Raw genomic sequence first — 45,017 nt, 5'->3', positions numbered from 1 at the left:
GCGGTGGCGGCCAGCCCGGAGCCGGCGAGGGCGGCGTCGACGGCGTCCTCGGCCATTCGGCGGTAGGTGGTGAGCTTTCCGCCGACGATCGTCACCACGCCGGAGGGCGAGGTGAGCACCGCGTGCTTGCGGGAGAGGTCGGCGGTGGAGTCGTCGCCGCCGTCGAGCAGCGGGCGCAGGCCGGCGAAGGCGCCGACCACGTCGGAGCGCCGCAGCGGGCGCGCGAAGGAGGCGGCCACGACGTCGAGCAGGAAGCCGATCTCGACCTCGGTCGGCGTCGCGACGTCGGGGATCGGGCCGTCGACGGGCTCGTCGGTGAGGCCGACGTAGAGCTGGCCGTCGGGCTGGGGGAGCACGAGCACGAACCGGTTGGTCTCGCCGGGGATCGGCGCGAAGACGGCGACGTCGAGACCGGGCAGCGCCTCGCCACGCAGCACCAGGTGGGTGCCGCGCGAGGGCCGCAGCCGGACGTCGTCGACCAGCTCGCCGGCCCATACGCCGGTGGCGTTGACGACGGCGCGGGCGGCGACCGTGGTGGTGGCGCCGGTGAGCTCGTCGCGCAGCGTGGCAAAGGCGCCGGTGGCGCTCAGGACCCGGGCATGGGTGCGCACCTGCGCGCCGTGCTCGGCGGCGGTGCGGGCGATGGTGGTGACCAGGCGGGCGTCGTCCTCGAGCTGGCCGTCCCAGCCGAGGTAGGCGCCGCGCAGGCCGTCGGTGCGCAGCGGCGGGGCCAGTCGGCGGGTCTCGGCGGCGCTGAGCCGGCGCGGGCGGGGCAGGGTGTCGGCGCTGGTGCCGGCGGCGCGGCGGAGCAGGTCGCCGCCGAGGAAGCCGGCGCCGGCCAGCGCTCCCATCGGACGGCTCACGCCCGCCGCGAGCGGGATGATCGAGGGGAGCGGACGGGTCAGGTGGGGCGCGGTGGTCTCCATCAGGATGCCGCGCTCGACCGCGCTCTCGTGGGCGATGCCGACCTGGCCGGACGCCAGGTAGCGCAGCCCGCCGTGGACCAGCTTGGAGGAGAAGCGCGAGGTGCCGAAGGCCAGGTCGTGGGCGTCGACGGCGAGCACCGACAGCCCGCGCGAGGCGGCGTCGAGCGCGACGCCGGCCCCGGTGACGCCGAGGCCGATGACGACCACGTCGACCTCGGCGGGGACGTCGGCGAGGCCGGGGGTGATGCGCTGCGGGGTGGCTGAGGTCATGGCTGGAGACTCCGGACGACGAGGGCGTGCAGCTCGGCGTCGAGCGCGGGGGCGTCGAGCGCGTCGTCGAGCATGGTGTGGGCGGACAGGACGAAGCCGTGCGCGGCGAGCGCCAGCGCGCGGGCGATCGCCACGGGGGCGCCCGCGCGGATGCGGCCGGCCTCCTGGCCGACGCCGATCGCCGCGACGAGCAGGTCGAGGATCATCTGCTGCGAGCGGCCGCGGCGGGCCAGCAGGTAGGGGAGGATCAGCTCGGGGTCGAGCTCGACGATGCGGGTGAACAGCTCGTTGTCACGCAGGGCGGCCACGGTGGCGACGACCGCGTCGGCGATCGCCTGCGGGGTGGGATGGGGCGCGAGCGGGACGCCGGTGTCGACCAGGGAGCCCCACTCGCGGGTCATCAGGTCGCCCAGCAGCGCGGGCATGTCGGACCACGCGCGGTAGATCGTCATCCGGGACACGCCCGCGCGCCGGGCCACCTCGGTCAGCGTCGTGCGCCGCCAGCCCACGTCGAGGATGCACTCGCGCGCCGCGTCGAGGTAGCCGTCGCGAGGGCCGTCGCCGGTGCCGTCGGACGGACTGTTGTGACGATGTGACGACATGTGTCACACTGTAACACATGACCGCAGAGCGACCCACCGTCCTCCAGCCCGAGATGCCCCCGACGCGCTGGGGCGACCCGAGCCACGCCACCGGGCTGCCCGACGGCGTGCGCGACCTGGTCGGCCTGGTCTTCCCGATCCGTGACACCCCGGCCCGCGCCGAGGTCGCCGTCCCCGCCTCGCGGCTGGGCGAGGCCCAGCTCGCCGGCCTGCGCGCCCTGGTCGGCGAGGCGAATGTCGTCCTCGACGACGCCACCCGCCGGCTGCGCACCCGCGGCAAGTCCACGCCCGACCTGCTCCGCCAGCGCGCGGGCGACCTCGGCGACGCGCCCGACGTCGTGGTCCGCCCGGGCGGGCACGACGAGGTCGTCGCGGTGCTGGCCTACGCCGAGCAGCAGCGCATCGCCGTCGTCCCCTTCGGCGGCGGCACGGCGGTCACCGGCGGCCTGGTCGCCGACGCCACCGGCCTGGCCGGCGTGCTCTCCCTCGACCTCGGCCGGATGCGCGGGCTGCTCGCGCTCGACCCGGTCTCCTCGACCGCGACCCTCGAGCCGGGCCTGCGCGGGCCCGAGGCCGAGGCGCTGCTGGCCGAGCACGGTCTGATGCTGGGCCACTTCCCGCAGTCCTTCGAGTACGCGACCATCGGCGGCTTCGCGGCCACCCGGTCCAGCGGCCAGTCCAGCGCCGGCTACGGCCGCTTCGACGCGATGGTGGTCGGGCTGCGGGTGGCCACGCCGGCCGGCGAGGTCCGGCTCGGCAGTGCGCCGGCCAACGCCAGCGGCCCCGACCTGCGCGAGCTCTTCCTCGGCTCCGAGGGCGCCTTCGGCGTGATCACCGAGGTGACGGTGCGGGTCCGGCCGCTGCCCGAGGTCAAGCACTACGAGGGCTGGCACTGGCCCAGCTTCGCGGCGGGCTCCGACGCGATGCGGGTGCTGGCCCAGGCCGACCTGCTGCCCACCGTGCTGCGGCTGTCCGACGAGGCCGAGACGGCGATCAACCTGGCCGACCCCGCCACCGTCGGAGCCATCGGTGACGATGCCGGCCAGACGTCAGGGGGCTGCCTGATGATCGCCGGCTACGAAGGCACGCCGAGCGCGGTCGCCGCCAAGCGGGCCGCGGTCACCGAGGTGCTCACCGGTCTGGGCGGCACGGCGCTCGGCGAGGAGCCGGGCCTGTCCTGGGCACAGGGCCGGTTCGCGGCGCCCTATCTGCGCGACAGCCTGCTCGACGTCGGCGTCCTGGTCGAGACCCTTGAGACAGCCACCTTCTGGAGCAACCGCGAGCGGCTCTACACCCAGGTCAAGGCCGCGCTGGAGGCATCGCTGGGCGAGGGCACGATGGTGCTCTGCCACGTCTCGCACGTCTACGCGACCGGCTGCTCGCTCTACTTCACCGTCGTCGCGCGCGGCGGCGACGACGCGCTCGAGCGGTGGCTGCCGGCCAAGGCCGCGGCGTGCGAGGCGATCGTGGCCACGGGCGCGGCGATCACCCACCACCATGCGGTCGGCACCGACCACAAGCCCTACCTCACCGCCGAGATCGGCGAGGTCGGCGTCGAGGTGCTGCGCGCGGTCAAGCAGGCGGTCGACCCCGTGGGCATCCTCAATCCGGGAGTGCTGATCCCATGACCCGCGCGTTCGCCTTCCTCGTCAACCCGAGCTCGGGCGGGGGCGCCGCGCCGCGGGTCGTCGTACCGCTCGCGCGGGCGCTGCGCGAGGCGGGCGCGCAGGTCGAGGTCACCTACACGACCTCGGCCGACGAGACGCCGGCGCTGGTCGCGGCGGCGGTCGAGGGGGGCGAGGTCGTGGTGTCGGTGGGCGGCGACGGGATGCTGTCCTCGGTGGCCGGCGCGGTCGCCGAGGCGGGCGGCGTGCTGGCGGTGATCCCGGCGGGTCGGGGCAACGACTTCGCCCGGATGCTCGCCATCCCGCACGAGACCGCCGCCCAGGCGCGACTCCTCCTCGACGGCGCCGAGCGCTCGATCGACCTGCTGCGGGTGACACGCGGCGACGGGGCGTCGTACGTCGTGGCGGGGTCGGTCTATGCCGGCGTCGACGCGCGCGCGGCCGAGATCGTCGACCGCTCGCACTGGCTGCCCGGCCGCTTGCAATATCCGGTCGCCGCGGTCCGTGCGCTCGCCACCTATCGGCCGGTGGCGTGCACGCTCGAGGTCGACGGCACGCGGACGTCGCACCAGGCGGCGACCGTGGTGGTGGCCAACTCGCGCTACTACGGCAAGGGCATGGCGATCGCGCCGGCGGCGTCGGTCGACGACGGCCTGCTCGACGTGATCGTGATCGAGGCAGCCGGCCGGCTCGACCTGATCCGGGCGCTGCCGAAGGTCTACGACGGCGGCCATGTCGACCTCGACGAGGTGACCGTCCGCACCGGCCGGCGGGTCACCCTGTCGGGCCTGCATCGGGGTGGCGGCGCGGTCCCGGTCGGCGCCGACGGCGAGGCGCTCGGCCCGCTGCCGGCCGACGGCGCGGCGCCGCTGGTCATCGAGCTGATGCCGAAGGCGGTGCGGGTCCTGGCCTGAGGGCCCTAGGGTTCGGCCGGTGAGACCACTGATGCTGCTGGGGAAGATGGTCGCGGTCGGGCTGCTGGTGGTTCCGCTGACCGGGTGCGCGCACGAGAACGACGCCCGTGACGCGGCGCGCCGTGAGGATGCGCGGCGAGCGGCGTGTCCGGACGTCACGAAGTCTCAGGCGCTTGCGGTCGAGCGGCTGGCCGACTTCGACTACGAGGCCGTGTACGCCGAGATGAACTGCGACGGCGAGATCTCCGAGGCCGAGGATCAGTGTCTGCGCGGCAGCTGGGCGCGCACGGCGTACGGCGCGACAGCCGAGGACTTCGGCAGGTCGCCCGAGCTGGCGGTCCGCGCGACGGCCGGGCCGGAGACCACGATCACCGGGTTCCTCGAGCGGCGCCCCGGGTGGGCCCGGGTGGCGATCGCGCGCGACGGCGCGACGGGTGTCTATGAGATCCAGCGGATGCGGCGCGGCTGGCTTGTCGTGACGGGTGTCGGTTGCGCGAGTGGGGCGGCGGTCGAGCCGTTCAGCCTCGATGACCTGAGCCCGGCCTGCCGGGAGGCCATGGAAGAGGCGACGGCGAACGCGGACGAGGGCGACTTCGTCGGCTTCTCCTGCATCGAGGACGGTTCGGCCGAGGAAGATTGATCGGCGTCCGGGGAATAGCCCGGCGTCCCGACGGCTTGAGTCGGCATCGTTTCAAACTTGAAATAAAGGATCGACGATGACCGCACCCTGCCTCGCCCGCACAGCCCTCGCGCCCGTGGGCGCCGACGCCGACGCCCTCCTGGCGGCAGGCGACCTGCCGCGCGCACACGTCCGAACCCAGGTGGTGGTGCCGCTGCGTTTCCCCGACGGCTACGAGACCACCGCCGACGTGGTCACCTTCGACGGTCTCGTCGACGGCAAGGAGCACCTGCTGCTCGGCCTCGGCGACTGGCGGGCCCGCCTCGCCGACCTCGGCGCGGCGGAAGTGACCGCACCCCTGGTCCGGCCACACAGCGAGTGCCTGACCGGCGACGTCTTCGGCTCGCAGCGCTGCGACTGCGGTCCACAGCTGCGCGAGGCGGTCGAGCGGATCGCCGACGAGGGCGGGTTCCTGCTCTACCTGCGCCAGGAGGGGCGGGGGATCGGGCTCTACGCCAAGCTCGACGCCTACGCGCTGCAGGACGCCGGCCTCGACACCTACCAGGCCAATGTCGCGCTGGGGCGCGGCGAGGACGAGCGCGACTACCGCGCCGCCGCGCAGATGCTGCTGGCGGTGGGCGGCGAGCGGATCCGGCTGCTGAGCAACAATCCCGACAAGGCGGCGCAGCTGACGTCGTACGGTGTCGACGTCACCGAGCGGGTGCGCACCGGGGTGCACCTCTCGGCCGCCAACGAGCGCTACCTGACCGTCAAGCGCGACCACACCGCCCACACGCTCGACCTGGAGGGACTCTCCGCGTGACCACCGACGACCCGCGCTGGCTGGACGACGACGAGATGGCGGCCTGGCTGCCGCTCGTCCGGATCCTCGTCGCCCTCCCGCAGGCGGTCGACAAGAGGCTGCGGGACGAGGTCGGCATCACGCACACCTACTACGCGATGCTGGCCACTCTCTCCGCCCAGCCCGACCGCTCGCTCACGATGGGCGACCTGGCGCGGCTCACCGGCACCAGCCCGTCCCGGCTGACCCACGCGATCGCGGTCCTCGAGCAGCGCGGCTGGGTGGTCAAGCACCAGTGCGCGACCGACCGGCGCAGCCAGTTCGCGGTCCTGACCGACGAAGGCTACGCCGTCCTCGAGCGGATCGCGCCCGGCCACGTGGCCCAGGTCCGTGAGCTGGTCTTCGACCGGCTCACGCCCGAGCAGATCCGCAACCTCGCCGACATCGCCAACGCGCTGGTGGGCGGCATCGAGGATCTCGGCGAAGGCTGAGGCCTCCCTCAGGCGAAGGTCCAGACCAGCATCTCGGTCGGCACGGCCGCCGTCACCTCGTACGCCGACGCGTCGGTCATGCAGAAGGCGTCGCCCGCCGACAGCGGCTCGGCCAGCGAGGAGCGCAGCAGTGCGCCGGTGGTGAGGAAGGCGTGGACCTTCGCGGCTGCGGGCAGGGTGACCCGCTCCCCACCCGCCAGCCGTACGACGTCCAGTGCGGCCCTCGCGACGCCCACGGTGAGCGGTCCCCCCGCGCCGAGGACGCGCACCAGTCCGTCGCCCGGTGCGGCGGCGATGGAGGTGCGCGCGTAGGCGGGCGCGAGGTTCGGGTCGTCCGGCGTGAGCCAGACCTGCACGAAGCGCGCGGCGCCGGCGTCCGACGCGATCTCGGAGTGCCGCACGCCGGCACCGGCCGACAGGACGCCGCACTCACCCGCGCCGAGCTCGACCGCAGTGCCGGTGCCGTCGCGGTGCACGAGCGTCCCCGAGACCACCCAGGTGATGATCTCCAGACCCTGGTGCGGGTGCTCCTCGAAGCCGGTCCCGCGGCCCAGCAGATGGTCGTCGTGACACACCATCGGGCCGAAGGCGAGCCGCTCCGGATCGAAATGCGGACCGAACGAGAAGCCGTGGTGGCTCAGCCGTCCCGGCTCCCGTTCGACGAACCTGGACGAACCTCTGCGGATCTCGACACTCACGTGGCAGATTGTGCCGGGTCAGGGCACTGCGGCATGCGAGGGTGAGCCTGTGGGAGACGGGGTGGGAGATCTCGCTGGCCGGTTCCCGGCCGGATTCCGGTTCGGGACCAGTACGGCGTCGTACCAGATCGAGGGTGCCGTCGCCGAGGACGGTCGTGGCCCATCGATCTGGGACACGTTCACGTCCGAACCGGGCCGGATCGTCGACGGTTCGAGCGGCGCGGTCGCGTGCGACCACTACCACCGCTGGCCCGAGGACGTGGAGCTCATGCGCAAGCTGGGCGCGCCCGGCTACCGCTTCTCCATCGCCTGGCCCCGCATCCAGCCGACCGGCTCCGGTGCGATCAACCAGGCCGGACTCGACTTCTACGACCGGCTCGTCGACGCCCTGCTCGCCGCCGGCATCCAGCCGATGGCCACGCTCTACCACTGGGACCTGCCCCAGTCGATCGAGGACGATGGCGGCTGGCTCAACCGCGCGACGATCGACCGGTTCGCCGACTACGCCGCGATCGTCGGCGAGCGGCTCGCCGACCGGGTGAGCGACTGGATCCCCGTCAACGAGCCCAATGTCGTCACCCTGATGGGCTACGGCGTCGCCATGCACGCGCCCGGCAAGGCGTTGATGTTCGACGCGCTGCCCGTCGGCCACCACCTCCTCGTCGCGCACGGCCGGGCCGCGATCGCGCTGCGTGCCACCGGCGCGACGAGCATCGGCTGCGCCAACAACCACGCCCCCATCTGGCCGGGCAGCGACGACCCCGCCGACGTCGGCGCGGCCAAGCTCTTCGACACCCTCTGGAACGGCCACTACCTCGAGGGCATGCTGCTGGGCCGCTACTCCGACGACCTGATGATGCTGCTCGAGCCGCACGTACGCGACGGCGACTTCGCGACCATGCGCCAGCCGCTCGACTTCTACGGCGTCAACTACTACAACCCGATGCGGATCGGCGCCGCGCCGGAGGACGCCGAGCTGCCGTTCGAGTTCCGCGAGGTGCTCGGCTACCCGATCACCGACTTCGGCTGGCCGGTCGTCCCGGACGCGCTGCGGGAGTGGCTGATCACCTTCCGGGCGCGCTTCCGCGCCGCGGTGCCGCCGATCATGATCACCGAGTCCGGCTGCGCCTACGGCATCGGACCCGACGAGCACGGCGTCGTCGACGACCACCTGCGCATCGACTACCACGCGCTGCACCTCAACGCCGTCGCCGAGGCGATCGAGCGCGGCGTCGACGTCCGCGGCTACTACGCGTGGTCGCTCATCGACAACTTCGAATGGGCCGAGGGCTATACGCAGAGGTTCGGGCTGGTGCACGTCGACTACGAGACGCAACGGCGCACGCCCAAGCGCTCCTTCAGCTGGTACGCCGATCTGGTCGCCGACCACTCCCGTCGTACCGCCGGCGCCTGAGTCCCGCCGCCGTCCGCTCGGGACGAGGGCGCCTCCTCCAATTGGACGTCCTTCTGACCCTGCGCCTCGACCTGTGAGCGGTCACGTGCCCTAGCCTGCGAGGCATGCGCGCAGTCCAGGTCGTCACCACCACCGGTCCCGCCGACGTCGTCGTCCAGGAGGTGCCGGACCCGACGCCGGGCCTGGACGACGTCCTGGTCGAGGTGCACCGGGTCGGGGTCTCCTTCCCCGACCTGCTGCTCTCGCGCGGCGAGTACCAGCTGCGCCCGGAGCCGCCGTTCACCCTCGGCGTCGACTACGCCGGTGTCGTTGTCTCTGGGCCGGGCTTCGAGCCGGGGCAGCGCGTCGTCGGCGTCGGCGGCTACGGCGGCGCGTCCGAGCTGGTCGCCGGCCCGCGGCAGTCGACCTTCGCGCTCCCGGACTCGATCACCTTCGACGAGGCCGTCGCGCTCCCCATGAACTACCTCACCGCCCTCTTCGCGCTCGACAAGCGCGGCGGGGTGCGGCCCGGCGAGACCGTGCTGGTCCACGGTGCGGCCGGCGGCGTCGGCACCGCCACGCTGCAGGTCGCCCGCGGGCTCGGCGCCCGGACCATCGCCGTCGTCAGCACCGAGGAGAAGGCCGCGTTCGCGCGGGCCGCCGGCGCCGACGAGACCATCCTCTTCGACGGCTTCAAGGACGCCGTCATGGAGCTGACCGGCGGCAAGGGCGTCGACGTCGTCCTCGACGTGGTCGGCGCCGCATTCACCGACTCGCTGCGCGTGCTCGCGCCGCTGGGCCGCGTGCTCGTCGTCGGCTTCGCCGCCGGGCAGGGCATCCCCGAGGTCAAGGTCAACCGGCTGCTGCTCAACAATGTCGACGTCCGCGGCGTCGGCTGGGGCGCCTTCGCCTTCGTCCGCCCCGACTATCTGCAGGAGCAGTGGGCGCAGCTGGTGCCGATGATCGAGTCCGGTGCGGTGAAGCCGCCGGTCGGCAAGGTCTACCCGATCGAGGAGTTCGGCCAGGCGCTGCTCGACATGGACGCCCGCGCGGCGCTGGGCAAGCTCGTCGTCCGGATCCGGGAGAGCTGAGGGCGCGGCTGCTCGCCCGGTCGGTTCGCGCCGGCCCGGTGCCATGGTGGGCGCTGGTGGGTAGGTGAGTGCGCTGGTTGCGTGTCTCATGTTCGGAGTGGGTGGGTGCCGCGGTGGTCGACCTGCCATCGGTAGCCGTTGGGGCTGGTCCAGGTGTAGGTGCCGGGCTTGGTGACCTTGTAGCGCCAGCGTGAGTGGGTCTTGGCGCGGTGGTGGCGGCGGCAGAGGGGGACGAGGTTGCAGGGGCAGGTGGGTCCGCCCTTGCGGTGGGGTTTCGCGTGGTCGAGGTCGCAGGTCTTTGCTTTGCGGCCGCAGCGCGGGAAGCGGCAGGTGTGATCGCGCAGCTCGACACTGACGCGGTGGCGATCGGGGATCTCGTAGTAGTCGACGGGGATGTGGTCGGCCAGGTCGATGACTGGCCGCACCACGATGGTGGTCGCGGTGCCGAGCCACTCACGGACCTGCTCGGTGGAGATGGGGCGGTCGTTCCAGCGGGCGACGGGGTTGTCGCCGGTCAGGGTGGTGTCGGTGATGTGGATGTTGAGCGTCGCTCGTCGAGCCGGGGCGCCGTCGAGGTCGAGTGCGAGGTCGGCCCGCGCCAACTCGCCGAGGGCCTGGGACCTGCGGACGTCGAGCGACGCCGCACTGCCCAGGTTGCCCAGGCTGCCCAGGGTCCCGAGGAGGGTGGCGCGGCGGGTGATGGCGTCGTGGAGGTCGCGGGCGTCGGCGGCGTCGAGGAGTCCGGAGATGTGTGCCAGGCCCTGGGCGTTGGGTTCGTCGATGTCGAAGTACCGCTGGTCGGCCGCTGCCGTACGTTCCGCTTCGGCCGTCTGCGGGTCGAACCGAAGAATCGCTTCGGTGATGAGGCGTTCGAGCTGGGCCCAGCCGACGCCGGAGGCGTTGAACAGGTTGCGGTCCACGAACGCCGCGGCCTCGGCTGGGAGCGGTGCGACCAGCTTGGCGATCCGTGCGGCCCGCCAGGGCGTGAGGCGGCCCGACATGACCGCGGCCCAGACGTTGGGCAGGCGCCAGGCGCAGCCCAGGACCTTCGCGACGTAGGCGCGGCCGCCGGCGGGTGAGCGGCCCAGGACCGCGATCAGCTCCATGAGCGCGAACTCCGACACCAACGGAGCGCCGTCGCCGGCGATCGGGACGCCGGTGTCGACGAAGCCCTCGCCGGTCGCCGCCGTGCTCTCCCCGCGCTCCGCGCTCTGCACGGGCTCGACCGTGTTCTCCTGCGCCCAGGCCGCGATCGTCGCCCACTCCCGGATCAGCGACGCATCACGGCCCTCGATCTCCGCGCGCAGCGAGGCCAGCATCGTGCTGATACCGGTGTCGGATGCGGTCGCCTGAGCCATGCCGCCATCCCAACACCACCCTCCGACCCCGCCAACGTCGAAGCGGCAGCCTGTGGACAGAACCCGCTAGAAACAGGGCTGTGGATGGTTTCTGGTCAGGGGCAGGCCGGAACGACGAGCTAGCGGGCGAAGTCGATGGTCCACCAGCGCTGGCCGGACGACTGGGTGGTCACGCCGACGCCCATCATCCGGTAGCGGCAGTCGAGGATGATCGTGCGGTGCGTCCGGCTGGCCATCCACATCCGCATCACCCCGCTGGGGTTGGTGGTGCCGACCGCGATGATCTCGCCGATCCGGCCGGAGCGCTGGTAGCCGGCGTCCGACAGGCGCCGCCGCAGCGACGGCTCGCCGGCGAGCTGGTGCGAGAGCTGCTGGCGCTGCGCCATCAGCGCTGAGTGGGCGCTCGCCGTGCCGTGCAGGCCGTCGCGATGCTTGAGCGCCCGGCAGCCGTGGCGGGTACGGGTCTGGTTGACCCGGGCGATCAGCCGCGCCTCGACCTCGCTGACGCCCGCGCGCGGAGTCACGGGGGCGCCGGTCGTCGTGGCGGTCGCGGCGGACGCGCTCGCGGCGGGCAGGACGGACGACGGGCCCGCGGCCAGCACGGGAATCAGGAGCATGACCACGCCGAGCGCGGTCGGGAGCAGACGCACGGGACGCATCATGTCGGTCGTGATGCCCCTGCGCCAGATGTTCGGTAAAGACATTTTCTGGTACTTCTGAGGCTGGTGGGATCGTCGCTCAGCTGCGGCCGAAGTCCTGCGTCCACCACAGCTCGAGGCCGTCGACGGTGACGCCGACGCCGATCTCCCGCAGCCGGCAGTCGAGGATGTTGCGGCGGTGGTCGGGGCTGGCCATCCAGGCCCGCATCACGTTCGCGGGTGTGCTGAAGCCGACCGCGATGTTCTCCGCGATCCGGCGCCACGCGCGGGTGTAGCCGGCGCGCAGGATCCGCTGCACCAGGCCGAGCTCGCCGGGCAGCTCGTGCGCCATGTCGTCGGTGCGCGCCATCAGCGTGCTGTGGTCGCGCGCGGCGCGGCGCAGCGCCTTGTTGAGGCGCAGTGGCGGGCAACCCGCCTCTGCGCGGCGCTTGTTGGTCAGCCGGATCACCCGGGCCTCGAAGACCGAGTTGGGCAGCAGTGCCTGACGGCCCGCCACGGGCGTGCCCGTGTCGTCGCCGGACGCGGTGGCGGCATCCGCGGTCGACGTGCTGACGGACAGGGCGAGGATGCTGAGCACCCCGACCAGGAAGACCTTCACGCTACGGCTGAACATGCCGACGATCGTCCGATTTCCGAGGGGCCCGGCGCGTCGGTGCTCCGGCTCGGATCGCCTAGTCCCGGAGAACCATGCCTCGTCGTCGTCCGGCCCTGCGCGACGGGATCAGCGGGCGCCGAAGTCCTGCGTCCACCACAGCTGCCCGGCCTGCAGCACCACGCCGACACCCAGGTCCCGGAGCCGGCAGTCGAGGAGGTTGCGGCGATGGCTCGGGCTCGCCATCCAGGCGGCGACGACCTCGGTGGGGGAGCCGTAGCCGCGGGCGATGTTCTCGGCGACCAGGTGCCAGTCGCGGTAACCCGCGCGCGAGATCCGGGTCGAGAAGCGCGGCTCTCCGGGCAGCTGGTGCGCCATCGTGTCCGCCATCGCCATGCTCACGGTGTGGCCTCGCGCCGCCTGCCGCAGCGGGGACGACGTCCGCAACCGGCCGCAGCCGTGGCGGCGCCGCTCCCGGTTGGTCAGGGCGAGGACCTGGTCCTCGAGCAGCCGCTGCACGAGCGAGCCGTTGGGCAGGTGGGGCGCGATGGTCGCCGCGGCGCCGGCGGGAGCGGGCGCCGTGGGGGCGAGGCCGAGTCCGAGCGCCAGGACGACCGCGGCGCCGAGCGCGCGGGCGGGCAGGCGGGACATGCCCGCCTGATCGGCGGGCGCCGTACCGGATCGAGCGGTGGCGCCGAACTCGGGACCGAAGTCCCACCTCTGACGCCGTGTGGACGCAGCGCCTAGGCTCCACCTCGTGAGCATCCTCGACGACGCCCGACCGGGCATGGACCTCGACATCCGCCCCCAGGACGACCTCTTCGGTCACGTCAACGGGACCTGGCTGGCCGAGACGGAGATCCCGTCCGACCGGTCCAGCTGGGGACCCTTCGTCCAACTGGCCGACCAGGCCGAGGCGGACGTGAAGGCGATCATCACCGAGCTGGCGCAGACGGCCGGCGAGAGCGGCGACGCCGACGCCCGCAAGATCGCCGACCTGTTCAACTCGTTCATGGACACCGACGCCGTCGAGGCCGCCGGCATCGCGCCCGCGCAGCCGCTCATCGACGCGGTCGCCGGCCTGCGCGACATCCGCGACCTGGCCGCCTTCCTCGGCGAGTTCGAGCGGATCGGCGGCTACGGCCTCTTCGGCTCCTACGTCGACACCGACGACCGCCAGTCCGACCGCTACCTCTTCCACGTCGTGCAGGGTGGGCTCGGCCTGCCCGACGAGTCCTACTACCGCGACGACAAGTTCGCCGAGATCCGCGAGGCGTACGTCGCCTACCTGACCCGCCTGCTCGGCCTCGGCGCGCACGCCGACCCGGCCGGCGCCGCGCAGCGGATCCTCGCGCTCGACACCGAGCTGGCCGAGGGCCACTGGGAGCGCGCCGAGACCCGCGACGTGCAGAAGACCTACAACCTCTACACCGCCGAGACGTTGAAGGCGCTGTGCCCGGCGTTCGACTGGGACGCCTACATCACCAATCTGGGCGGCCACCTCGCCGGCGAGCACGCGACGATCGCGGAGGTCGTGGTGCGGCAGCCGTCGTACCTCGAGCACCTGTCGGGCGTCCTCGAGGAGACGCCGATCGAGACCTGGCGCGACTGGTTCCTGTCGCGGGTGCTGCGCTCGGCGGCGCCCTACCTGACCGACGAGTTCGTGCAGACCAACTTCGACTTCTACGGCCGCACCCTCTCGGGCACGCCCGAGCTGCGGGCGCGGTGGAAGCGCGCGGTCTCCTTCGTCGAGGGCGCGATGGGCGAGGCCGTCGGCAAGGAGTACGTCGCGCGGCACTTCCCGCCGACCTCGAAGGCGATGATGGACGAACTGGTCGCCAACCTGCTCGCCGCCTACCGCCAGTCGATCAGCAAGCTCGACTGGATGACCGACGAGACCAAGGAGCGGGCCTACGACAAGCTCGCGACCTTCCGGCCCAAGATCGGCTACCCGGAGCGGTTCCGCGACTACAGCGCGCTCGTCGTCGTACCGGACGATCTGGTCGCCAACGCCCAGGCCGCCGCCGGCTTCGAGACCGACCGCCAGCTCGCCAAGATCGGCTCGCCGGTCGACCGCGACGAGTGGTTCATGCTGCCGCAGACCGTCAACGCCTACTACAACCCGGGCACCAACGAGATCTGCTTCCCGGCCGGCATCCTGCAGAAGCCGTTCTTCAGCCCCGACGCCCTGGCCGCCGAGAACTACGGCGGCATCGGCGCGGTCATCGGCCACGAGGTCGGCCACGGCTTCGACGACCAGGGCGCGCAGTACGACGGCGACGGCAACCTCAACGACTGGTGGACCGCCGACGACAAGGCCGCCTTCGAGGTGAAGTCGAAGGCCCTCATTGCCCAGTACGACGGCTTCGCGCCGCGCAACCTGCCCGGCGAGAAGGTCAACGGCGCGCTCACCGTCGGCGAGAACATCGGCGACCTGGGCGGGCTGACGATCGCCCACACGGCGTACCTGATCGCGCAGGGTGGTGAGGCCTCGCTCGAGGACCGCGCGACCCTGTTCTTCAACTGGGCCTACGTGTGGCGGACCAAGCGGCGCCTCGAGCAGGAGCAGCAGTACCTCACCATCGACCCGCACAGCCCGCCGGAGTTCCGCGCCAACATCGTGCGCAACCTCGACGAGTTCCACGAGGTCTTCGCGACCGCGCCGGGCGACGGGCTGTGGCTCGACCCGGCCGACCGCGTCCGGATCTGGTGACGCGGGGCCTGCGGGCCGGGGAAAAATAGGTGCAGCTGCAGGCGTCTCGGGTCACCTGCAGCTGCGTGAGCAAGGCTACCCGCGGCGCTGAAGGGCTGTCCTCGGAATCGCGAAAATCGCTGCGCTGTGGATAACTCGGCTCCTCGTTGGTATGCGTCGGACCCCGCTGGTAGACACGACGACATGACTTCCGAGGCCCTCACCGACGCCGCCGTCCGCGACCGCGCGGAGGAGCACCTGCGCGCGCTTGTCGGCCGGCCCGACGTCCGGCTCCACGACGACCAGTGGGCCGCCATCGCCGCGCTGGTCGTGCAGCGGCGGCGGGCGCTCGTGGTCCAGCGCACCGGGTGGGGCAAGTCGGCGGTCTACTTCGTCGCGACCCTGCTGCTGCGGGCCCAGCAGGCGGGGCCGACGGTGATCATCTCGCCGCTGCTCGCGCTGATGCGCAACCAGATCGCGGCGGCCGAGCGGGCCGGCATCCGCGCGGTGACGGTCAACTCCACCAACATGGAGCAGTGGGACCAGGTCCACGCGGCGATCGCCGCGGGCGAGGTCGACGTGCTGCTGGTCAGTCCCGAGCGGCTCAACAACCCGGGCTTCCGCGACGAGGTGCTGCCCCGGCTGGCGGCCAGCGCGGGCCTGCTCGTGGTCGACGAGGCCCACTGCATCTCCGACTGGGGCCACGACTTCCGCCCCGACTACCGCCGCATCCGCACGCTCCTCGACGACCTCCCCGACGGCATCCCCGTCCTCGCCACCACCGCGACCGCCAACCAGCGGGTCACCGACGACGTGTCCGAGCAGCTCGGCGCCGGCACCCTGGTGCTGCGCGGCAGCCTCGACCGCGCGTCGCTGCGGCTCGGCGTCGTCCGTCTCACCACCGCCGAGCAGCGGCTGGCCTGGCTGGCCGACCATCTGTCCGAGCAGCCGGGCAGCGGCATCGTCTACTGCCTCACCGTCGCGGCCACCCAGGAGGTCGCCGACTACCTCCGCTCCCGCGGTCACCGGGTCGCCGCCTACTCCGGCCAGACCGAGCAGACCGAGCGGCTCGCGCTCGAGCAGGCGCTCATCGACGGCGAGATCAAGGCGTTGATCGCCACCAGCGCGCTCGGCATGGGCTTCGACGCCTCGCTCGGGTTCGTGGTCAACCTGGGTGCGCCGAGCAGTCCGGTCGCCTACTACCAGCAGGTCGGTCGTGCCGGGCGTGGCCACGACCTGCCGCCCGAGGGGGCGTCCGTCGTCCTGCTCCCGGCGATCGAGGACCGCGACATCTGGGCCTACTTCGCCTCCCTCGCGTTCCCCCGCGAGGAGGTCGTCCGCGAGACGCTCGCCGTCCTGGCCGACGAGGGGCGGGCGCTGAGCACGGCCGCGATCGAGCCCCGGGTCGATCTGTCGCGCACCCGCCTCGAGACCATGCTCAAGGTGCTCGACGTCGACGGCGCCGTACGACGCGTCCGCGGCGGCTGGGAGTCCACGGGTGAGCCGTGGGCCTACGACGCCGAGCGCTACGCCCGGGTCGCCGCCGCGCGCGCGGCCGAGCAGCAGGCGATGGTCGACTACCTCGCCACCGGCGAGTGCCGGATGCGCTATCTGCGCGCCCAGCTCGACGACCCCGAGGTGCTCGCCGACCCCGACTGGCGATGCGGCCGCTGCGACAACTGCGGCGGGTTGACGCTGTCCACTGAGGTGTCGGCCGAGGCGATCGAGCAGGCCGCCGACCGGCTGGCGCGGCCCGGCGTGCCGATCGAGCCGCGCAAGCTGTGGCCCACCGGGCTGTCCGCGATCGGGGTCAGCCGCTCCGGCAAGATCAAGCAGCCCGCCGAGGAGGGCCGGGCCATCGCCCGGCTCACCGACCTCGGCCACGGCGGAGCGCTGCGGGCGCTGTTCGCGGGCGACGCCGCCGACGGGCCCGTGCCCGACGGCCTGGCCCGGGCCATGGTCGCGATGCTCCACGACTGGCGGCCGCAGGTCGACGCGATCGTGGTCGCCGAGTCCGAGCGCAAGCCCCAGCTGGTGGCCGACCTGGCGTCCGGGCTGTCCCGCTTCCTCCAGGTGCCGGTGGCCGGGCGCTGGGCGGTCGTCGACCTGTCCGTCGGGCCCGACCGCGGCGCCACCAACTCGGCCCAGCGGGTCGCCGCGGTCAGCCGCCGATGTGCCCTCCAGCTCGACGACCCCGCGGCGGTCGAGGGCCGTCGGGTGCTGCTCGTCGACGACCGGCTGGTCACGGGCTGGTCGCTCACCCTGGCCGCCGACGCCCTCCACGCCGCGGGTGCCGCGGGCGTCGTGCCGTTGACGCTCGGCCTGACGTGAGTCGTGTGCCTGAGGACCCGGATATCCGCGTTCTCAGGCACACGACCCCGTCGGGCCCGGTCGCAGAGGTCCCCCGATCCGGGCCGCGGTCGGCCTAGAGTCCGAACCATGACCGACGACGCTCCCGCGAACGGCACCCCGGACCGCCCCTCCGACGGGTCCGCACCCGCCGGGCCGCCGCCCGACCAGACGGTGATCCGGCCGTCCGGCACCCCCGCTCCGCCGGCGCCGCCGGGCGCCCCCGCGGCCCCGCCCGCATCCGGCGCCGGCTCCGGATCCGGAGCACCCGTGCACGAGGACGCGCCCGCGACGACCACGGTCGTGACCGGCGCGACGCCGTACCCGCAGCCGGGCGGACAGGGCGGCGACCTGCCCCCGGGCGCGGGCTACGCCCCGGCGGGCGGCGCCGCGCCGCTTTCGCCGAAGGTGTCCCGCGCCGGCCTGGCCGGCCTCGTCGTACCGCTGGGCGCCGGCCTCCTCGGCGCCGCCATCGTCATCTCCTCGGTCCGCAGCCGCGCGAAGGGCGACCTGGACTGGTCGAACTACCTGATCGGCGTCGGCGCGACCGCGGTCCTGCTGCTCGTCGCGCTCCTCGGCTCGGTCGCGTCCCGCCGCCTCGAGGGCGGCCGTGCGCGGGCCGACGTGGTGACCTGGCCGGGCGTGGTAGGGATCCTCGGCGTCGCCCTCATGATCGGCGTCGGCATCGACTCCGACGGCGAGTGGGTCGGCTACCTGATCGGCGCGGTGACGGTCGCCCTCGCCGCGCTCGGCTATCTCTCCGCCCGCCGCGCCGCCTTCGTAGTCACCGCGATCGCCGGTCTGACGCTGCTCTACACGCTCGCGTTCCACGACGTCCTCGGCGACCAGGTCGACGGCGAGCACGGCACGATCGTCCTGGGCGCCGGCGTCGCGGTGTTCGTGGTCGCCGTGACCGTCGTCGGCTGGGCGCTGCCGAGTCGCTACGTCTCCGGGGTCGTGGTGGGCGTCGGCGGCCTGGTCGCGTACGTCGGCATGCTCGTCGCCCTGTTCGCCATGCGGGTGCTCGGTCAGCTCTTCGGCGGCTTCATGAGCTCCTTCGAGAGCTCGTCGGGGTCCGCGTCCAGCGACGGCTCCGGCAGCGTGGCCGAGTCGCACACGGTCCTCGCTGCCGACTCCTTCTCCGCGTCCGACGTCTGGTGGATCCTCGCGTTCACCGCCCTGCTCGCGGTGATCTGGTCGATCGCGGCAGCGATCTCCAACCACTCCGGCTTCTCGATCCTCGCGCTCGCCGCGCCGATCCTGACCGTCCCGCTCGCCACCGGGGCGCTCGCGGTCGAGCACCCCTCGCGCTGGTCGGCGGTCCTGGCGGTCGCGGGCGGCCTGCTCGTGCTCGCGGCGCTCGCCTTCTCGCGTCTGCGCGGCAGGTCGGTGGCCCGGGAACTCCCTGTCGGCGCCGGCCGTTAGCGTCCCCATGTGAGCTTCGTTCCCGTCTCCGGACCCGCGACCTTCCGGGCCGGCCAGCCGCCGACGATCGAGTTCACCGACGCGACCGGCGCGCGGCGGGTGCCGCTGCCGGTCAAGGCGGCGCTGCCGGTCCTGAGCCGGGCCCGCAGCGCGGACGACACCCACCCGAGCGTCGCGCTGCTCAGCGGTGCGGTGCTGCTCGGGCTGCGCCTGGTGGCTGCCGGCAAGGTCGCCCCCGACGCCCGTACGGCGACCCCCGCGTGGCGAGTGCACGGCCTCGACGCCCGCGACCTCGACGCGGTCGAGCGCCTCGCCGCCGCCCGCGCGTACGACGATCTCCCGGCCGCCGACGCCGCCGTTCTCGTCCACCAGGTGCTCGACGCGGTCGCCGACACGCTGCCGCGCGCCGCGCCCACCGTCGCTGCCACCGCCGCACTCACCGGAGCACCCGCCGCCGAGCCCACCACGCCTGCCGACCTCACCGAGCGGGTCCGCCGCCGCCTCGCCGAGCGGGTGCAGGAGGACCGCGCGGTCCTGCCCGAGCTGGTCAGCATCTCGCTGCGGGTCGAGGCCGACGAGGAGGAGCTGATCGCCGGATCGGTCCGCGTGGTGCTGCAGATCCACGACGAGCGCGATCCGCTCCATGTCTGCGACGCCGCGCTGCTCTGGACCGCCGATGCGGCCGAGCACGGCTTCGGCCGGCGGGCGCGGATCCACGCGAGCATCGCGCTGCGGGCGGCGGCCGACGCGTGGCCGGTCCTCGACCGGCTGCTCGGGCTCGCCGTACCCGACCAGCTCACGCTCGACGGCGACGAGATCGCCAGCCTGCTCGATCACGTGGGCGCGCTGCGCGACGTCCGCGTCGACGTCCACTGGCCGCGCTCGCTCGGCCCCGAGCTGACCACCCGCGCGGTCCTCGACCGCCACGATCCCCACGGCTCCCCGAGCAAGGACGACCGCAACGCTGAGCTCCCGTTGCAGGAGAGCCCGTTCTCGGCCGAGGGGCTCTTCTCCTTCCGCTGGCAGGTCGCGCTGCACGGCGAGGTGCTGACCGATGACGAGCTGACCGAGCTGGCGCAGGCGGCCAGTCCGATCATCCGGCTCCGCGGCGCCTGGACCGTCGTCGAACCGACGACCGCGCAGCGCGCGCGCAAGCGGCTGATCCGCAAGGTCAGCAGCGCGCAGGCACTCGCCGCGGCCCTCACCGGCGTCACCGAGCTCCCGACCACCGGCGACGAGGAGCCCGCGTCGACCGAGGTGATCGTCGGCGCCAGTCTGCTCAAGGTCCGCGAGCAGGTCCTCGCCGCGGCCACCCGCGACCCGCTGCCCGAGCCCGCCGGCCTGGCCGCGACGCTGCGCGACTACCAGCGCCAAGGCATGACGTGGCTCGCCGACCTCACCGACCTCGGCCTGGGCGCCTGTCTCGCGGACGACATGGGGCTCGGCAAGACGATCACCCTGATCTCGCTCCACCTCCACCGCGCCGCCGGTCCGACGCTCGTGGTCTGCCCGGCGAGCCTGCTCGGCAACTGGGAGGCCGAGATCGAGCGGTTCGCGCCCGGCGTCCCGGTCCGCCGGTTCCACGGCGGCGCGCGCTCGCTCGACGATCTCGCCGGGCCCGACGCCGGCTTCGTGCTGACGACCTACGGCACGCTGCGCAGCGACGTCGCCTCGCTCGCCGCCGTCGCCTGGGACCTGGTCGTCGCCGACGAGGCGCAGCACGTCAAGAACTCCCGTACGTCGACCGCTCGCGCGCTGCGCCAGCTGCCCAACCGCGCCCGGGTCGCGCTCACCGGCACCCCCGTCGAGAACGACCTCACCGAGCTCTGGTCGATCCTCGACTGGTGCGTCCCCGGCCTGCTCGGCAGCCGCCAGGCGTTCCGGCGGGTGTGGGGCGCGCCGATCGAGTCCGGCGCCGAGCCGACGAAGGCCCGCCAGTTCGCCGACCTGATCGGGCCGTTCCTGCTGCGCCGCCGCAAGTCCGACCCTGGCATCGCCCCCGAGCTGCCGCCGAAGACCGAGACCGACCACCTGCTCGGGCTGACCCGCGAGCAGGTCGTCCTCTACGAGGCGTTCGTCAAGGACACCATGGACCGGATCGAGCGGGCCGACGAGGACTCCCGCCGCGGACTCGTCCTCGCGCTGCTCACCGGGCTCAAGCAGATCTGCAACCACCCGGCGCAGTTCCTCAAGCAGTCCGGGGCGGTGCGGCTCACCGGCCGCTCCGAGAAGCTCGAGCTCCTTGACGAGCTGGTCGCCACCGTCATCGCCGAGGACGGCGCGGTCCTCGTCTTCACCCAGTACGTCGCGATGGCCCGGCTCGTCGAGCAGCACCTCACCGCGGTCGGCGTCCCGCATCAGTTCCTCCACGGCGGCACGCCGGTCGCGCAGCGTGAGGAGATGGTCCGCCGCTTCCAGGACGGCGACGTCCCCGTCTTCCTGCTCTCCCTCAAGGCCGGCGGCACCGGCCTCAACCTCACCCGCGCCGACCACGTCCTCCACGTCGACCGCTGGTGGAACCCGGCCGTCGAGGAGCAGGCCACCGACCGCGCCTACCGGATCGGCCAGACCCGGCCGGTCCAGGTGCACCGGATGGTCACCCGCGGCACCATCGAGGAGCGGGTCGCCCAGCTGCTCGACCGCAAGCGCCAGCTCGCCGACGCCGTCCTCGCCCGCGGCGACGCGGCGCTCACCGAGCTGAGCAACGAGGAGCTCCGCGACCTGGTCACCCTGCGCCGCGAGCAGCGCGAGGCGGCGATGAGGGAGGACGCCTGATGCGGACGACCTTCCCGCGCCAGACCCAGCCCCGGCGCGGCGTCCGGTCGTGGTGGGGCAAGGCGTGGCAGCGCGCGGTCGAGGAGGCGGCCTACTCCGAGGCCGAGCTCAAACCCGGCCGCGCCGCCGCCCGGCGCGGTGACGTGGGCGGGATCAGCGTCGCGCCGGGCAGCCTGCTGGCTGCCGTCCGTGAGGGCGACGACGCGTGGACGGTCGAGGTCGCCGTCCCCACCCTGGACGACGCCGGCCGGGCCGCGCTCGTCGAGGTGGTCGCCGCCGAGTCCGGCCGGATCGCCGAGCTGCTCGCCGGAAACCTCCCGCACGACCTGGTCGAGCACGCCGAGGAGGTCGGCGTCGAGCTCCTTCCCTACGGCGGCGAGCTGGCCGCCACCTGCACCTGCCCGCACTACCTCGCGCCCTGCGCCCACGCGCTGGCGGTGCTCATCCAGACCGGCTGGCTGGTCGACACCGACCCGCTCGTCCTGCTCGCGCTGCGCGGGCTCGAGCGCGACACCCTGCTCGCCGACCTGCATGCCCGCACCCTCGCGCCGGGCACGCCGTCGGGCGGGGCCGGCGCGGTGGCGACCACCAGCGCCGACCTCGCCGACGACGTCGAGCTGCTCGTCGAGGCGGCCCTGCGCGCACAGCGGCTGGTGCCGCTGTTCGAGTCCGGGGTCGAGCTGCCCGAGCGCCTGCTCTAGGGGCTGGTCACCGTGTCACCCGGCATTCCTGTCGTGAATTCGGCGGTTCGACGACCGAAATGCCGGGTGAGACCCTGACCCAGGGGAGCAGCGGAGTCACTTCCACACGCGCACGTAGTCGATGCTCATCGTCGCGGGCATCGGCGCGCGGCCGTCGTACTCGTTGCCCCCGACGCCGATGAGCTGGGTGAGCGCCATGATGAACTTCTTGTCGAAGGCGACGTCGCCGGTGTTGTTGACCAGGCAGGTCCGACCGTTGATGTCGATCTCGATCCGGGTCGCCGACCAGATCAGGGTGTAGGTGTTCCACACGCCCCGTTCCGCCGGGCAGTTCCAGGCCGTGTTCAGCCCCGGCACCGGACCGGCCGCATCGGCCGCGTAGTGCAGGAACGGGATCGCCAGGTGCGGTTGGTAGGAGTAGGTCTCGGCGACGTCGATCTCACCGGAGACCGGGTAGGCCACGGTGGTGTACGGGTTGTCGGGCCACAGCCAGAAGCTCTCCTGCAGACCGGGCACGAGGGCCGCGGTGTTCTTGACCCGCGCCTCGAACCGCCCGTACTGCTGGCTGAACAGGTGATAGGTCATCACGCTGCCGGAGACGAAGTCCGCCGTCTTGTCGGCGCGGCTCCATCGACAGTGGACGGGGGAGGCGACCCGGTACAGGGTCAGGTTCAGCACGCCGTCCGCCTCGTTGATGGTCGAGGGGTCGTTGAGGTAGCAGGCGCGGTGGGCGTCGGTCCCCGACGAGAACTGGGTCTGGGGCATCCACTTGGTGGTGTCGAGCGCCGTACCCGAGAAGTCGTCGTCGAAGGTGCACGACCAGAGCGTGCCGTTGGACTTGGCCGGGCGTACGCCGCAGGCGTCCGAGGCGGCTGTGGTCAGGCCGGACGCCGGGTGCGCCGGCGGGTCGGCGACCAGGACGACGACGGCCGGGGCGATCAGCGTCATCGCGACCGCGATGGACCGCAGAGCGGTGGAGATCCGGGCGCGTCTGTGCGCGCGCAGGTGGATCCGTTGCAAGGACATCATGTCCGTCCCCCCATGTGTGCGTGAGAAATGGAACGGCTACGCCCGGGCGCTTCGCGGCGCGCTCGTGCCGTCCCGGGCAGGGAGCCGACCGGGCGTAGACGGGACCTCATTCATCAGACGAAGAACGCCGACGCGAAGCGGTGAGCTGTCGCTCTCGATCGGCCCCGAGATGACACGAGCCTAGGGACGCGGGAGTCCGGTCGGACAGGCCGGTGCGACGCTTTCCCCGATCTTGAGGAAGGCCGTCCGTGGGCGGCGCTAGGCCCAGAGCGAGCGCAGCTCGTCCTGGTAGGCGGCGTAGGCCGTGCGCATCGCCGCGGCCGGCCAGTCGGCCGGCAGCAGGACGGCGGGCAGCAGCGGGTCCGCCGCCAGCTGGCGTACGACGTGCGCGGCGACCGCCAGTCGTGGCGCGGGCTCGCGCGTCGCCTCCAGCCGCGCCAGCAGCCGGCGCGCGTCGGCCGCCCACGCGCCGAGATCCCAGAGCTGGCGGGCCAGCGCGGCGGGGGCCTCGTCGGGGCGGACGGTGAAGGTGCTGAGGACGAGCTCGTCGGCGTACTCGCGGGGTCGGCGGAGATTGGCGGGCCGGGTCCAGACCCCCTCGCGCAGCTCGGCCAGCCGGTACGACGTCAGCCGGTCGCGGAGCGCGGCCCGCTCGGCGCCGGTGCGCCCGGAGACCACGACGACGGCCATCTCCCAGCCGCCGTCCCACCCGGTCTCGGCGTCGAGGACAGCCTCGTCCTGGTGCCGCTGGCGCGCCGCGAGCCGCTCGCCCAGGACGTAGTCGCCGTCGACGCGCTGGAGGTCGCCGGCCGCGACTGCACGGGTCAGGGCCACGCGTGCGGTCGCCGCGGGGATGCCGAAGTGCTCGCCGGCGCGGACCAGGTCGGCCGCCGACATCCGGTCGGGGTGCGACCCGAGCAGCAGGCTCAGCATCACCGACCGCGCCGAGAGCGGGGGCAGGGCGTCCACATCGGTCATGCTACACATCTGGACACGGTTGTCGTTGAAATCGTAATGTTGCGAGATGGGTACGCACGAGGTCTTCAACCAGGTCCCGCCGCTGGTCGGCCACGACACGTCCGCCGACCCGGCCCTGCGCGAGGGCATCGAGCGCGAGGGCGCCGGCTGGGCGCTCGCCGAGATCCAGGAGGTCGGTCGTCTCGCCGGCACGCCGGAGGCGATGGACTGGGGCCGGCTCGCCGAGCGGTTTCCGCCGCGTCTGCTCACCCACGACCGCTACGGCCGGCGCATCGACGAGGTCGAGTACGTGCCGGCGTACCACCGGCTGATGGAGACCGCCGTCAGCCACGGCATCCACGCTGCCCCCTGGGCCGACGACCGGCCGGGCGCCCACGTCGCGCGGGCCGCGAAGTTCTACGCCTGGAACGTCGACGCCGGCCACGGCTGTCCGATCTCGATGACCTACGCCGTCGTCCCCGCGCTGCGTGCCAACCCCGAGCTGGCCGCGCGCTTCGAGCCGCTGCTGACCAACCGCGACTACGACTTCGGCCTGCGCGACCCCGAGACCAAGCGCGGCCTCATCGCCGGCATGTCGATGACCGAGAAGCAGGGCGGCTCCGACGTCCGTGCCAACACCACGACCGCGACCCCGCAGCCCGACGGCACCTACCGGATCGTCGGCCACAAGTGGTTCACCTCGGCACCGATGTCCGACCTGTTCCTGACCCTCGCCCAGGCGCCGGGCGGGCTCTCCTGCTTCCTGCTGCCGCGCGTGCTGCCGGGCGGCGAGGCCAATCCGATCCGCTTCCTGCGGCTCAAGGACAAGCTCGGCAACAAGTCCAATGCGTCGTCCGAGATCGAGTACGACGGCGCCGTCGGCTGGCTCGTCGGCGAGGAGGGCAAGGGCGTCAAGACCATCGTCGAGATGGTCAACATGACCCGCCTCGACTGCGTGATCGGCAGCGCGTCCGGCATGCGCACCGCGCTGCTCTACGCCGCTCATCACGCCCGCCACCGCGCCGCCTTCGGCAAGCTGCTCGTCGACCAGCCGCTGATGCGCAACGTCCTGGCCGACCTTGCGGTCGAGTCCGAGGCCGCGACGACCGCGATGATGCGCCTCGCCGGCGCCAACGACCGCGCGATCCGGGGCGACGAGGGCGAGGGCGCGCTGCGCCGGCTCGCGCTGGCCGCGACCAAGTACTACGTCTGCAAGCGCGGCCCGGTCGTCGCCAACGAGGCGCTGGAGTGCCTGGGCGGCAACGGCTACATCGAGGACTTCGACATGGCCCGCATCTACCGCGAGCTCCCGCTGCTCTCGATCTGGGAGGGCTCCGGCAATGTCGCCGCCCTCGACGCGCTGCGCGCGATCGGTCGCGAGCCCGCGTCGCTCGACGCCTTCTTCGCCGAGGCCGAGCTCGCCCTCGGCGCCGACCCGCGCTACGACGACGCGGTGGGCGCGCTGAAGAAGGAGCTCGCCCAGCCCTATGACGTGGTCGACATCGAGCTGCGCGCGCGCCGCCTCGTCGAGCAGATCGCGGTCGTCTTCCAGGCCGGGCTGCTGCTGCGCCACGCCCCGACCGCCGTCGCCGACGCCTTCTGCGCGACGCGGCTGGCCCGCGACTGGGGCAGCGCCTTCGGCACGATGCCGGCCGGCCTCGACCTGGCGCCGATCCTGGAGCGCACCGAGCCGGGGTTCTGAGCGTCGTTCAGGCGGCGGGGACGCCGAGCGCGGCCAGCGCCATGGAGTTGAGCAGGTCGCGCAGCACCCGGTCCGGCACGGCGTGCCCCGCGCGCGGCGTGGAGTTGATGAGGCCGAACGCCGCCTGGACCGCCGCGTGCGCGGCGCCGCCGTCGAGCTCGGGGCGCAGCGCCCGGAGCTGGTCGGCCCAGAGGTCGATATAGGCGCGCTGGAGTCGTCGTACCTGGGCCCGGGCGTCCTCGGGCAGCGACTCCCAGTCGCGGTCCTGGACGACGATGAGCGGCCGGTGCGCGAGGGCGAACTCCAGGTGCCAGTCGACGAGTCCGCGCAGCGCCGCGGCCGGCTCGCCGAGGCCCGCGTCGACCCGCTGCTGGCCGACCTCGAGCAGCAGCTCGCTGATCGAGGTGAGCATCTCGGCGAGCATCGCCTGCTTCGACGGGAAGTGCTTGTAGAGCGCCGGTCCGGAGATGCCGACGGCGGCGCCGAGGTCGGCGACGGAGACGCCGTGGAAGCCCCGCGCGGCGAACAGGTCGGCCGCGGTGGCGAGGATCTGCTCCCGCCGGCTGGTCTCGGTCATCCCCGAAGGTTAGCGCTCGGTAACCCGGCGGCCGGGAGGTCAGTCCGCGCAGTGTGCGTCGACGTACCCGTCGAGCGCGGGCGTCGACGCTCCCGCGGCGCGCGTCGCGGCCCGCAGCTCGGCCACCGAGTTGCTCTGGCGGACCAGCCGGTCGAGGACGTCGATCTCGTCCTTCGCGGCGCCGGGCAGCCCGCTGGGGACGCCGACGTCGTAGAGGTGGTCGAGGGCGCCGACCACCGTCAGCCAGTCGTCGTCGCTGCGGGGCCGGGCGGTGTCGACGGCGTCCTCGGCGGCGGTGATCGCCGTGCAGAAGGCGCGGACGGACGCGTCGTCCGGGAGGCCGGGCTGGGTGAAGCCGTCGCCGTCGAGCGCGGTGGATTCGTCCCGGCCGGCGTCGGGCCGGTCGCGGTCGGGCCGGTCGCGGTCGGACCCGCATCCCGCGAGGGCCGCCGCGAGCAGCAGGGCGAGGGCCGGACCGAGAGAGCGACGCATGGGCCGAGTATCGCCCAGTTTGGTCATGACCCCGCCCGGCGGGCGCTGCTAGGGAGGAACGACGGGAGGAACGAACTGACGCACGACACCCCAACCACTGGAGGAATCGAGATGTTGAAGATCCCAGCCCGGATCGGGATCGGGGTGATCGCCGTCGCGCTCGCGGCAGCGACGGCCCCGGCTCGTGCGGGCCAGACCGGCGGCGACGCCGGAGCGCGCCCGCAGGGCCATGCGCCGCGCACCATCGTCCATCTTGACGGCCCGCGCGGCATCGACGCGCTCGGCCACGGACGGACCCTGGTCACCGAGACGAACGGCGACTTCAGCCTCGTCGTCGAACGCCGCCACAAGCCGGCACGCAAGATCCACCTCGGCAACCTGCCCACCGACTTCCCGCCCGCGATCAGCAAGGGGACGCACGGCTGGATCTACCTGCTGACCGGCGCCTCCGGCCCGCCGCCCTCGGAGCGTGGGTTCGCGTCGCTGCGGGCCGCCGGCCGGAGCTCCGCCATGGCTCCGGGCACCACCCTCTTCCGCTGGCGCCGCGGCTGGCCCGCGCCCAAGCCGGTCGTCGACATCGGCAAATACCAGATGCACGACCCCGACCCCTACGACCAGGAGGGCTTCCCGACCGACAGCAACCCGTTCGGGCTCGTCGCCCTGCGGGACGGCACCGTGCTCGTGTCCGACGCCGCCGGCAACGACCTGCTCCGGGTGTGGCCGCACAGCCGCAAGGTCCGCACGGTCGCGCGGATCAAGCCCCGCCTGGTGAAGGTCCCGCCGGGCCTGCCCGACGTACCCCCGGAGCAGGGCGGCCCGCTCCCGCCCGCCGGCACCCCGATCCTGTCGGAGGCCGTGGCCACCTCGGTGACCGTCGGGGCCGACGGCTACTGGTACCTCGGTGAGCTCCGCGGCTTCCCGGCCACCCCTGGCAAGTCCCAGATCTGGCGGATCAAGCCCGGCACCACGAACGCCCTCTGCGACCCGCTGCACCCGCGCCGCGGCGCCTGCAAGCGCTACGCCCAGGGCTTCACGTCGATCACCGACCTGGCGGCCGGACCCAAGGGGATCTACGCCCTCGAGCTGTCGAAGAAGAGCTGGCTCGACTTCGAGCTCGGCGTCCCGGGCTCGACAGAGGGTGGCCTCTTCCTGGTCCGCCGTCCCGGCACGCACCCGCGGGTGCGTGAGCTGGCGCGCGGTCAGCTGACGCTGCCGGGCGGCGTGGACGTGAGCAACCACGTCTACCTCGTCGGGCCGCTGTTCGGACCGGGGGCGCTGATGCGCCTGCGGTGATGCTCGGGTGATTGCTCAGGGGCGGTGCGGCAACGTTGCCGCACCGCCCTTGTGGGTTTCTGGAGACCCTCGTACGTTCGCCGGAATCGACGCACCACTCGGGGGGTAGGTATGGAAGGCAGATGGAGATTCCTGGCGAGATGGATGGCGTTTGCGATCGGGCTGGTGCTCGGGTCGGCGGCGACGGCCGCCTGGGCCGGTGTTGATCAGACCGGGCGCTACACAGACGTCACCGACGTCGACGGGACGTCGGCCATGATCACGGCTGAATCATTCTCGACGCCGCCGAATGCGTGCGTGGTGTATGCGGCATTGGTTGTTGCAGGAGGGCCGTCGCCACGGCAGCTCGAGGCCGGCTTCCTGCGCTGTCGCAATGTGCTCATCGATCAGAAGTGCCGCAATGACTATCGCTTCGTCGAGCGGTTCGACGGGTTGAACTACTACTGCAACGAGGGAGCGACGTTCAACAACGGTGACAGCACCTTCGTCACCATCGCGCGGACGCCGAGCGGGTCGTCGACCACCATGCAGGCCAGCCTCGTCGGGACGAGCATGAACCAGAGTGGGTTCAGTCTCACCAGTCCCACCACGGCTCAGGCGTGGGGAGAGGTGACCGGCGGCAGCTCCTGCCCTACCGGACCGGCCCGCGCCGACTTCGCCACCTGGAAGAAGCTCCGTAACGGAAGCTGGACCTACATCACGGGAGCGAACTACGGACACGCCGAGAGCGGCATCAACGGCCCGTGCTTCGCGGTGAGCAGTCTCGACTCGACAGGAGACTTCCATGTCACGCATTGACCGCATCAGCGTCGTGATCGCCACGGCCCTGGGCGTCGTCACCGGCATCGGCGCGACGATCGGCGTCGTCGCGGCCTCCGGCGCCGATGGTGGCGGGGTTCCGCCGAACCCCATGCCCCCCGTGGCATCGACCGATGTGCCGAACAACTACGCCGGACGCGCCGTCGAGCCTCATGGTCCGGCTCTGCGCAGCAAGGAGGCCATCGCCCGAGTGAGCGGCGGCGCGGGCATGCAGGGAGTCCATGTCGAGAGATCCGCGGACGGAGTCCTCGAGATCCACGTCAAGGCGGGCTCGCGTGATCAGGGGCTCGGTCTGCATGCGACCTGGATCGCAACTCTGGCTCAAGGGGCGTTGGCCGAGCTCGAGCGCACCAGCCAACCACTGCTCAGCGACGTGCTCGGCGAGGTGGAGACGGTGCTGGATCTGCCGACCGGCCCCTACAACGAGGGTGGTGGTCACGGGTTCGTGGCCTCGGGCCAGGTCTTCGCGGCGCAGGCGGATCAGCGCACCGATCAACGGATCCGGGACGACCTGGCGGCCGCCGCCGCGAAGTTTGACCTCGATGTCGTCTCCACTGAGGTCCTGCGTCCGCTCGGGCCGGCGCCCCACATCGTCCTGCGGCTGCGCCGCCTGCCCGACGACCTAGGTTGGACCATCGACGACCTCCGCCGAGCGCTCGACCCTGAACCGTCGGCCTACGAGGGACTCTCGTTGGAGATTCGCTCACCTGACGGCACACCGCTCATCGCCGGGACAAGTTCCAACCGCCTCGGCATGGGCGGGCTCTGGTTCGCGCCCGGCGAGGACGAGCGGTTCCACGCGGTGCACGGCCACCTCCTGAGCCAGCAGTAGGAGGCAGCCATCCCTTGCGCCCCAGGTTAACGTTTATTAACCTGGGGCGCGTGTCCGCGACCCCCGAGCCCACCCTGCGGGACCTCTCCGCCGACCTGCGTGACCGCCTCGCGCGGGTCCGTCAGGGCGGCAGCGAGGCTGCCCGTGCCAAGCACACCGACCGCGGCAAGCTGCTCGTCCGCGACCGCGTCGACGGTCTGCTCGACCCCGGCAGCCCGTTCCTCGAGCTGGCGCCGCTGGCGGCGTACGGCATGTACGGCAAGGCGGGCGACGACCACGCGGTCCCGGCCGCAGGCGTGGTCGCCGGCATCGGCCGGGTCGAGGGACGCAACTGCCTGGTCGTCGCCAACGACGCGACGGTCAAGGGCGGCACCTACTACCCGATGACGGTCAAGAAGCACCTGCGGGCGCAGACCGTGGCGGCCGAGAACCGGCTGCCCTGCGTCTACCTCGTCGACTCCGGCGGCGCCTTCTTGCCGATGCAGGACGAGGTGTTCCCCGACAAGGAGCACTTCGGCCGGATCTTCTTCAACCAGGCCAACATGTCCGCGCGCGGCATCCCGCAGCTCGCCGCGGTGATGGGCTCGTGCACCGCCGGCGGCGCCTACGTGCCGGCGATGTCCGACGAGACCGTGATCGTGAAGAACCAGGGCACGATCTTCCTCGGCGGCCCGCCGCTGGTGAAGGCCGCGACCGGTGAGGTCGTCACGGCCGAGGAGCTCGGCGGCGGCGACGTCCACGCCCGCAAGAGCGGCGTCGTCGACCACCTCGCCGACGACGACGCGCACGCGCTGCGGATCCTGCGCGGCATCGTCGCGACACTGCCCGACCAGCCGAGCCCGCGCGACCTGGCGCCGGTCGAGGACCCGCTCGAGTCCCCCGAGAGCCTGTACGACGTCGTGCCCACCAGCACCCGCACGCCGTACGACGTCCGCGAGGTGATCCGTCGCCTCGTCGACGGCAGCCGGCTGCAGGAGTTCAAGCAGCTCTACGGCGAGACGCTGGTCTGTGGCTTCGCCCGGATCCACGGCCACCGGGTCGGCATCGTCGCCAACAACGGCATCCTGTTCAGCGAGTCGGCGCTCAAGGGGGCCCACTTCGTCGAGCTGTGCAACCAGCGGGGCATCCCGCTGCTCTTCCTGCAGAACATCTCCGGCTTCATGGTCGGCAAGGAGTACGAGAACCGCGGGATCGCCCGCGACGGCGCCAAGCTGGTCACCGCGGTCGCCTGCTCGGTCGTCCCCAAGCTCACCGTCGTCATCGGCGGCTCCTTCGGCGCCGGCAACTACGGCATGTGCGGGCGCGCCTACGACCCGCGCTTCCTGTGGATGTGGCCCAACTCCCGGATCTCCGTCATGGGCGGCGACCAGGCGGCCAACGTGCTCGCCACCGTCGCCGGCCGCGAGGACGACCCCGACGTGGAGGAGTTCAAGCAGCCGATCAAGGAGCAGTACGAGACCCAGGGCTCGCCGTACTACGCGAGCGCCCGGCTCTGGGACGACGGCGTCATCGACCCCGCCGACACCCGCCGGGTGCTGGGCATGGCGCTCGACGTCGTCTCGACGGTGCCCACGCCCGATCCCTCCTACGGCATCTTCCGGATGTGAGTGCGCGATGACCGACATCAAGACCCTGCTCGTCGCCAACCGCGGCGAGATCGCCCGCCGCGTCTTCCGCAGCTGCCGCGACCTCGGCATCCGCACGGTCGCGATCCACACCGACGTCGACGCCGACGCGCTGCACGTCCGCGACGCCGACGTGGCGTTCCGGATCCCGAGCTACCTCGACGCCGACGCCGTCCTGGCCGCGGCCAAGGAGGCGGGCGCCGACGCGATCCACCCCGGCTACGGCTTCCTGTCCGAGAACGCCGGCTTCGCGGCCGCCGTCACCGGCGCGGGCATCGCGTGGGTCGGGCCGACGCCGCGCGTGATCGAGCAGATGGGCCGCAAGGACGCGGCCCGCGACCTCGCCGTCGCGGCGGGCGTGCCGGTCGTGCCGTCGTACGACGTCGACGACGACCCCGCCACCTTCGCCTACCCGGTGCTCGTCAAGGCCGCTGCCGGCGGCGGCGGCAAGGGGATGCGCGTGGTCCGTGCGGCCGCCGACCTCGCGGCCGGGGTCGCCGCGGCCCGGCGTGAGGCCGCGAGCGCGTTCGGCGACGACACCATCCTGATCGAGAAGTACGTCGAGCGCGGACGCCACATCGAGGTCCAGGTGCTCGGCGACAGCCACGGCCACGTCGTCCACCTCGGCACCCGCGAGTGCTCGGTGCAGCGCCGCCACCAGAAGGTCATCGAGGAGGCGCCCGCCCCTGCGCTCGACGACGAGCTGCGGGCCCGCATCCACGACTCGGCGGTCGCGCTGTCGGCGTCGGTCGGCTACGAGAACGCCGGCACCATCGAGTACCTCCTCGACGCGAGCACCGGCGACTTCTACTTCCTGGAGATGAACACCCGCCTCCAGGTCGAGCACCCGGTCACCGAGCTGCACTCGGGCACCGACGTCGTCGCCCTGCAGCTCGCTGTCGCGGCGGGCGAGCCCCTGCCCTTCGACCAGGACGGCGTCCGCTTCGGCGGCCACGCCATCGAGGCGCGGATCTACGCCGAGGACGCCTACGGCGGCTTCCTGCCCCAGGCCGGTACGGCGACCGTCGTGTCCTGGCCGGCCGACGCGCGCGTCGACCACGCGCTCGAGTCGGGACAGGTCGTCAGCACGTCGTACGACCCGATGCTCGGCAAGGTCATCGTCAGCGGCCGTGACCGCGAGACCGCCCGGCGTGCGCTGGTCGCGGCGCTCGACGACACCGCGATCCTGGGGCTGACCACCAACACCGGCTTCCTGCGCGAGCTGGCGGCGGGGCCGGAGTTCGCCGTACCGGGCGGCATCGACACCGCCTGGCTCGACCGCGTCGAGCTCACGCCGCCCGACCCTGCGCCGGCCCGCGCGCTCGCGGCCCGGCTCTGGCTCGACGCCAACACCGCTGCGAGCGGGCCGTTCGCCGGCGACGGCTTCCGGATGGGCGCGCCCGCGCGCCCGCTCACCGTCGAGCTCGACGAGCCCGCCACTCCCGCCGCCCGCGTGCCGGCCGGCACGGTCGCGCGGGTGAGCGCCCACGAGGTCGAGCTGGTGCTCCACGGCCAGCGCCACCTGTTCGTCCGTCCTGACGCCAGTGCCGACCACGGCGTCGCGGCCGGCGACGGCACGATCGTCGCGCCGATGCCCGGCACCGTCCTCGACGTGAAGGTCGCGGCGGGCGACACGGTCGCGGAGGGCGACGTCCTCGGCGTCGTCGAGGCGATGAAGATGGAGCTCGCACTCAAGGCGCCGCACGCCGGCGTCGTCACCAGCGTCACCGCGGCGACCGGCCAGCAGGTCGCCCTCGGCGCCGAGCTGTTCCGGGTCGAGTGGGAGGGGGAGTCGTGACCGGTCTGCCGATGGTGGTGCCCGAGCCGGGCCTGCCGACGAAGGTCACCATCTACGAGGTCGGCGCGCGCGACGGCCTCCAGAACGAGAAGACGATCGTCCCGACCGAGGTGAAGGCCGACTTCGTCCGCCGCCTCCTCGCCGCCGGACTGCCGATCGTCGAGGCGACCAGCTTCGTCCACCCGAAGTGGGTCCCGCAGCTCGCCGACGCCGCCGAGCTGATGACCGGCCTCACTGCCGACCTCGGCGAGGCCGCCACGCAGCTGCCCGTCCTCGTGCCCAACCAGCGCGGCCTCGACCGCGCGGTCGAGCTCGGCCTGCGCCACGTCGCGGTCTTCGCCTCGGCCACCGAGACCTTCGCGAGCAAGAACCTCAACCGCACCCTCGCGTCGCAGTTCGAGATGTTCGAGCCGACCATCGCCGCCGCGCTCGCCGCCGGGATGGACGTCCGCGGCTACGTCTCGATGTGCTTCGGCGACCCGTGGGAGGGCGCCGTCCCGGTCGAGCAGGTCGTCGCCGTCGGCAAGCGGCTGCTCGACCTCGGCGTCGGCCAGCTCAGCCTCGGCGACACCATCGGCGTCGCCACCGCCGGCCACGTCAAGGCGCTCATCGCGGCGTTCGCCGACGCCGGCGTCGGCTGCGGGCGGCTCGCGCTGCACTTCCACGACACCTACGGCCAGGCCCTCACCAACGTCCACGCGGGGCTCCAGTCCGGCATCACGACCTACGACGCCTCGGCCGGCGGCCTCGGCGGCTGCCCCTACGCCAAGAGCGCGACCGGCAACCTCGCCACCGAGGACCTGGTCTGGTTCCTCACCGGCCTCGGCATCGAGCACGGCGTCGACCTCGACGCGGTCGTCGGCACCAGCGTCTGGATGGCCGAGCAGCTCGGCCGCCCCAGCCCGTCCGCCGTCGTACGGGCCCTCGCTGGAGGCGGTTCCTGACCGCCCTTTACCGTTGTCCGCATGAGCGGACAGCGGCAGGCCTGGGGGTGGGCGGCCGCGCTGCGGTCCGGATCGACGACGCCCTGGCAGGCGTGGGCCGCCCAGGCTGACGCGCAGGGCGGCGGCGAGGCCGAGCCGTTCGCCGGCCGGCTGCCCGGTGCGCAGCAGCTCGCGCTGCTCCGGCGGCTCAACGTCCACGCCGCCGCGGCCGGCCGCGACGTCCCGACCGCGACCGCCGAGCGGATCCTCGCCGCAGGCGTCTCCGGCCGCGGTCGCAGCGACCTGCCGATCGCCGGCGTCGACGACGAGCGGTTCGGTCCGCGACCGGTCGACCCCGACGCGCTGCCCGACGACGAGCTGCTCCGCGTCGCGTCCGCGTTGATCGCCGACGACGTCGCCGCCACGGCGAGTACGCCGGCGCCGGAGCGCTCCCTCATCGACCGCGCCCGTTCGGTACGACGTCCCTGGGTGCGCTCGTTCGTCATCGTCGGCATGCAGTGGCGTGCCGACGCCGTCCGCGCGGAACTGGTCGCGCACGGCCACCGTCCGGGCGGGCGCCGGCCCACGGCGTACCTGCTCGCCGACGACCTCGGCGCCGTCCTGGCCCAGGCCTGGACCGCCCGCTCCTTCGACCAGGGCGGCGTGACCTGGCAGCACTTCCTGCGCTCCTTCGCGGGCGCCGGCCACCTGCCGCCGCGGGCCGACCTGGCCCGGATGGCCCGCTCCGCCGCGCACAAGTACGGCGCAGAGAACGTCCGGATCGTCCTCGACGAGGCGCAGCTCGCCGACGAGCTCGGCGTCCGCCGGATCGCCGGGCCCCCGCACCTCGGCGCCAACGCGGTCGACCTCGCCCGACGCGTCGGCGAGCCGCTCGGCCTGCTCGTCGCGACCGACGACCGCCCGGGGCTGCTGCGGGCCACGCTCGGCGCCCGGCTGGCCGGCGCGGGCGGTCCGCTGCCCACCGTCCCGGCGCGCTGGGAGACCTGGCTGAGCACGCAGGCGGAGCGAACTCGCCACGACATCGCCGCGGCTGGCTACCCTGTCCTCGGCGATCTCGACCAGCTGTTGCCGCGGCCCGTGGGGGCGGACCCGGTCTTCCCGGTCGACGCCGAGGTGCTCGCGCTGGCGCTGGGCCTGCTCCTCGACCCTGTCACGGCGCCGGTTGAGGTCGAAGCGTGAGTCGCCGGGTCCTGCTCCATGTCGGTACGCCGAAGACGGGGACGTCGTACCTCCAGGACGTGCTCTTCCAGAACCGCGACAAGCTGCTCAAGCAGGGCGTGCTCTATCCGGCCGACCGGTTCGACGCCCACTTCCTGGCCGCGCTCGACCTGATGCGGCTGCGCTGGGGCGGGCTCGAGCAGGAGGCCGTCGGCGCCTGGGACCGGCTCGCCGCGCAGGTCCGCGAGCACGACGACACCGCGATCATCAGCCACGAGATCCTCGCGACGGCGTCCCGGACGCAGGTCGCCCGCGCGCTCAGCTCGATCGGCCACCGCCTCGGCGGCGACACGCGGGACGGCGGCACCGAGGTGCACCTGATCCTGTCGGTGCGCGACCTGGTGCGGCAGATCCCCGCGGAGTGGCAGGAGAACGTCAAGCACCGCGCCGGCTTCAGCTTCGCGCGCTTCCTCGAGCTGATCCACGACCCCGAGCGCAACCACCGCGTGGGCGCCTGGTTCTGGGGCGTGCAGGAGATCCCCGACATCCTCGCCCGCTGGGGCGCCGACCTGCCGCCCGAGCGGATCCACCTGGTCACCGTGCCGCCCGCCGGCGGCCCGCCGGACCTGCTCTGGAAGCGGTTCAGCGAGGCGTTCGACCTCGACCGGCTCGACCTCGACCTCACCACCGAGCGCGCCAACCCGAGCCTCGGCGTACCCGAGTCGGCGCTGATCCGCCGGATCAACCGCACCGTCGGCCGCGACCTGCCGCCGCAGCACTACCGGCCGATGGTCCGCGAGCTGCTCGCCCACCAGACCCTCTCCAAGCGGACCAGGTCGCCGCGCCTGGGCCTGCCGCCCGAGCAGTACCCGTGGGTGCACGAGCTCGCCGACTCCTGGATCACCGAGCTCGCCGCCCGGGGGTACGACGTCGTGGGCGACCTCGAGGACATCCGCGGTGCCGCGGCGCCCGCCGGCAAGTGGGCCGACCCCGACCACCCGTCGGAGCGTCAGGTCGCCACCGCCGGGGTCGACGCGATCAAGGCGCTGCTGCTGGAGTACGCCAAGTCGGAGACCGAGAACGAGAAGCTCCGCGCGAAGCTCGAGGACACCCGCCGCGAGCTGATGCGGGCGCGGACGCCGCGGCTGCTCCGCTCGATGGAGTGGACCGTGCAGACGATGGAGCGCAGCAAGCCGGGCCGCAAGGCGCTGGGGGCCTACCGGTCGGCGCGCGGGCGACCGCAGCTGTAACTCGGTGTTCATAGATCCACCACGGTGCTGTGACCGGTAACGACACCGTGGCAGATGCTGCTCGACCGTGGTGGATGAACGAACACCGAGTTACATGAGGGGCCGCGGCAGGAACTCACGGCCCGCGTACCGCCCGACCCGCCACGTGCTCCACCCGTCGGCGACCGCGCCGACGGCGCCGCCGACCAGCGGCACCCGCTTGCCCACGGTGGTGGCTACCCGCTTGCCGATCACCCGGCCGACCAGCTCGCCCGCGAGGACTGTCGAGACGGTGCGGTCGAGGGTCGGGTCGTGGTGGGGCGCGGTGGCGATCGCCATCGGAGGCGCGGGGATCTCGCTGCGCTTGACCATCTTGGTGACGACGTCCTCGCCGAGGATGCAGACCAAGATGGCGTTGCGGACCCGCGGGTCGGCGAGGTCGTAGCCGCGCAGGTGGGCGATGCCCGCGACCATCCGGCACTGGATGAGCGCCAGCCCGGCGATGCTCGCGGGCGCGACGATGGTGGCGGTGATCAGGCCGCCGAGGTTGGTGGCGAGGCCCTCGACGCCGGCGTACGCGACGTGGTTCTCGATCACCTCGCGCACCGCCTTGTCGACGTTGCCGCGCTGCTCGCGCAGCTGCGCGTCGGCGGCCTGGGCCGCCGGTGGGAGGGGGCCGACGCCGACGATCGCGCGGTGCAGCGCCTCGCGGACGAAGGACTGGGTCAGCCCGGGCGCCAGCTGGGTGACGCGCGGCGCGAGCTGGCGTGCCGCCTCGACAGCGAGGCCCTTCTTGACCGATGCCATGCCGTCCAGCCTAGAGGGGGCCCCTACGCTCCTCCTGTGCCGATCGAGCCGCCCGTGACTCCCTGGGTCTTCCCGAGCCGGGAGGACCTGGCCGCGCTGCCGCTCGAGGACCTGGACGACGACGAGACCGACGACACCGCCGACGACACCGCCGACGACACCGCCGACGACACCGCCGACGACACCGACGGCATCGACGACTTGGCGGCCGTCTTCGACGACGAGGGCGAGGGCCGCCACGACGGCAGCGACCTGGTCGCGATCGGCGCCGACCTGGAGGCCGGGACGCTGCTCGCCGCCTATCGCTCCGGCCTCTTCCCGATGCCCGAGGGCCGCTCGGTCGGCTGGTGGTGCCCGGCGTTCCGCGGTGTCCTGCGGCTTGACGCGCTGCGGGTGTCGCGGTCGCTGCGGCGCTCCGCACGCGACTTCGAGATCCGGATCGACACCGCCTTCGACGAGGTGGTCGCCGCCTGCGCGGACCCGCGCCGTCCGCACGGCTGGATCGACGCCCGCATCGCCCGCGCGTACGGCGAGCTGCACCGGCTCGGCTGGGCCCACTCGGTCGAGACCTGGCAGGACGGCCGGCTCGTCGGCGGTCTGTACGGCGTGGGCATCGGCGGACTGTTCGCCGGCGAGTCGATGTTCCACCACGTCACCGACGCCTCGAAGGTGGCGCTGCTGGGCCTGGTCCGGGCGCTGCAGAGCGACCCCGAGGGCGCGGCCGGCCGGCGGCTGATCGACGTCCAGTGGGCGACCGCGCACCTGAGCAGCCTGGGGGTGGAGCAGGTTCCGCGGGCGACCTACCTCGCGGCCTTGGGGCCGCTGCTCGACGTCCCGGATGCGGCCTGCTGGACCCGCTGACCGCGGTGGAGCGCCGTGACGCGATCCACGCGCGTCACGGACTGTCAACCTGCAGTTCGCCTCGATCTGTGAATAGTCTGAGAGCAATGGGGCAGGGTGACGCCAGGTCGCCGGATCGACTGCGCCCTGCCCGTGGGCACGCGCCGCCGGCGTCTGCCCCCAAGAAAGGAATCGACATGACCACGATCAAGCGCCCGCTGGCAGCCGCCGGCGTCGCCGTCCTGCTCGGCCTCACCCTGTCCGCCTGCGGCGGCAGCTACCCCGAGGACGCCTCCAAGAAGGACTTCTGCGGCGGACTGAAGGACATCGCCACCGCGTCGACCGTCAAGGGCGACGAGCCGAACGAGGCGGAGTGGAAGAAGATCCAGAAGTCGTACGGCGACCTCGGCGACATCGGTACCCCGAAGGGCATCGGCAAGGACGAGCGCGCCGGCTTCGAGGTCGTCGTCGGCGCCATCACCGACCTCGACTACAACGAGGCCAAGAAGTCGTTCGGCGACAAGGACGGCAGCAGCGACATCCCGGGCGTCTCCAAGGACGACCAGAAGAACGCCGAGGCGTTCTTCGTCTACGCCGGCAAGACCTGCGCGTCCGAGCTGGGCGGCTGATCCGTCGTACCTCACGGAGGGCGTGCCCTCCGCCCGCTCCCGGACGGAGCGGCACCCCCCAGTGGCACCTACGAAAGGAACCCCGAGCATGAGCTCGATCAAGCGCCCGCTGGCCGTCGCCGGCGCCGCCGTCCTGCTGGGTCTCTCGCTCTCCGCCTGTGGCGGTGGCGACGGCCCGAAGGACGCCTCGGTCAAGGACTTCTGCAACGCCGTCAACGGTGAGGCCGACAGCGCCGCCTTCCTCGAGGCCTACGGCAAGAAGGACTACGACAAGCTCGCCGAGCTGGTGAAGAAGCAGGGCGAGCGGGCCGCGAAGGTCGGCACACCCAAGGGCATCCCGGACGACGCGCGCCAGGGCTTCGAGATCTCGATCGACGCCGCCAAGGACGTCAACGGCGACGACATCAAGAAGGCGTTCGAGGACGGCGACAACGCCGACACCTTCGGCACGAAGATCTCGAAGGACGACGAGAAGAAGGTCAAGGCGTTCGGGGAGTACCAGGCCAAGACCTGCGCCGACAGCACCCCGACCGAGCTCCCGACGGACCTGCCGTCCGGCCTGCCGACGGACCTGCCGACGAACCTCCCGTCCGGCCTGCCGACGGACCTCCCCTCGGGCTTCCCGACCGAGCTCCCGAGCGACCTCTCGAGCCTGCTCTCGAACCTGCCGACGGACCTCGCCTCGCAGTGATCAGCCGATCCGGCTGAACGACGCGCGCGACCCCCGCACCTGCGCCAGGTGCGGGGGTCGCTGCGTCGCAGGGGGCGGGCGTCGAGCGGTCAGAGCACCTGCGGCGGGTGCGCGCCGTCGGCGACCATCGCCCGCCCGTCGCGCTCCCAGCCGATCATCCCGTCGACCAGGTTGACGACGTCGTAGCCCTGCTGCGCGAGGTAGGCGACGGCCCGCGCCGAGCGCCCGCCGGCCTTGCAGACGACGAGCGTCTGCGGGGCCTCGAGCTCGACGAACTCGCCGAGCCGCGCGGGCAGCTCCATCAGGGGGATGTGGACGGCGCCGTCGATGTGGCCGGCGGCCCACTCGTCGTCCTCGCGTACGTCGAGCACCACCAGGCCCTCGGGCAGCGGGTTGGGGACGCCGGCGATCTCGACCGAAGGGATCATGCCTCCAGCCTAGGCGGCGGGTCAGGCGGCGCCCGCGCGGCCCAGCAGCGCGGGGATGAGTGCGGCGAGCGCGGTCGCGGTCAGCAGCGCGAGGGTGACCTTGCGGAAGCGCTCGGGCGGCAGGTGCGGGCGCAGCCGCACGCCGAGCGCGCCGCCGATGACCACCGACGGCAAGGTCCACCCGAGCACGACGAGGATGTCGGGAGTGATCGCGCCGACCACCGTGAAGACCGCGATGCTGATCAGGTCGAGGAGCGTGAAGATCGTGGTCAGCGTGGCTCGGAAGGCCGCGGGCGGGAAGTGCCGCGCGGTGAGGGTGAACACGAGCGGCGGTCCGTTGGTGCCGACGGAGGTGGTCAGCGCCCCGGAGAGCAGGCCGGAGCCGTAGTCGAGCCGCCGCCCGGCGTGCTGGAGGTTGATCCCCCTAGCCAGGACGGCGACCGCCGCGAGCCCGGCGACGCCGATGAGCAGTTGCAGGGTCCGGGCGTCGGCCAGCCGGAACAGGACGACGCCCGCGACCATGCCGACACTTGCGCCGAGCAGCATCCGCCGGGCGACCGGCCAGACGCAGGCGCGGCGTCCGTCGACCGCCTGCCAGGCGGTCCCGAGGAAGCCGATCATCAGCGCCAGGACGACGGCCGCGTGTGCGTCGACCGTCAGCGCCAGCAGCGGCGTCGCGGCCAGCGCGAATCCGAACCCGGTCGCCTGCTGGAGCATCGACGCGAAGGCGACCACCAGCGCCGCGGTGGCGAGGGTGGTCGGGTCGGTCACGCAGGCGATCGTTCCAGGTCGCCGCCCGGCGAGGGCGGCGCAGGTCCGCTCAGCGGGCCGCGGCGATGCGCGCCTCGCCGAGGCCGACGATCGCCTCGGCGAGCAGCTCCATCGCGGCGGTCAGGTCGCGCCGCGGATCGGCCTGCTGGGCGACGAAGGTCCCGTCGAAGCCGGCGATCCCGAAGTAGTCGAGCTCGTCGGCGATCCGCTGCGCGACCTCGGCGCCGTGGGGCGCGAAGGCGGTGGCGATCTCCCGGATCCCGAACTCGCGGGCACACCTCATCAACCGCTGCTGGCACGGGGCGCAGCTGGAGCACGCGGACGAGTTCAACCGGCTGGTCGCGGACTTTGTCCACAACGCCTGACCTGAGGGTTGACTTAGTGTCGGAATCCCCGCTGAAGAGGGGATTCCGACGCTTCCTGACGGTTGCAAACGGCAGGAAGTGCAAGGATCCCCGCTGAAGCGGGGATTCCCACACCTACTTGAGCAGTCGGCTCATCCGTCGATCGGCCAGCAGCTTGCCGCCGGTCTGACAGGTCGGGCAGTACTGCAGGCTCGAGTCGGCGAAGGACACCTCGCGCACGATGTCGCCGCACACCGGGCACGGCTTGCCGGTCTGGCCGTGGACGGCGAGGTGGGACTTCTTCTCCGCCTTCAGCTCGCTCGCGGCCAGCCCGCGCGAGCGTTCGACCGCGTCGCCGAGCGTGTCGCGTACGGCGGCGTAGAGCACGGCGAGCTCGTCGTCGGCGAGGCTGTCGGCGGGCTTGAAGGGCGACATCCGCGCCGCGTGCAGGATCTCGTCGGAGTAGGCGTTGCCGATGCCGGCGATGGTGCCCTGGTGGCGCAGCACGCCCTTGAGCTGCTTGCGGCCGGCGTCGGCGAGGATGGCGGCGAGCCGCTCGATGGTGAAGTCGTCGGTGAGCGGGTCGGGGCCGAGGCTGGCGATGCCGGGGACGTCGAGCGGGTCGCGGACCAGGTAGAGGGCGAGCGACTTCTTGGTGCCGGCCTCGGTGATGTCGAGGCCGGGGGAGACGCCGTCGCGCTCGTCGAGGACCACCCGGACGGCGAGCGTCGACTTCGTGCTGGGCCGCGGCGGGAGGGCGGGGACCTCGTCCTTCCAGCGCACCCACCCGGCGCGGGCGAGGTGCAGGATCAGGTGGAGGCCGCTGGCCTCGATGTCGAGGAACTTGCCGTGCCGTCGTACGTCGTCGACGAGTGTGCCCTCGATCGCCGAGAGCGGCGGCTCGTAGGTCTTCAGCGCGCTGAACGCGGCGATGTGGACGCGGGTGAGGGCGCGACCGTCGAGCCGGCCGCGCAGATCGAGGGCCAGCGCCTCGACTTCAGGGAGCTCAGGCACACCGACAGCCTAGGGCGACCCGCCGACGGATGGGCCGGACGAGCCGTATGCCCGGGGACTTCGTCCCGATAGTCGGACGCGCCAGTGACCTCGTCCGGCGTGCCGCGTTGGTCGGGCATCGGCGTCACTCGGGAGGCCGCACACCCCCTCTCCCGAAAGACGGTCCCATGGACATCCGGCACCTGACCTTGGCCCCGCTCGCCCTCGTGGCGGTCGTCGGCATCGCTCCCTCCGCCTCCGCGGCCCCCGCGCCCACGCCGGCGCCGGTCATCCCCGCGCCCGACCGGCCGTGCGGCCAGCCCGCCGTCGACCCGGTCTACGAAAGCATCCAGCACCCCGCCGTCACCGAGACGGTCCCGGCCGTCACCCGCGACGAGTGGCGCTGGACGCGGACCGTCGACGTGGTCGAGCGGGCGTACGCGCGGGTGGTGACGGCGGCGTCTGGGACGGTCCACTGGACCCGCGCCGTCGACGTCCTCGAGCGGGCCTTCGCGACGACCGTCATCGACCGTGCCCACGTCGCCGGCACCCCGGAGGTCGGCCACCACGAGACCCGTGTGGTGACGCCGGCAATGACCCAGACCTTCTGGGAGTACGTCCAGCAGTCCAACGGCAAGACCCGGTGGGAGGTCGAGGGCTGGAACGCCGGCGACGGCGGCAAGGGCTGGTCCTGGACCGGTCGCACCGACGTCCGCGAGATCACGCCCGCGGTCACCACCCAGGTGTGGGTCGTCGACCATCCGGCCGTCGCCGAGGTCACCGAGCTCTCGCACGTCGAGACCACCTGGGTCCTGGACGGCGCCACCCCGCCCGCGGGCGCCACCGCCACCGGCGCGACCCGCGTCGCGTCGACCAGCACCGACACTCGCGACCTCGCGCCCGGCGTCGTACCGGACGGTGCGGGGTGGGTCGAGGGCGCTTACACCGAGACCACGCCCGCCGTCGTCGACACGATCTGGGTGCGGGACGGCGACCCGGTCGCCGCGGGCTATGACGCCACCGGCGCCACCCGGCCCGGCACGCCCGACGTCGAGACGACGTCCGACACCTCGGCGCTGCCGCCGGCCGGCGACGGCTGGACCGCGGTCGCCGAATCGCTCGTCGTCGTCGAGGTCATCGCCGCGCGGGTCGTCGAGATCTCGCCGGCCTGGGTGGAGGACTTCATCCTGGTCCCGGGCCTGCCCGCCACCCCGGCGTGCGCGGAGTCGGAGGGCTCCGGTGAGGAGCCCGGCACCGATCCCGGCACCGACCCCGGCACCGACCCCGGCACCGACCCCGGCACCGACCCCGGCACCGACCCCGGCACCGACCCGGTCGTGCCGGCCGAGGGCGGGGACGACGGCGAGGTCATCGGCGAGGTCGAGGTGGGCCCGGCCGGCGACGTCGCTCCGGCCGTCGCGACGCCCGCGGCCGCCGTCCTCCCGGCGACCGGTGGACCGGTCGACCCCTGGCTGGTCGCGCTCGGGTTCGGCAGCGTCGTCGCCGGCGCGGTGACCCTGCGGGTCAGCGCGCGAGCAGCGCGACGCTGAGCCCGAAGAGGCAGACCAGGCCCACCAGCCCGACGGTCAGGACGACGACCGCGACCGTCCGCATCCCCGGGGTGTGGTCGGTCGAGCCCGAGCGGTAGGCGACCGCCCGTACCATCCCCGCGGGCAGGGTGCCGGCGGTGACGATGAGAGCGATCGACCACGCGAAGCCCAGGCCGTCCACTCCCGACCGGTGCCCGATCGGCGCCGTCGCAGACCCAGGGCGGCTGGCCGGTCGCGTCCACGATCCTCGATGCGACACGCTAGGCGAATCTAAGGCGCAGCCTAGAGAGCCGGATACCGTCGCATCATGGACCCGATCCGCAACCCGTACGCGCCCGGCGCCGGCCAGCGCCCGCCCGAGCTCGCCGGTCGCGACGAGCAGCTGCGGGCGTTCGACGTCGTCCTGGAGCGGGTCGCGCGGGGGCGTCCGGAGCGGTCCCTGGTGCTGACCGGGCTGCGTGGGGTCGGCAAGACGGTGCTGCTCAACGCGCTGCGCTCGGCGGCGGTCCGCAAGGGCTGGGGCACCGGCAAGCTGGAGGCGCGCCCCGACCAGTCGCTGCGGCGGCCGGTGTCGTCGGCGCTGCACCAGGCGGTCCGCGAGCTCGGACACCCGGAGCCGGCGGAGACCGATCACGTCCTCGGCGTGATCCGGTCGTTCGCGCAGCGCGAGGCGGGCGCCGACGCCAAGCTCCGCGACCGGTGGTCGCCGGGCATCGACGCGCCGGTCGTCCGCGGCCGGGCCGACTCCGGCGACGTCGAGATCGACCTCGTCGAGCTGCTCACCGACGTCGGCGGGCTCGCAGCCGACGTCGGCAAGGGCGTCGCGGTGTTCATCGACGAGATGCAGGACCTCGGCGCCGACGACATCTCCGCGCTCTGCGCCGCCTGCCACGAGCTGAGCCAGAACGGCCTGCCCGTGATCGTCGTCGGCGCGGGACTGCCCCACCTGCCCGCCGTCCTCTCGGCCAGCAAGTCCTACTCCGAGCGCCTCTTCTCCTACCAGCGCATCGACCGGCTCTCCCGCGACGCCGCCGACCGTGCCCTCGTCGCGCCCGCCGCCGAGGAGGACGCCGAGTTCACCCCCGAGGCCCTCGCCGCCATGTACGACGCAACGCGCGGCTACCCCTACTTCATCCAGGCCTACGGCCGCTCCGTCTGGGACCTCGCCCCACGCGCGCCCATCACCGTCGACGACGTCGCCGTCGCCGGACCCGAGGCCGAGCGCGAGCTCGCCGTCGGCTTCTTCGGCTCGCGCTACGAGCGCGCCACCCCCGCCGAGCGCGACTACCTGCGGGCCATGGCCGACGCCGCCGTCGCCGACAGCGAGGACGGCCTCGAGGACCCGGTCGGCTCGGTCGCCACCGCCGACGTGGCCAACGTGCTGGGCAAGAAGCCGCAGTCCCTTTCGCCCGCGCGCGACTCACTGCTCAAGAAGGGCCTGATCTACTCCGGCGAGCGGGGGCGGATCGCCTTCACGGTGCCGCACTTCGGGCGGTATCTGCGCACCCAGGCGTGACTGCCCGAACG

At 72.9% G+C, this 45,017-nt stretch carries 43 protein-coding genes; 26 read left to right on the top strand and 17 right to left on the bottom strand.

What is annotated here, in order from left to right; all coding sequences use genetic code 11:
• Both AB4880_RS15975 and AB4880_RS15970 read right to left on the bottom strand, forming a co-directional pair.
• Nucleotides 1-1,196: glycerol-3-phosphate dehydrogenase/oxidase (locus tag AB4880_RS15975; protein ID WP_367920212.1), on the bottom strand; the 1,196-nt coding region annotated here is incomplete at its 3' end.
• On the bottom strand, nt 1,193-1,798 hold the full coding sequence (locus AB4880_RS15970) for a TetR/AcrR family transcriptional regulator (protein WP_367920211.1): 606 nt from the start codon (nt 1,796-1,798) through the stop codon (nt 1,193-1,195). The genes AB4880_RS15975 and AB4880_RS15970, both read right to left, overlap by 4 nt.
• A gap of 17 nt (nt 1,799-1,815) precedes the next feature.
• Between AB4880_RS15970 and AB4880_RS15965 the strand changes: the two genes are divergently transcribed.
• The 5 genes from AB4880_RS15965 to AB4880_RS15945 all read left to right on the top strand — a co-directional run bounded on the left by AB4880_RS15965 (nt 1,816) and on the right by AB4880_RS15945 (nt 6,249).
• Complete coding sequence (locus AB4880_RS15965; RefSeq protein WP_367920210.1) at nt 1,816-3,426, top strand: FAD-binding oxidoreductase; 1,611 nt, start codon at nt 1,816-1,818, stop codon at nt 3,424-3,426.
• Complete coding sequence (locus AB4880_RS15960) at nt 3,423-4,337, top strand: diacylglycerol/lipid kinase family protein (protein WP_367920209.1); 915 nt, start codon at nt 3,423-3,425, stop codon at nt 4,335-4,337. Before AB4880_RS15965 ends, AB4880_RS15960 begins: the two co-directional genes overlap by 4 nt.
• A 19-nt stretch (nt 4,338-4,356) precedes the next feature.
• Nucleotides 4,357-4,977 carry a hypothetical protein gene (locus AB4880_RS15955; RefSeq protein WP_367920208.1) on the top strand — a complete coding sequence of 207 codons (621 nt, stop codon included), beginning with the start codon at nt 4,357-4,359 and terminating at the stop codon, nt 4,975-4,977.
• A 76-nt stretch (nt 4,978-5,053) separates the two neighbouring features.
• Nucleotides 5,054-5,779, top strand: a complete 726-nt coding sequence (locus tag AB4880_RS15950; RefSeq protein ID WP_367920207.1) for a GTP cyclohydrolase II — start codon at nt 5,054-5,056, stop codon at nt 5,777-5,779.
• The gene (locus AB4880_RS15945) at nt 5,776-6,249 is read left to right on the top strand and encodes a MarR family winged helix-turn-helix transcriptional regulator (protein WP_367920206.1); all 474 of its coding nucleotides are present in this window, start codon (nt 5,776-5,778) and stop codon (nt 6,247-6,249) included. Before AB4880_RS15950 ends, AB4880_RS15945 begins: the two co-directional genes overlap by 4 nt.
• An 8-nt stretch (nt 6,250-6,257) precedes the next feature.
• Here AB4880_RS15945 and AB4880_RS15940 read toward each other — a convergent pair whose 3' ends face one another.
• A complete protein-coding gene (locus tag AB4880_RS15940) occupies nt 6,258-6,947 on the bottom strand; it encodes a pirin family protein (protein ID WP_367920205.1) in 690 nt (229 codons plus the stop codon).
• Between the two features lie 61 nt (nt 6,948-7,008).
• On the opposite strand from AB4880_RS15940, the gene AB4880_RS15935 reads away from it, so the two are divergent.
• A complete protein-coding gene (locus AB4880_RS15935; RefSeq protein WP_367920204.1) occupies nt 7,009-8,361 on the top strand; it encodes a GH1 family beta-glucosidase in 1,353 nt (450 codons plus the stop codon).
• A 104-nt stretch (nt 8,362-8,465) separates the two neighbouring features.
• On the top strand, nt 8,466-9,431 hold the full coding sequence (locus AB4880_RS15930; protein ID WP_367920203.1) for an NADPH:quinone oxidoreductase family protein: 966 nt from the start codon (nt 8,466-8,468) through the stop codon (nt 9,429-9,431).
• 86 nt (nt 9,432-9,517) lie between these two features.
• Here the strand turns inward: AB4880_RS15930 and AB4880_RS15925 are convergent, their stop codons facing one another.
• The 4 genes from AB4880_RS15925 to AB4880_RS15910 all read right to left on the bottom strand — a co-directional run bounded on the left by AB4880_RS15925 (nt 9,518) and on the right by AB4880_RS15910 (nt 12,691).
• Nucleotides 9,518-10,789, bottom strand: coding sequence for an HNH endonuclease signature motif containing protein (locus AB4880_RS15925; RefSeq protein WP_367920202.1), 1,272 nt, complete (start codon nt 10,787-10,789; stop codon nt 9,518-9,520).
• 119 nt (nt 10,790-10,908) lie between these two features.
• Entirely contained in the window at nt 10,909-11,439 is a 531-nt protein-coding gene (locus AB4880_RS15920) for a CAP domain-containing protein (RefSeq protein WP_367920201.1), read from the bottom strand.
• A gap of 88 nt (nt 11,440-11,527) precedes the next feature.
• On the bottom strand, nt 11,528-12,061 hold the full coding sequence (locus AB4880_RS15915) for a CAP domain-containing protein (RefSeq protein WP_367920200.1): 534 nt from the start codon (nt 12,059-12,061) through the stop codon (nt 11,528-11,530).
• A 108-nt stretch (nt 12,062-12,169) separates the two neighbouring features.
• A complete protein-coding gene (locus AB4880_RS15910; protein WP_367920199.1) occupies nt 12,170-12,691 on the bottom strand; it encodes a CAP domain-containing protein in 522 nt (173 codons plus the stop codon).
• Nucleotides 12,692-12,797: 106 nt separating this feature from the next.
• Between AB4880_RS15910 and AB4880_RS15905 the strand changes: the two genes are divergently transcribed.
• The 5 genes from AB4880_RS15905 to AB4880_RS15885 all read left to right on the top strand — a co-directional run bounded on the left by AB4880_RS15905 (nt 12,798) and on the right by AB4880_RS15885 (nt 21,982).
• A complete protein-coding gene (locus AB4880_RS15905; protein WP_367920198.1) occupies nt 12,798-14,753 on the top strand; it encodes a M13 family metallopeptidase in 1,956 nt (651 codons plus the stop codon).
• A 183-nt stretch (nt 14,754-14,936) separates the two neighbouring features.
• On the top strand, nt 14,937-17,063 hold the full coding sequence (locus AB4880_RS15900; RefSeq protein WP_367920197.1) for a RecQ family ATP-dependent DNA helicase: 2,127 nt from the start codon (nt 14,937-14,939) through the stop codon (nt 17,061-17,063).
• 108 nt (nt 17,064-17,171) lie between these two features.
• Nucleotides 17,172-18,506: a hypothetical protein gene (locus AB4880_RS15895; RefSeq protein WP_367920196.1), complete on the top strand. Its 1,335-nt coding sequence runs from the start codon at nt 17,172-17,174 to the stop codon at nt 18,504-18,506.
• Nucleotides 18,507-18,515: 9 nt separating this feature from the next.
• Complete coding sequence (locus tag AB4880_RS15890; RefSeq protein WP_367920195.1) at nt 18,516-21,281, top strand: DEAD/DEAH box helicase; 2,766 nt, start codon at nt 18,516-18,518, stop codon at nt 21,279-21,281.
• A complete protein-coding gene (locus tag AB4880_RS15885) occupies nt 21,281-21,982 on the top strand; it encodes an SWIM zinc finger family protein (protein WP_367920194.1) in 702 nt (233 codons plus the stop codon). The genes AB4880_RS15890 and AB4880_RS15885 overlap by 1 nt, the downstream gene beginning before the upstream one ends.
• A gap of 96 nt (nt 21,983-22,078) precedes the next feature.
• Here AB4880_RS15885 and AB4880_RS15880 read toward each other — a convergent pair whose 3' ends face one another.
• Nucleotides 22,079-22,930 (bottom strand): glycoside hydrolase family 16 protein, encoded by an 852-nt coding sequence (locus AB4880_RS15880; RefSeq protein WP_367920193.1) that lies wholly within the window; start codon nt 22,928-22,930, stop codon nt 22,079-22,081.
• Nucleotides 22,931-23,269: 339 nt separating this feature from the next.
• A complete protein-coding gene (locus tag AB4880_RS15875; protein ID WP_367920192.1) occupies nt 23,270-23,989 on the bottom strand; it encodes a PaaX family transcriptional regulator C-terminal domain-containing protein in 720 nt (239 codons plus the stop codon).
• Between the two features lie 46 nt (nt 23,990-24,035).
• Here AB4880_RS15875 and AB4880_RS15870 point away from each other — a divergent pair, with 46 nt between their 5' ends.
• On the top strand, nt 24,036-25,670 hold the full coding sequence (locus AB4880_RS15870; protein ID WP_367920191.1) for an acyl-CoA dehydrogenase family protein: 1,635 nt from the start codon (nt 24,036-24,038) through the stop codon (nt 25,668-25,670).
• A 7-nt stretch (nt 25,671-25,677) separates the two neighbouring features.
• Here the strand turns inward: AB4880_RS15870 and AB4880_RS15865 are convergent, their stop codons facing one another.
• Both AB4880_RS15865 and AB4880_RS15860 read right to left on the bottom strand, forming a co-directional pair.
• Entirely contained in the window at nt 25,678-26,247 is a 570-nt protein-coding gene (locus tag AB4880_RS15865) for a TetR/AcrR family transcriptional regulator (RefSeq protein ID WP_367920190.1), read from the bottom strand.
• A gap of 39 nt (nt 26,248-26,286) precedes the next feature.
• Nucleotides 26,287-26,739 carry a hypothetical protein gene (locus AB4880_RS15860; RefSeq protein WP_367920189.1) on the bottom strand — a complete coding sequence of 151 codons (453 nt, stop codon included), beginning with the start codon at nt 26,737-26,739 and terminating at the stop codon, nt 26,287-26,289.
• Between the two features lie 111 nt (nt 26,740-26,850).
• Between AB4880_RS15860 and AB4880_RS15855 the strand changes: the two genes are divergently transcribed.
• The 8 genes from AB4880_RS15855 to AB4880_RS15820 all read left to right on the top strand — a co-directional run bounded on the left by AB4880_RS15855 (nt 26,851) and on the right by AB4880_RS15820 (nt 36,458).
• Entirely contained in the window at nt 26,851-28,032 is a 1,182-nt protein-coding gene (locus AB4880_RS15855) for a ScyD/ScyE family protein (RefSeq protein ID WP_367920188.1), read from the top strand.
• A gap of 144 nt (nt 28,033-28,176) precedes the next feature.
• Nucleotides 28,177-28,830: a hypothetical protein gene (locus AB4880_RS15850; protein WP_367920187.1), complete on the top strand. Its 654-nt coding sequence runs from the start codon at nt 28,177-28,179 to the stop codon at nt 28,828-28,830.
• A complete protein-coding gene (locus tag AB4880_RS15845) occupies nt 28,817-29,683 on the top strand; it encodes a hypothetical protein (protein ID WP_367920186.1) in 867 nt (288 codons plus the stop codon). Before AB4880_RS15850 ends, AB4880_RS15845 begins: the two co-directional genes overlap by 14 nt.
• A gap of 50 nt (nt 29,684-29,733) precedes the next feature.
• Entirely contained in the window at nt 29,734-31,290 is a 1,557-nt protein-coding gene (locus AB4880_RS15840; protein WP_367920185.1) for an acyl-CoA carboxylase subunit beta, read from the top strand.
• A gap of 7 nt (nt 31,291-31,297) precedes the next feature.
• Nucleotides 31,298-33,106, top strand: coding sequence for an ATP-binding protein (locus tag AB4880_RS15835; protein ID WP_367920184.1), 1,809 nt, complete (start codon nt 31,298-31,300; stop codon nt 33,104-33,106).
• On the top strand, nt 33,103-34,050 hold the full coding sequence (locus AB4880_RS15830; RefSeq protein ID WP_437440505.1) for a hydroxymethylglutaryl-CoA lyase: 948 nt from the start codon (nt 33,103-33,105) through the stop codon (nt 34,048-34,050). Before AB4880_RS15835 ends, AB4880_RS15830 begins: the two co-directional genes overlap by 4 nt.
• Nucleotides 34,051-34,071: 21 nt before the next feature.
• The gene (locus AB4880_RS15825) at nt 34,072-35,229 is read left to right on the top strand and encodes a hypothetical protein (protein ID WP_367920183.1); all 1,158 of its coding nucleotides are present in this window, start codon (nt 34,072-34,074) and stop codon (nt 35,227-35,229) included.
• On the top strand, nt 35,226-36,458 hold the full coding sequence (locus tag AB4880_RS15820) for a hypothetical protein (protein ID WP_367920182.1): 1,233 nt from the start codon (nt 35,226-35,228) through the stop codon (nt 36,456-36,458). Before AB4880_RS15825 ends, AB4880_RS15820 begins: the two co-directional genes overlap by 4 nt.
• 90 nt (nt 36,459-36,548) lie before the next feature.
• On the opposite strand, the gene AB4880_RS15815 is transcribed toward AB4880_RS15820, so the two are convergent.
• Nucleotides 36,549-37,244: an EcsC family protein gene (locus tag AB4880_RS15815; RefSeq protein ID WP_367920181.1), complete on the bottom strand. Its 696-nt coding sequence runs from the start codon at nt 37,242-37,244 to the stop codon at nt 36,549-36,551.
• Between the two features lie 36 nt (nt 37,245-37,280).
• On the opposite strand from AB4880_RS15815, the gene aat reads away from it, so the two are divergent.
• The 3 genes from aat to AB4880_RS15800 all read left to right on the top strand — a co-directional run bounded on the left by aat (nt 37,281) and on the right by AB4880_RS15800 (nt 39,404).
• Nucleotides 37,281-38,105, top strand: a complete 825-nt coding sequence (gene aat, locus AB4880_RS15810) for a leucyl/phenylalanyl-tRNA--protein transferase (RefSeq protein ID WP_367920180.1) — start codon at nt 37,281-37,283, stop codon at nt 38,103-38,105.
• A 176-nt stretch (nt 38,106-38,281) separates the two neighbouring features.
• The gene (locus AB4880_RS15805) at nt 38,282-38,713 is read left to right on the top strand and encodes a hypothetical protein (protein WP_367920179.1); all 432 of its coding nucleotides are present in this window, start codon (nt 38,282-38,284) and stop codon (nt 38,711-38,713) included.
• A gap of 88 nt (nt 38,714-38,801) precedes the next feature.
• Nucleotides 38,802-39,404 (top strand): PT domain-containing protein, encoded by a 603-nt coding sequence (locus AB4880_RS15800; RefSeq protein ID WP_367920178.1) that lies wholly within the window; start codon nt 38,802-38,804, stop codon nt 39,402-39,404.
• A gap of 89 nt (nt 39,405-39,493) precedes the next feature.
• Here AB4880_RS15800 and AB4880_RS15795 read toward each other — a convergent pair whose 3' ends face one another.
• The 4 genes from AB4880_RS15795 to AB4880_RS15780 all read right to left on the bottom strand — a co-directional run bounded on the left by AB4880_RS15795 (nt 39,494) and on the right by AB4880_RS15780 (nt 41,961).
• Nucleotides 39,494-39,832, bottom strand: a complete 339-nt coding sequence (locus tag AB4880_RS15795) for a rhodanese-like domain-containing protein (protein ID WP_367920177.1) — start codon at nt 39,830-39,832, stop codon at nt 39,494-39,496.
• Nucleotides 39,833-39,853: 21 nt separating this feature from the next.
• Complete coding sequence (locus AB4880_RS15790) at nt 39,854-40,603, bottom strand: sulfite exporter TauE/SafE family protein (RefSeq protein WP_367920176.1); 750 nt, start codon at nt 40,601-40,603, stop codon at nt 39,854-39,856.
• Between the two features lie 49 nt (nt 40,604-40,652).
• Nucleotides 40,653-40,886 carry a hypothetical protein gene (locus tag AB4880_RS15785; RefSeq protein WP_367920175.1) on the bottom strand — a complete coding sequence of 78 codons (234 nt, stop codon included), beginning with the start codon at nt 40,884-40,886 and terminating at the stop codon, nt 40,653-40,655.
• Nucleotides 40,887-41,082: 196 nt separating this feature from the next.
• On the bottom strand, nt 41,083-41,961 hold the full coding sequence (locus AB4880_RS15780; protein WP_367920174.1) for an Fpg/Nei family DNA glycosylase: 879 nt from the start codon (nt 41,959-41,961) through the stop codon (nt 41,083-41,085).
• Nucleotides 41,962-42,128: 167 nt separating this feature from the next.
• On the opposite strand from AB4880_RS15780, the gene AB4880_RS15775 reads away from it, so the two are divergent.
• On the top strand, nt 42,129-43,490 hold the full coding sequence (locus AB4880_RS15775; RefSeq protein ID WP_367920173.1) for a hypothetical protein: 1,362 nt from the start codon (nt 42,129-42,131) through the stop codon (nt 43,488-43,490).
• Here the strand turns inward: AB4880_RS15775 and AB4880_RS15770 are convergent.
• Complete coding sequence (locus AB4880_RS15770) at nt 43,465-43,671, bottom strand: hypothetical protein (RefSeq protein ID WP_367920172.1); 207 nt, start codon at nt 43,669-43,671, stop codon at nt 43,465-43,467. The genes AB4880_RS15775 and AB4880_RS15770 overlap by 26 nt on opposite strands.
• A 126-nt stretch (nt 43,672-43,797) precedes the next feature.
• Here AB4880_RS15770 and AB4880_RS15765 point away from each other — a divergent pair, with 126 nt between their 5' ends.
• A complete protein-coding gene (locus AB4880_RS15765) occupies nt 43,798-45,006 on the top strand; it encodes a DUF8462 domain-containing protein (protein WP_367920171.1) in 1,209 nt (402 codons plus the stop codon).
• Nucleotides 45,007-45,017 lie beyond the last annotated feature (11 nt).

This window comes from Nocardioides ginsengisoli (genome assembly GCF_039537225.1).
GTDB classification, from domain to species: Bacteria; Actinomycetota; Actinomycetes; order Propionibacteriales; family Nocardioidaceae; genus Nocardioides; species Nocardioides ginsengisoli.
Note: the sequence above shows the minus strand (reverse complement) of the source record. Positions and strands in the feature narration are given on the sequence as shown.

Excerpts from the sequence above, each read along its gene's own strand:
- AB4880_RS15825 (WP_367920183.1), top strand. The coding sequence starts at position 34,072 with ATGAGCGGACAGCGGCAGGCCTGGGGGTGGGCGGCCGCGCTGCGGTCC.
- AB4880_RS15915 (WP_367920200.1), bottom strand. The coding sequence starts at position 12,061 with ATGTTCAGCCGTAGCGTGAAGGTCTTCCTGGTCGGGGTGCTCAGCATC.
- AB4880_RS15925 (WP_367920202.1), bottom strand. The coding sequence starts at position 10,789 with ATGGCTCAGGCGACCGCATCCGACACCGGTATCAGCACGATGCTGGCC.
- AB4880_RS15930 (WP_367920203.1), top strand. The coding sequence starts at position 8,466 with ATGCGCGCAGTCCAGGTCGTCACCACCACCGGTCCCGCCGACGTCGTC.
- AB4880_RS15875 (WP_367920192.1), bottom strand. The coding sequence starts at position 23,989 with ATGACCGATGTGGACGCCCTGCCCCCGCTCTCGGCGCGGTCGGTGATG.
- AB4880_RS15970 (WP_367920211.1), bottom strand. The coding sequence starts at position 1,798 with ATGTCGTCACATCGTCACAACAGTCCGTCCGACGGCACCGGCGACGGC.
- AB4880_RS15900 (WP_367920197.1), top strand. The coding sequence starts at position 14,937 with ATGACTTCCGAGGCCCTCACCGACGCCGCCGTCCGCGACCGCGCGGAG.
- AB4880_RS15765 (WP_367920171.1), top strand. The coding sequence starts at position 43,798 with ATGGACCCGATCCGCAACCCGTACGCGCCCGGCGCCGGCCAGCGCCCG.
- AB4880_RS15910 (WP_367920199.1), bottom strand. The coding sequence starts at position 12,691 with ATGTCCCGCCTGCCCGCCCGCGCGCTCGGCGCCGCGGTCGTCCTGGCG.
- AB4880_RS15870 (WP_367920191.1), top strand. The coding sequence starts at position 24,036 with ATGGGTACGCACGAGGTCTTCAACCAGGTCCCGCCGCTGGTCGGCCAC.
- AB4880_RS15800 (WP_367920178.1), top strand. The coding sequence starts at position 38,802 with ATGAGCTCGATCAAGCGCCCGCTGGCCGTCGCCGGCGCCGCCGTCCTG.
- AB4880_RS15965 (WP_367920210.1), top strand. The coding sequence starts at position 1,816 with ATGACCGCAGAGCGACCCACCGTCCTCCAGCCCGAGATGCCCCCGACG.
- AB4880_RS15895 (WP_367920196.1), top strand. The coding sequence starts at position 17,172 with ATGACCGACGACGCTCCCGCGAACGGCACCCCGGACCGCCCCTCCGAC.
- AB4880_RS15795 (WP_367920177.1), bottom strand. The coding sequence starts at position 39,832 with ATGATCCCTTCGGTCGAGATCGCCGGCGTCCCCAACCCGCTGCCCGAG.
- AB4880_RS15860 (WP_367920189.1), bottom strand. The coding sequence starts at position 26,739 with ATGCGTCGCTCTCTCGGTCCGGCCCTCGCCCTGCTGCTCGCGGCGGCC.
- AB4880_RS15885 (WP_367920194.1), top strand. The coding sequence starts at position 21,281 with ATGCGGACGACCTTCCCGCGCCAGACCCAGCCCCGGCGCGGCGTCCGG.
- AB4880_RS15880 (WP_367920193.1), bottom strand. The coding sequence starts at position 22,930 with ATGACGCTGATCGCCCCGGCCGTCGTCGTCCTGGTCGCCGACCCGCCG.
- AB4880_RS15785 (WP_367920175.1), bottom strand. The coding sequence starts at position 40,886 with ATGAGGTGTGCCCGCGAGTTCGGGATCCGGGAGATCGCCACCGCCTTC.
- AB4880_RS15775 (WP_367920173.1), top strand. The coding sequence starts at position 42,129 with ATGGACATCCGGCACCTGACCTTGGCCCCGCTCGCCCTCGTGGCGGTC.
- AB4880_RS15950 (WP_367920207.1), top strand. The coding sequence starts at position 5,054 with ATGACCGCACCCTGCCTCGCCCGCACAGCCCTCGCGCCCGTGGGCGCC.
- AB4880_RS15815 (WP_367920181.1), bottom strand. The coding sequence starts at position 37,244 with ATGGCATCGGTCAAGAAGGGCCTCGCTGTCGAGGCGGCACGCCAGCTC.
- AB4880_RS15855 (WP_367920188.1), top strand. The coding sequence starts at position 26,851 with ATGTTGAAGATCCCAGCCCGGATCGGGATCGGGGTGATCGCCGTCGCG.
- AB4880_RS15865 (WP_367920190.1), bottom strand. The coding sequence starts at position 26,247 with ATGACCGAGACCAGCCGGCGGGAGCAGATCCTCGCCACCGCGGCCGAC.
- AB4880_RS15850 (WP_367920187.1), top strand. The coding sequence starts at position 28,177 with ATGGCGTTTGCGATCGGGCTGGTGCTCGGGTCGGCGGCGACGGCCGCC.
- AB4880_RS15805 (WP_367920179.1), top strand. The coding sequence starts at position 38,282 with ATGACCACGATCAAGCGCCCGCTGGCAGCCGCCGGCGTCGCCGTCCTG.
- AB4880_RS15960 (WP_367920209.1), top strand. The coding sequence starts at position 3,423 with ATGACCCGCGCGTTCGCCTTCCTCGTCAACCCGAGCTCGGGCGGGGGC.
- AB4880_RS15835 (WP_367920184.1), top strand. The coding sequence starts at position 31,298 with ATGACCGACATCAAGACCCTGCTCGTCGCCAACCGCGGCGAGATCGCC.
- AB4880_RS15845 (WP_367920186.1), top strand. The coding sequence starts at position 28,817 with ATGTCACGCATTGACCGCATCAGCGTCGTGATCGCCACGGCCCTGGGC.